The sequence below is a fragment of the Peribacillus sp. R9-11 genome, assembly GCF_031345095.1.
In the GTDB taxonomy this organism is placed as follows: Bacteria; Bacillota; Bacilli; order Bacillales; family DSM-1321; genus Peribacillus; species Peribacillus butanolivorans.
This window is the reverse complement of record NZ_CP133763.1, coordinates 493,358-551,028: the sequence shown is the minus strand read 5'-3', so window position 1 is coordinate 551,028 and position 57,671 is coordinate 493,358. Positions and strand designations below refer to the sequence as shown.

Here is a 57,671-nt window from a genome sequence, read left to right as displayed (position 1 = left end):
CTTCAAAATCCCTCATCGATCCATATTCTTCATCAATTGAATAATAATCACTAATATCATAGCCATTATCTTTTTGAGGTGATTTGTAAATCGGTGTAAGCCAGATAACATCCACTCCGAGCTCGTTTAAATAGGCAAGCTTTTCAATAATTCCCTTAATATCACCGATGCCATTTCCGGTCGTATCATTAAAGCTCTTCGGATAGATTTGATAAACAGTCGCTTTTCTCCACCATTCCTTCATCATGTCACGTCCTTTCTTTTATTAAACTTAGACGCTATGGTCTTCAATTCTTGTATTCTCTTTACTATTTAGAGTATATTTTTTTGATTTCCCCAGGAAAAAAGTAAGAAAAAAGGGGATGATAATTGCTATGACCATGCCGATGCTAAACGGAATCCATTTATTTGGAAAAATCGAGAATATTGCTGGTATTCCGCCAACACCGATAGAGGGTGATGTGACAGCATTTAGCATAATATAGACAGCCCCAAGTGCCGAACCGATCATTGCTGAATAAAACGGAAAACGATAACGCAGATTTACCCCAAACATAGCTGGTTCAGTTACACCAAGAAACGCTGAGATTGATGACGTCAGCGACAGTCCTCGCAGTTTTTCATCATTTTTCGCCAGAAACATCATGGCAAGTGCCGATGCACCTTGGGCAATATTCGAAAGTGCAAGAATCGGCCACAGGAAGGTACTTCCAATCGAACCGATGAGCTGAAAGTCAACCGCTAGGAAGGTATGATGCATGCCGGTAATAACCAGCGGAGCATATAATGCACCATATAGCAGCCCTCCTATAACAGGCGCCATGTCGAATATTCCAACGAATAAGGAAGTGATCCAGTTTCCAATCGTAAAAGTCACTGGTCCGATGACGATGAAGGCTAGAAAACCAGTGATTAGTAATGATATCGGTGCGACTACCAGCAATTGAAAGGAATCGGCAACCCGTTTATTTAAAAACACTTCAATTTTCGCCAGTACATAGGAAGCTACTAAAATAGGGAGCACCTGACCCTGGTAGCCTACTTTTTCAATCTGAAGGCCAAATAAATTCCACATACCAATATCGCCAGCTGCCTTTGCTTTTGGATAATCCCAAGCATTTAATAAGCTTGGATGAACCAGCATCAATCCTAGAATAATTCCAAGCAATGGATTACCACCAAATCGCTTCACGGCTGACCAACCGACAAGTGCCGGCAGGAATGTGAAGGCCGTGTTGGCTATTAGGTTAATGATATCGGCAAAATCACTCCACTGGGTATAGACTTGGACAAGGGATTTTTTTTCAAAAAAGATACCTGTCCCAGTCAGGATATTATTGATTCCCAATAATAAACCAGCCGTCACGATTGCAGGAAGGATTGGGATAAAGATATCAGCTAACGCCTTAACCGCCCTTTGAAGTGGATTTAAATTACTTTCAGCAACTGATTTCGTTTCTTCCTTCGTAGCAATCCCAATTCCGGTGGCTTCGACCATTTCCGCATATACCTTGTTTACCGTCCCCTGCCCGATCACGACCTGAAATTGACCATTAGCGGAAAAGGCACCCTTCACCACATCGATTTTATCGAGTTCCTCCTTATCCACTTTCGTTTCATCTTTCAATGCAAACCGAAGCCTTGTAACACAATGCGTTGCAGACTGGATATTCTCTTTTCCTCCTACTCCTTTGACGATTCCTTCCACTATCTGACTATATTCCTTTGCCATAACAATCCCTCCCCTTAACATTTATTGTTCGTCTCTTCCCTAAAATTGTATATACATGTTTGTTATTGATAGACTAACTTGTATATACAAGTTAGTCAAGAAAAAAATGGAACCGCTTTCTTTTTTTCATCAGCCTCCGATTTTTAAACTACACCGCTTTTGTATCTTTTGGCTGTGTTCGTAAATACATAGTTTAAGAATACAACCTTATTATTCCACATAACATTTACTGAAAATTCAGTCGATGTTATGATTAGGACATCCTAATTAAAAGAGAGGTGCGCACTTTGAATATTGTCATTATTGGGGCTGGTGCATTAGGTTCCTACTTTGGTGGAAGGTTACAACAGGCCGGACAGCATGTTCAATACCTTGTCCGAAAAAAACGTGCCCAACAATTGAAAGAAAATGGCCTAAAAATAACTAGTCCTCATGGAAACTATGATTTTAACGAGCTACATATCATAGAAGATGTAAAGAAAATAGAACAAGTTGATCTAGTGATTCTTGCCGTAAAAGGCCAGCACTTGCAGGGGACCATCCCTGACTTGAAGCTTCTTGTTGAAAAAGGCGCGAAGATCCTTCCGCTTTTGAATGGAATAGAACATATCTCCATTTTGCAAGACGAACTAAGTGAAGCAGCCGTCATAGGGGGAAGCGCCTTCATTATCGCTACCCTAAACGAAAAGGGCCATGTAATTCACTCCAATAAGAATCACGATTTAATCTTTGGCCCGCTTCATCCCTCACAAACAAAGATTTGCGACGAATTTGAACAGGCAGTCAGTTCAGCTATCATGGGGGCAAGCAGAACAGAAAACATTTTAATCAGGATGTGGATTAAATATATGTTCATTACCGCTTTCTCCGGTGTAACAACCGCTTCCAACCTCCCTATTGGCACAATACGGAGATTCCCTGAAACTAATAGGTTACTAGAACATGTCCTTATTGAAATGAAGAAACTTGCAAATGCTTATAACGTCGGAATAACAGAACAGAATGTTGCTCAGGCACTAGAAAACATGGCAGGTTTACCGGACGAATCAACCTCTTCCATGCATCAAGACCTTCGAAAAGGCCAAACCCTTGAAGTAGAGCATTTACAAGGTGGTGCACTGCGTCTAGCTGAAAAGGTCAATTTAAAACTTCCCGTTATTGAAACCCTTTATGGACTCATAAAACCGTTTGAAAATTGATTTTCTCAAGTACCGGTGCTACTACACCGGTACTTTTTTTGCGGCTTTTCAAAGTAGATCCTTAATGAATTCAATATTACTTCAAATTCCTTCTTTCCCTTCAGCTACTAAACTATCCCCAAGACCAAAAAGACCAAAAAGAACAATATCACCAAAAGAATATTCTGACTCTTCCTTCTGTTACACTAAAGTTAAGTTAAGAAAGCGCTATCATATAACAAAGGAGAATGCACCTTGAAAATATTAAAAAATCTAACCGTTCAGGTCATCATCGGTATTATTCTAGGTATTACAGTCGGTTTCTTCTTCCCTACTTTCGGTGAACAACTGAAGATATTAGCTGATTTATTTATTAAAATGATTAAAATGGTCATTGCACCAATCATCTTCTTAACGGTCGTAATCGGAATTGGCGGCATGGGCGATATGAAGAAGGTTGGCCGTATCGGAGGAAAGGCCCTGCTATATTTTGAAATCGTTACCACCTTCGCCCTTGCTATCGGAATTATCGTAGTTAATCTGTTAGGACCTGGTAAAGGTTTCAACATTGATTCAGTCGAAGGCGGAGATGTATCACAATATACAACAGCCGCTTCCGAAACGGAACATGGCGCAGTTGCCTTCATTTCTAACATCATTCCAGATAATGCAGTTGCTGCGATGGCTGGTGGCGACTTGCTCCCTATTTTATTCTTTGCTGTATTATTCGGATTATCAATGGCTGCGATGGGACCAAAAGTACAACCTGTCGTCTCCTTCCTTCAGCATATTGCTGATATTTTCTTCGGCATCGTTGGTATGATTATGAAAGTATCTCCATTGGCAGCATTTGGGGCAATGGCTTACACAATCGGTAAGTTCGGTCTTAGTTCTCTAAGTTCTCTTGGACAATTAATGGGTAGCGTATACATCACGATGGCCCTATTCATTATTCTTATCCTTGGTTCAATCGCAAAAATCTACGGTTTTAATATTTTCAAATTCATTGCCTATTTAAAAGAAGAGATCTTATTAGTATTAGGAACATCTTCATCGGAATCTGCTCTTCCAAGCGTAATGAAAAAACTAGAAAAATACGGTTGTTCAAAATCCGTAGTCGGTTTGGTCGTCCCAACTGGTTATTCTTTTAACCTTGATGGCACATCCATTTACTTATCCATGGCAGCGATTTTCATCGCTCAAGCATATGGTATCGATTTAAGCATCTGGCAGGAAATAACCCTTCTAGGAATCTTGATGTTAACATCTAAAGGGGCTGCAGGTGTAACAGGATCTGGTTTCATTACACTTGCTGCAACATTAGCCGCATTCCCGATGATTCCAGTTGAAGGTATGGCTCTCCTATTAGGGGTTGACCGCTTCATGTCCGAAGCACGTGCCATCACTAATCTTATCGGTAACAGTGTTGCGACTGTAGTCATCTCTAAATCAGAAGGCGAATTCAATCCAAATCAAGCTCTCTCCGACAATGTCGGTGAAGTAGCCGTCTCCTCGGAAAAATAAAATAAGCTATAAAAAAAGAGGTGTGCAACTTGCACCTCTTTTTTTTGATAATCTATTATTATAAAAACCTTCCCGATTTTCATCCTGATTTCCCATGTCTTTTCCCCTTTCTTCACTTTATTACAATGGCTCAAAAAAATAGCCAATCAAATAAATTTCAGAAACTCCAAAAAGTGTTTATAATTTTATATAACAGGTATTGGTATAAAGGTAAAAGATTTTTAAGTAGTTTGATGGATTTAACCAAAATAGGAGGTTTTATCATGAAGGATTACGGATTATTTATTAACGGTGAGTGGTCAGATTTTGGACTGGATAAAATTGAAGTGAAAAACCCGGCAACGGATGAAGTCGTTGCCACCGTACCTAAAGGTGGTGCAGCTGAAGCGGCCAAGGCTGCCGATGCTGCTTATGAGGCCTTTACAGGTTGGGCAGCTCTCTCAGTCTATGAACGTGCCGATTTAATTTGGAAATGGCATCGATTAATCGAAGATAATAAAGAAGAATTAGCTAGAATCATGACAGAGGAACAAGGTAAACCCTTAAAAGAGGCTCTTGGGGAAATGACCTATGCTAATGGATTTTTATCTTGGTTTGCCGAAGAAGGAAAACGAGTGTACGGTGAAACAATTCCTGCTTCCGTGTCTAATAAGCGACTTTTCGTGACTAAACAGCCAGTCGGAGTGGTAGCCGTCATTACACCATGGAACTTCCCAGCAGCGATGATTACAAGAAAAGTGGCACCTGCCCTTGCTGTCGGCTGTACGGTCGTCATTAAGCCGGCCAACCTGACTCCTATTACAGCTTTAAAAATGGCAGAATTAGCAGAAGAGGCTGGTATTCCAAAAGGCGTCATCAATGTCGTGACAGGGAACTCATCAGAAATCGGTGAAACCTGGCTTAAAGATACACGTGTCCGTAAATTGACATTCACCGGTTCAACAGAAGTCGGTAAAACCTTAATGAGGGGCTCCGCCGATACAGTAAAAAAAGTCTCACTTGAACTTGGCGGACACGCGCCTGCCATCGTCTTTGAAGATGCTGATATTAATAAAGCAGTCGATGGCATTATCAGTTCTAAATTCCGTAATGCTGGACAAACATGTGTCTGTTCAAACCGTATTTATGTTCACGAATCCATTCAAGAAACCTTTATCGAAAAACTTGTGGCTAAAGTCAACGAACTTAAAGTAGGCAATGGGCTAGAAGAAGGCGTCGACATTGGTCCACTTATTGACCAAGATGCGGTGGATAAGGTTCAAAAACAAATCGATGAAGCAATCAGTAGCGGAGCTAAACTCGAAGCTGGTGGAAAATCAATCGGCGGGCTTTTCCTAGAGCCAACAATTCTTTCCAACATCGATGACAGCATGCTCTGTATGAAGGAAGAAACATTCGGTCCATTAGCTCCAATCGCCTCCTTTAAGACGGATGAAGAAGCTATTAGGCGTGCAAATGACTCCATTTTCGGGTTAGCTGCATACGTGTTTACCGAAAATATCACCAAAGGCATCAAAGCTACTGAAGCACTAGAATTCGGAATTGTCGGCTTAAACGACGGACTTCCCTCCGTTCCACAGGCTCCATTTGGTGGCTTCAAGCAAAGTGGGCTCGGCCGCGAAGGCGGACACCAGGGAATTGAAGAGTTCTTAGAAGTAAAATATATTTCTTTAGGTTTGTAATATGTTCAAGTACCCTTGATTATTGGGGAACCTTTCTTAAAAAAGAAAAACGGGACCAACTCTTTTGAGTTGGTCCCGTTTTTCATTCTAATATATCTTCTTCAAGCTTTTCCTCTTTCCGGATCCTGATGAACTTTACGATATTCAACACAATCGTTTTTACAACGGAATATGTCGGAACTGCCAAAATCATTCCGATGATACCTGAAATGTTTCCAGCAACGAGTAAAAGGATGATTATCGTAAGCGGATGAGTGTTCAATTTTTTCCCGATGACTAACGGTGAAATGACATTACCATCCAGCTGCTGAATAATCGTTACAACAAGAATGACCAATAACGCTTCTGTCGGTGAATGAATCAACGCCACAATGACCGCAGGAGCCGCTCCGATAAACGGACCTACATATGGAATGATATTGGTTACCGCACCAATCAGCGCAAATAAGAACGCATAAGGCAAACCAATGATTAAATATCCAATAAACGTTCCAATCCCGACAAACATGCAAACTAGCATCTGTCCTTGAATATAAGTAGTAAGCGTCTCTCCCGTTTCCTTAAGTACCGTTAAAGCTGGTTTTCTGTAACGAACGGGTACGAATTTCATGATGGAACTTGGAAGCTTATCCCCATCTTTCAGCATATAAAATAGGATGAAAGGAACCGTCACGACTACTAACGTAATATTCGTCACTACACTGAAAACCGAAGACAAACTATTCGTTATATTACTCGGTAAATTCGTCAAATATTTTTGAAGCGAATCTCCTACTTCTTGCAAAGGGACATAATCTTGTTCCACAGTCCACAAAAACCATTTTGACTCAGCTGAATCTTCAATGAACTTTCTTACTTGATTGAAATAATCCGGGAGGTTATTGACTAAATCTGTGACCTGTCTAGAAAGCGATGGGCCCACTAGGCCGACCAACAAACTAATCAATCCAAGGAAAAATACGTAAAGCAATAAAATCGCCAATCCCCTCGGCAATCTCCGTTTAACTAAAAAGTCAACAGTTGGGTTGAACAAAAAGAAGAGGAAACCTGAAATCAAGATTGGAAAGAACAAAGTTGAGGTAAAAATCACAATTGGCTCAAAAAGAAAAGAAATCTTTGTACCAACATAAAAAAGTAAAGACAATAATAATAACTCTAACGTCCAAAAATGCAGTTTTGTCTTGAACAAATTATCTCCTCCAATATAACCATTCTATATAACTCCCTATTTCTAAGGAAACGACATATATAATGTAAAATTCTATGTATGATAATCTTTCATTGTTAGCAGTTTACCATACTTCTATAACCTGAACGTATAATTATATACAAAAATAATCTAAAAAAACCTTATGATACAATTCCCACTCTTTTGGATACTTAAGCATGATTTATTATTTATTAAAATCTAAAAACCAGTTAATATATTGCAAATAATACAAAAAGAAAATATACAATGAAAACGGGTCATTTGAATTCGATCAGCAATTTTTGCTGTAGGGTCAGAGCAGGCATCTCAACATCAATAATAGAAACCATGCTTTAGTGAAGAAAGGAATGACTCTTAGAATCACTATCCAATGACATGCTACAGTAAATACATATAAAAAGAGGCTCAGCGCTATGTGCTGAACCCCTAAAAAAACCCCGCTATAATAGCGGGGTGGTCATATATCTTATTTTTGATCTTGAAGAGCAGCTTCAAGCATTGTACCGTTTTTAGCAAGGTTTGTATGCCAAGAGAATGCTTTTTCAAGAATATGTGGAGTTTGATGTCCACCAGTTTGAGCAACTGCTTCAGTAAAGTATGCACGAAGTTGCGGACGGTAATCCGGGTGTGCACAGTTTTCGATGATTAATTCTACGCGTTCTTTTGGTGCTAGACCACGTAAATCAGCAATACCTTGCTCTGTCACTAGTACATCCACATCGTGCTCAGTGTGGTCCACGTGAGAAACGAAAGGAACGATACTAGAAATTTTGCCGCCTTTAGCATATGATTTCGTTACAAAAATACCTAGGCGTGAGTTACGAGCAAAGTCTCCTGATCCACCGATACCATTCATCATTCTTGTACCAGAAACATGCGTAGAATTTACGTTACCGTAAATATCGCACTCTAACGCAGTATTGATTGAAATCAAACCAAGACGACGGATGATTTCAGGATGGTTAGATATTTCTTGTGGACGAAGAACGAGTTTATCACGGTATTTATCAAGCTCACCGTAAACTTGTTTTCCTTTTTCTTCAGCTAATGTAATCGAGCAGCCTGAAGCAAATTTTACTTTTCCAGCATCAATTAAATCGAATACTGCATCTTGTAAAACTTCAGAATACACTTCTAAATCTTTAAATTCAGAATCAAGGAAACCAGCGAATACTGCGTTTGCTACTGAACCTACACCAGATTGGAGCGGAGCAAGGTTTTCAGTTAAACGGCCAGCCTTGATTTCTTCACGAAGGAAGTTAATAAGGTGATTGGCAATTGTTGCTGTTTCTTCGTCTGGTGGCACGATTGTAGAAGGTGCATCAAGATCTGTAGAAACCACAATCCCTCTAACTTTTTCAGGGTCAACCGGAATACCAATTGATCCAAGACGATCGCTTGCGCTAGTCATTGGAATTGGTTGGCGCTCACCTTGTTTAGCGGGTGTATAAATATCATGCATGCCTTCTAATCCTTCTGGATGAGACACGTTTAATTCAATAATTACATTTTTAGCTTCTTGAACGAAGATGGCTGAGTTACCTACAGAAGTTGTTGGGATGATTAATCCTTCTTCTGTAATAGCCAATGCTTCGATGATTGCAAAATCGATAGGTCCGACAATGCCTTGACGAACTTGTTCAGCTGTATGAGATAAATGCTGATCCACATAAGTGACTTCATCAGCATTGATTTTATTACGAATACCTTTATCCGCTTGGAACGGTAAGCGTTTGTTAATGATACCGGCTTCCGCCATATGTTGGTCGACTTCTGGCCCTAATGAAGCACCAGTATAAACGTCAACTTTAAATTTTTCAGTTTTAGCTCTTTCAACTAGAGCCATCGGGATAACTTTAGCATCACCAGCACGAGTGAATCCACTCATACCAAGTTTCATCCCATCTTTAATCCAAGAAGCTGCTTCTTCCGCTGTAACAACTTTCCCCTTAAATTGTTCGTTGCGAATTTTTTTGAAAACGCTTTCGTTCATACAAAAGACCCCCATTTTTCGCTTTTCTTACACTTAATTTTATCAAGCCCGTGTAATTGTCACATTCGTTTTCGAATGAAAAGCCTTAAATAGAGCACAAACCAGCATTTTTATCACATCAAGGAGAAACATTAAAATCCTAGAGCTCTTCTGAATTGACTTGCATATGTTTGACTAACTTGGATTTTAGACTGATCCTTCATTACCAGTAAAAATGTAGAGTGAAAATCAGGAAGAATCTCCTGAATATAATTAATATTGACGATGTACGAACGATGAACCCTAATGAACAAATCATTCGGTAAAATAAACTCCAATTCACTTAAGTTCATTTTATGAAATCCATTCACGCGTTCGGACTGAATTTTAGTTTTCCTATTTTGCGCTTCTAAATACATAATTTCGTCATATGGAAGTGGTATCCAGTGGTCATCTGTTTTGATTGTTAAAAATGAAGTCGGTAATATTAACTGCTTTGACGGCAAAATGGCTGTTACTGCCCCTAACGGATTACCCTCGTCCATTATTGGTACGCTCAAACCATAATAAGGTACGCCAAATACATTACTTTCAACTTGTACACCAATTTTTTTTCGGACACTCAACGCTTTATAAGTAGCTGTTTTTTCACTTATTAAATCTCCTGGTTTAATTCCTAAGTCAACCTGCTTGCTCGGTTGGTAATAAATGTATTTTTCTGAGTCAGCCACAGAGATTGAAGCATCCTGCGGAACAAATTCCCTGATGATATTTAAAACGGACTCGACCGTAAATTGATCCATTTCCCCTCACCTCATAAAAGAACATATTTATAAATTCCCCTCACTATAAACAGGGCATTCTCGAACCTACTTCATTATTTATGGAAGACTTACAATTTTTTTGAAGTTTTTTTTCGCAAAATAAAGAAAAATTGAATTAACTAAGCTAAAAACGTCAAAAAAAGCAAATAAATTGGATTAAAATTTTTGTCCATATTCATTATAGTAGGAATACTCATCGATTTCTATGGGAGATAAAAAAAAGTTCCCTTATATAATAAAAATCACTTCCAAGCTATAAACTTTTAAAATCAATTGCCGATGAAATGCAGTAAAAGCATAAAAAAGCCGTTCTCCTTTATATAGAAGAAACGGCTGCAAAATGTTATTTTTTATAACTCTGATTTTGAAACGAGGATTTTATTCGAAGTGATAAAATTTCTTCTAAATTTTTCAATGGTAATTCTAATAAAAAGGGTCGGTCAGCAGGTTGATATACATTCTCTGATATGAGTGTATTAACAATCTTTTGTTTTTTTGCATTAACAATTCGGACCAGTCTCCCCATATTTAGCTCCTTTCTCTAATCTGCTGAATTCGGCACATAATGTTAGATTAATTAATCCTTCTAGTTCTCGTTTTTTAAAGCATCATGTCCTTCTTTTCCTGTTCGGATATTCACGACATTCGCTAATTCATAAATGAAGATTTTGCCGTCACCAGGTTTCCCTGTGCTCAAAAATTTCCTTGCCACATCCACAACATCCTGAACTGGAACTTCACAAACAACAATCTCGATTTTCATCCGATCATGTAACGACATTTCCCGATTTCGACCGCGATACGTTTCCACATAACTTTTCTGAAGTCCTGTTCCTTTTACTTCCGATACAGTTATTCCGCTTACCCCTATTTTTGCAAGCTCTGTTTTGAATTGTTCAAACTTAATAGGACGTGTAACGATTTCAATTTTCGTTAAAACCTCAGACATATGATCAACCTCCATTTAAAGTGATTCGTGATAGGCTTTTTCGCCGTGAAGTGTAAGATCAAGCCCCATTGACTCATCTTCTTCACTTACACGCAATGGAACGAAAAGATTTATTACTTTTGCAATGATATAAGTGACCACGGCCACGAATATATACGTTGCAACGATGGCTATAATCTGCTTCCAAAGCAAGTTGAAATCTCCGTAGAATAAACCATTAGCTCCACTTTCGTTTACGGAAGTAGTAGCAAATAATCCTGTCGCGATTCCACCCCAAGTTCCACCGATGCCATGTAAACCGAAAGCATCTAAGGCATCGTCGTATCCTAGTTTATTTTTCAGGAAGAATACACCCCAGAAGCATACTGCTCCACCAACGACACCGATAATGATGGAAGATGCTGGTGTTACGAACCCACACGCTGGTGTAATGGCAACTAACCCAGAAATCGCTCCAGATACTGCACCTAGCAATGTTGCTTTTTTATTCGCCATATACTCAACAATTAACCAACCGAGGATACCTGCAGCTGCTGCAACAGCTGTATTCACGAATACATTCATTGCTACCGCATTAATTGTCAGTGCGCTTCCGACATTGAAGCCGTACCAACCGAACCATATTAATGATCCGCCAAGGAATGTTAATGGAAGATTATGTGGTGCACTGTTACCTGATTCTTTCCTTTTTCCTAACATGATTGCTAAAACCAGACCTGCAACCCCGGAAGAAATATGAACAACGTTACCACCAGCAAAATCAAGAGTACCGAGTTCAGCTAACCAGCCGCCTCCCCATACCCAGTGAGCAACAGGAGCGTATACGAATAGAGACCAAAGAATTGTAAAAATTAAGAATGCTGAAAACTTCATCCGCTCTGCAATACCTCCTGCAATGATTGAAACGGTTAATACAGCAAAAGTCATTTGGAATAACATGAATAAACTATGAGGAATTGTTTCGCTGTATGGACCTGGTTCGAAGCCTACATCTTTTAAACCAACCCAATCCAGACCGCCAAGGAGTGCATTTCCTGGTGAAAATGATAATGAATATCCAACTAGTACCCAAAGAATAGAAATGACGGCCAGTGGCATATAACTATGCATTGCCGTATTCAGGACGTTTTTACTTTTTACCATCCCACCATAAAATAAGGCAATCCCTGGTGTCATTAGCCAAACCATCATTGTTGCCAAAAACATAAAAACCGAATCTGCCATTTGCATTTTGTTTCCCCCTTTTTTATATATGTTATGTTATTTAACATCATTATGTTATTTTTTTTATCATATACTTAATTTTCTAATAATTCAACTTTATTTTTATATTTTATCAAAAGAGCGTTAGATTTTATAACATTAGTATGAATAAATAACCGTAAATCTAAAGAATTTTGCCTTAATACCATTTCAAAAGAAATTTTTTTAGTCTAATGTTCTTATAATCCATCCCTACTTATTTCCCACGCTAAAAAACGAACCAAAAAGGGCCCTCAAATCGAGGGCCCTTCAAAAAAATAATTAGTTAACAACAACGAGACACTTTACCACCTTTAGCATTATACCGTTCATCCTGCGCTTCACAGAAAAATTCTTTCCTAGTTTTTACTGGATCTTTGGGATGGTGGACCTTCATATGGTCTACATAAGTTTCATAACTAGGTACGCCGACAAGCAAACTTACAAACTGCTTTCTGAAGCTAAGAATCTTTGTTAATCTTTTCAACATTGTCTTCCCTCCCTTATGACCTTGATACATAAGGTGATTCATGTAAATCTATTTTTTGATTTTTCAAGACCTTGATCCATAATCTTATGGCTGAAATCAGGACAGTGATGACAACAATCATGAAGATGGCACAAAGGGCTGCATCCACATAATCATTGATGATAACTCGTTTCATTTCGGCTAAGTTAGCTGCCGGGGCAAGAACCTCCCCTTTATCATAGGCGGCTTTAAATTTGTCCTTATGCGCCAAAAAGCCAATCGCCGGGTTTTCATGGAATAGCTTTTGCCAACCTGCCGTCATGGTTACAATCAATAAGAATACAGTCGGTACAAGCGTAACCCATGTGTATGCTTTTTTGCCCATTTTGAAAAGGACAGTTGTACCAAGCAGCAATGCAATGGCTGCAAGCATCTGATTTGCAATACCAAACAACGGCCAAAGTGTATTTATTCCACCAAGAGGATCAATAACTCCTTGATAAAGGAAATAACCCCAACCAAGAACACAAATGGCCGTCGCAATGATGTTTGGCAGCCATTTACTCGTCTGTGCAAATGGCTTATAAAAGGTTCCGAGAATATCTTGAATCATAAAACGCCCTACCCTTGTTCCAGCATCAATGGTCGTTAAGATGAACAATGCCTCAAACAGGATCGCGAAATGATACCAGAACGCCATCAGTGAAGCTCCACCAACCACCTGCGAGAAGATATGAGCCATTCCAATTGCAAAGGTCGGTGCTCCTCCAGTACGGGATAAGATCGTTTCTTCTCCGACATCATCTGCCAGACCAGTAATCATCTCTGGTGTCAAAATGAATCCCCAATCGGAAATCGTCGCTGCTACCTGAGCTGGCTCCGTTCCAACAACCGCACCTGGGCTATTAATCGCAAAGTAAATCCCTGGTGTCAGTACACAGGCTGCTATCATCGCCATGATGGCAACAAAGGATTCAGTCAGCATAGCTCCGTATCCTATTGGACGCGAATGAGATTCACGTTCAATCATTTTAGGTGTTGTACCGGAAGAAACAAGGGCATGGAATCCCGACACTGCTCCACAAGCAATCGTGATGAACAAGAACGGGAATAGATTCCCCGAGAAAACAGGTCCTGTTCCATCAATAAACTGAGTGACAGCAGGCATTTCAAGGCTTGGCATGACGATAAAGATACCAAGCGCAAGCCCGATGATCGTTCCGATTTTCAAGAATGTACTTAAATAATCACGTGGTGCCAATAGCATCCATACTGGCAGAACAGAAGCAACAAATCCGTATACGATCAACATGATAGCGATTGTTTCACCACTGAACGTAAACATTGGCGCCAATGTCGCGCTTTCGGATACAAATCGACCGAAATATAAAGCAAGCATCAATAAGATAATACCAATAATTGAACCTTCACCAACCCGACCAGGCCGGATATATCTCATGTAGACGCCCATAAGGACTGCAATCGGGATGGTTGAAGCGATCGTAAACATCCCCCAAGGACTGCCAATCAAGGCTTTTACGACTACAAGGGCAAGTACCGCTAATAATATAATCATGATACCAAGAATCCCCACCATTGCAATCAAACCTGTAATAGGTCCAATTTCCTCTTTAATCATCTCACCAAGCGATTTGCCGTTACGGCGCATCGAACCGAAGAGTATAATAAAATCTTGTACCGCTCCGGCTAAAACAACTCCAACTACAAGCCAAAGTGTTCCCGGCAAATATCCCATCTGTGCAGCAAGGATCGGTCCTACAAGCGGACCAGCTCCAGCAATTGCTGCAAAATGGTGACCAAACAACACCCATTTATTTGTAGGGACGTAGTCTTTTCCATCATTATTTGCTTCTGATGGAGTCTGACGATTGTCATCTAGCTCAAACACTTTCTGTGCGATAAATTTACTATAAAAGCGATACGCAACCGAATATACACAGAGAGCTGCAGTGACTATCCACATAGCATTAATACTTTCTCCTCGGTTTAAAGCAACGAAACCAAAACTTACTGCACCAACCGCCGATATAATCCCCCAAAGAATGACTGACTTAAGCGCTTTCATTTTTTCATCTCCTATCTATTAAAATTATTAATTACTATAAAAAGTCTTCATTTCATATGGCAATATGCTTACATACTTCCCCCTTAACCAAACGAATTTAAAGAATTTTGTATATATTCAGAATTATATGTCATTAAATGGTTACTTAGCAATAGTCAATTAGTCAATTTGTAATGGATTTATAACCACTTTTATGGAATATACCGTCTTTCTTCCTGATTTGTAGGCACTTTCACGGGCCGCCAATACCACAGCTATTCCGTTAACTAATCCATGTATCCAAACGAAGCAATGGATTAACCTCATCAAACACATTGAATTAACTATGAACAAAGGCATTCCTGCTGATTCAGAGGAAGGAAGGCTTATTGCTGAAGACTTACATTTGTCTGAGTTGATTTTCGAGGGAAACAAAGAACTAGAGGAGAAATTCTGGGATGTGCGTAAATCGGAGACTGACTCTTCTTCCGCAGGCTTGTACCCGGTAAAGGCAGAGCTCCTTGCTTTTTTAGACGAAGCAATTGCATCATTAAATGAAATCGAATGCAATTCCTAGGGATAGGGTTTTGACTTTACAGTACCAACGCAAAAATGTGCGCCCAGCGGCACACATTTTTTTCATCCGGTCTGATTTTCCTTTAATGAGCTTCGATAAAGTTCGGAATAAAATCCTCGCTGCTGCAAAAGCTCATTATGAGAACCTTTTTCAATGATTCTTCCTTCATCCAGTACCAGAATTTGATCACTTTGCTGAATCGTATTCAATCGATGAGCAATGACAAAACTCGTTCTTCCCTCCATCAATCGGTGTAACGCTTCCTGGATTTTCAGTTCGGTAATCGTATCTATACTGCTTGTCGCTTCATCTAAGATTAATAGAACGGGATCTGCTAAAATCGCTCTTGCAATCGATAGAAGCTGGCGCTGCCCCTGACTGATTCCACTACCATCCTGATTCAAAATGGTATCATATTGATCTGGAAGCTTCATGATAAAGGAATGGGCATTTGCAAGCTTGGCTGCATCCACAACTTCTTCATCCCCCGCCTCTAATCGTCCGTAGCGGATATTTTCAAGAATGGTCCCCTGAAATAAAAAAGAATCCTGTAAAACAAATCCCATATGCTTACGGAGGCTGGCTCTCGTTACCTGCCGGATATCCTGGCCGTCGATCAAGATCCGACCACTGTTTGGTTCATAAAAACGGGCAAGCAGATTAATGATTGTCGTTTTACCTGCCCCCGTTGGCCCCACAAGGGCGATGGTTTCTCCTTTTTCAGCATGAAAGCTGACATCATGTATTGTTTGATCCTCTTCATCATATGAAAAGGAAACTCCTTCAAAGTCCACCTCACCACAGACATTCCGAAGTTTACCGGCCTGTTTCTCATCCATTTCCTCTTCTTTTTCATCAAGAATGGCAAATACACGCTCAGCACCAGCAACAGCCGAAAGCAGCGTATTAAATTGGTTAGCCAGGTCATTTAATGGCCGGGTGAATTGCCTTGAGTACTCGGTGAAAATGACAATGACCCCGATGGAAACCGTACCAACGCCACTCAGTGCCAAAAATCCACCGACAGCAGCAATTACCGTAAAGCTTAAGTTGTTCAGTAAATTCATTAGCTTTGGAATCAGCCCTGAATAAGATTGCGATAAAAACCCAGCTTTCTTTAAGTTTTCACTCCGGGTAATAAAATCGCTGATAACTTTATCTTCCTGTGAAAAAGCCTTCACGATCCGCTGCCCGGAAATTGTCTCCTCGATAAACCCGTTCAGTTCCCCAAGATTTTTCTGCTGTTCTTTAAAAAGCTTTCCTGTCCGGTTTGTGATCCATCTCAACCCGAAGAACATAAGCGGAACGATAAAGAGAGTAAGAAGCGTTAGCAATGGGCTCAAATACAGCATCACTCCGATTGTTCCTACCAATGTCAGTATACTTGAAAAAACCTGAATCACAGAACTATTCAAAGTAGAACTGACATTTTCAATATCATTCGTTACCCGACTCATCAATTCCCCATGCTGACGGCGGTCAAAAAAGGGGATCGACAACTGATGAAGCTTTTTAAACAATTGATTGCGCATCACATACACCGTATCCTGCGCAATCCCGATCATCCAATAATTCTGCAACCACATCGAAAGTGAATAGAAAATATAGACCGCAAGAAGCCCGAACAACAGGTTTATTAGCCCTCCGCTATCCTTGGTGACAATATAATCGTCTATGGCCATCCCAACAAGAAAGGGTCCGAGTAATCCCAATACCGAGCTTATTAGTACCATAAGCAGGACATAGAATAGCAGACCTTTATTCGTTGCTAAATAGGGGATTATTCGTTTTATCGTATTCCATGAGTTGGATGGTTTTGACTTTGCATTAGCGGGAGATATTTTTCGACTCAAGTGAAATCCCCTCCTCCCCAAACTGTGAGTGAACGATTTTTCGATAAAGAGTACTTGTTTTAATCAACTCTTCATGTTTTCCTTCCGCAAGCATTTCACCATTTTCAAGCAATAAAATTTTATCTGCCTCCATGGCTGTACTAATTTTTTGTGTAATGATAAGTGTCGTGCATGTATAGGACTTTAAAGCATTAAGCAGTTTACTTTCTGTTTTTAAATCCAGGGCACTTGTACTGTCATCCAGCAGAAGAATCTTCGGTCTACGCACCAATGCCCTTGCAATCGATAACCGCTGTTTTTGCCCACCTGACAGATTCACTCCTTTTTGCCCTAACTGCGTTTCATATTGTTTTGGCAGTTTCATCACGGTCTCGTGAACCTGAGCATGCTCGGCTGCTGTCATAAGCTCTTCCATCGTGGCGTTTTCTTTCCCCCAAGCAATGTTATTCTTTATGGATCCTGAAAAAAGCAAGGCTTCTTGCGGTACATAGCCAATCCTTTTTCTAAGGGAATCCAAGGGAATATTTTTCACATCTTGGCTGTCTATAAAAATGGATCCGCTTTCAACTTCGTACAATCTTGGAATTAGCTGAAATAAGGAGGTTTTCCCTGAGCCTGTCGCTCCGATAATAGCAAGCGATTCTCCTGCTTCAACAGTGAAACTCAAATTTTTCAATACCGGTGTACCACTTCCAGGATAATGGAATGATACATCCTGAAACTCGATGCTTCCTGCTTTAACGGCCCCACTCTGACTTTCCATCTTACCTTCATCTAGATCTATGGGGGTTTCAAATATTTCAGTCACGCGTTCAGCTGAAGCCTTTGCTCGTGAAATGACCATGATCAGCCACGAAAAAACTGAAAGTGATGCTGCAATCCTCGTTGCATAGTTAACAATCGCCACCACTTCCCCGACCTGTATATCTCCAGTTGCAATAAATTCGCTTCCAAGCCAAAGAATGACCAGGATGGCCAAATTCATAACCAGCATCAGCACCGGCATCGTTGTTTCAATTAAACGAAGGGAAGTTACAGTCTTTCTTTTCAACTCGTCATTCGCCTCGTCAAATCGTTTGATTTCATGCTCCTTACGAAGAAAAGCTTTAATTAAGCGCATGCCTATCAGATTTTCCCGCATGACGCTATTAACATTATCGAGCTTTTTCTGGACGAGTTTAAATAGTTTAGCCGCTCGTTTCATAACCCACCCTAAAAAGAACACAAGAATGGGAATCGAAATGACTAACACAAGAGACAGTTTCAAATTGACCGTAATCGCCATGATCGCGCCACCAAGTACAATTAATGGAGCTCTTGCCATGATACGCAGACCCATGAAAACCGTATTTTGAAGCTGCGTCACGTCATTCGTCATCCTTGTAATCAAAGATGAGGTCGGAATGTTATTCAAATTAGCAAAAGAAAACGCCTGAATTTTTCCAAAAAGGCTTTTCCTGACATCATGGCCAAAACTCTGACTCACATGAGATGCTGTAAACGAATTAACGATTCCTCCAAGAAATGAAAAAATAGAAAGTCCCACCATAATGCTTCCCCACTTAATCACTACTGATAGATCTTTCTGTAAAATACCATCATCAATTATTTTTGCAATAAATAGCGGTTGTAACAGTTCAACACCGAGCTCAACAATCATTAAAAATAAAGCGAGAGTAATTAAGAGTCGGTATGGCTTTAGAAATGAGAACAGTTTTTTCATCTATGACACCCTTCAATTCTTCATATGTAGAAAGCATTTTTATCTTTTCATTATACATTTTTATACAGAATTTATAAAAGATTTTGAAATAATTAATAGGATTGGTAAATAACTTGAATTTTTTTTTAGAAATACTCTTGACAAATAACAGGAAATAAGAGAAAATTCTAATTGATAATGATTTTCAATTTCATTATCGATCTCTGAAATTTGATAAGTAAATACGATAATCTATTATCGTACCCTTTTGATATTGTACATAGATACAATGTCGCCCCGGCTTCTCTGTGCCTAGTAAAAATTATATGCTTAGTAGCGAATGCAAGTCACTAGAATATTGCCCCCTCTTTATTCAAGTCATTTTATTCACGTTGAAAGCATATTAGGCAGCCGGGGATTATTTTTTTTGAAAACTAATAAACGTTCATATATAGATAAAAGGAGCAGGATGAGCATGAAACTTGAACAAATCATTAAAGAACGGCGCAGTATTAAACGATTTAAGGACATTCCTGTTCCCCTTGATACCATTCAATCCTTATTGGAAACATCGACATGGGCACCTAATCACAAAATGACCCAGCCGTGGCGCTTCATCGTCGTGCAGGGGGATAGCCGTTTAAAACTGGCTGAAGCAACCCGAGCTTTTATGGCAGGCAAGGAAAAGGATCCAGAAAAGAAAAAAGAAGCTGGACAGCGCGGATATAATAAACTAAAAGATGTTCCAATGTTTGTCGCGGTTGTAATGGACGAAAACCCAAATCCGATGACTCGCGAAGAAGATTATGCAGCTACAAGTGCCCTGATTCAGAACTTCAGCCTGCTTGCCTGGGAACAAGGAATCGGAATGATTTGGGAAACATACGGCATGATTCACAGCACAGAGTTCCGTGAAGCTTTAGGCGTAAATCCTGGTGAAAAAATCGTCGGTAGTCTGCACGTTGGCTACCCCGATATGATTCCCACCCCACGTCCACGGAAATCGATTGAACAACTACTAACAGTTATGAACTAACTAAAAAGGAAAGCCTCCAATCTTCAATTTGGAGGCTTTCCTTTTCTTTATTATAGATGTCGATTACGTTTTATAAATAAAACTTCATATGAGACTTTTCCTGTTTATAATAATCCAGCCTTTCCTGTAGTGTTCCCGTATGGAATTCGAACTTATGCCCATCTAAATCAGTAAAATAAATAGACCTTTTATCTCTCTCATTTCTCTCCCTGCCTGTAAGGATATTCACCTGTAAGCTTTCCAGCTTCTCATAGATTTCATCAAAGTCTTTTTCATCAATTGAAAACGCCACATGTGTATATGAATCTTTTATTTCATTTCTTGATATATCCTTTTCTAAATTAAGAGCGATCCACATACCATTCAAATCGAGGTAGGCCGTGGAATTTCCCTTAACTAGCAACTTCGCCCCAAATACAACTTCGTAAAATTCAGTAGATTTATCTAAATCAGAAACTGAAAATAAAAAGTGATTCAACCCTTTAATATTGATAAACTTCCTCTCCCTTCCTGTAGAAAATAATCATTTGCCACAAAAAAACTATTACATAATCGCGGGAACTTTAATTTTCAGGGAGAATTCTTCACTTTTATAGGTGAAATCCAAATAGCCTTGATGTTTTTTCACGATATCAGCGATGATTTTCGTTCCCATCCCTTCATGCGGCCCCAATTTCGTGGTTTGACCGTATTTTTCAAACAGTGCATCCAGAATGGGATTAGGTATGGGCAGACTGCTGTTGCTACATGATAAAAGGTACATACCGCTCCGTTTATAAAAATGAAGCGTGATTTGTGCTATCTCCCCTTTTTCCTCCTGCCATGATTCAGCTGCTTCAATCGCATTAGTAAGCACGTTCCCAATCAATGAGACTAGTTCCTGATCCTTTATAGGTAAAGACGAAAGCGGGACATCGAGATGATACACAATTTGTACTTGATTTTCCTTTGCCCTCCGGTACATTTGATGAAGAATCCCGGCAACGACCCCTTTTTCACCTTTAATTGATAGATTCGTTTCTTCAAACACATCTACTAATTCATTTATGTACTCTTTTGCGGTTGCCACCTCGTCACGTTCGATCATAAACTGAAGTGCAGACACGTGCTTCAGAAAATCATGACGCTGACTGCGTACCACCCGGAAGGTTTCATTAACCTGCATCCGTTCTTCTTCCATTTGCTTCTGCTGATTTTTAAGCCGGAGGAAACGTCTCCCCATATTGACCCTAATCATTTCTATCCCTATGAACAAAAGGAAAAGACCCAGATACGCGATTGAAGGTTCTATCCATGCATAAAGTATCGCAACAATCAGCTGCGTGCCTGATAGAATAGCAGTCACATAGTTTCCCAGTGAAATTTGCTTATAGAGGTGAGAATACTTTCGGTAAAGGAAAAAAGCAAGAAAGCAGATGAATATCGCTGATATGTATGGCGGGAAAGGCAAAGAAAGTAATTCTGTTAATCCATAAACATTCCATGCCCCTAATAGAGCCACAATTATCGGTAATGCATTCATAGTCTTCACACCTTAAAAGTATTGAGCTTGCAAAAAGTCCACTCTTTCCTTCGTGATCATCGCCTGCTCCTCGATCCCCTCGAAGTTCACGAGGTAGGAATTTTTTGCATACAAAGAAAAATTTTTCACAAAATGAATGTTAATGATGAATGAACGATGAGATCGGATAAAATCTCTTTCCCGCAACTCACCTTCCAGTTCATTCAAAGTCTGATAGGTTTTAATCGGACCGTTTTTCGTATGTATTGTGGTCGAACGTCCAGAGCGTTCGATGAAAACGATATCCTTTTTTTGTAAAATATGAATATCATTTTTCAGTTTTAAAAAAAGCCTTCCCGCCACTTCAGCTGTTTTTGATTTTTCCAGAAAACGATCGATTGATTTGACGAGCCTATCCTTCGAGTAAGGCTTCATGATATAGTCATGTACATTTAGCTCAAACGCATGGACAGCATACCCACTGGTACCAGTCACAAAAATGACAGCAATATTCAGTGCATGAGAATGAATGATGTCTGCCAATTCATATCCTGACAAATTGGGCATTTCGATATCCGCTATAAGTAAGTCAATCGTTTCCTGCTTAATCTGCTCATAAGCATATTCCGCGGAATCAGTAGAAAAGACAAGCTCGATACCCGGTATCTGGATCACAATACCATTCAGCTTGTCCAAATCAATTCTCCGGTCATCCACAAGTCCTACCTTCATTTTCAACTCTCCTCATCTAAAATTATCTTTATTTTACCATTTAGATTTGGAAAAATGACCTTTTCGCGACAATAAACGGCATTTTCGCGACAAAACTACAGTTTCTCATTTAGTTTATTTGTATGATTAAAACAACCAAAGAGATTGTAGGAGGTACCGAAATGATCGAAATTCATGAAATCACAAAAACGTTCCAAGATAAAAAAATATTTATAACCGCTCTTAAACATGTTTCCCTTGATGTGAGAAGAGGCCAGATTGTCGGATTGCTTGGAGAAAACGGGGCAGGAAAGACAACCTTGCTGCGTTCTATTGCCACACTTTTGACTCCAACAGATGGATATATCAAAGTTGCCGGATTTGATACTTTGGATAACCCGAATGAAATTAAGAAAAGAATCGGCGTCTTGTTCGGTGGTGAAACCGGTTTATATGACCGCTTAACCACACGTGAAAACCTCGCTTACTTCGCCACACTTTACGGATTAAGCAAGCACGAAACAAAAGTACGGATTGAAGAGCTCGCTGTCATGTTCGGGATGAAAGATTATCTCGACCGAAAAGTTGGAGGATTCTCCAAAGGTATGCGTCAAAAGGTCGCCATATCACGTACGCTAATTCATGATCCTGACATCATACTTTTCGATGAGCCGACGACAGGACTTGATATCACTTCATCTAATGTATTTCGCCAGCTTGTTCTTCAACTGAAACAGCAGGGTAAAACGATTATCTTCTCAAGCCATATCATGGAAGAGGTTACTTTACTCTGTGACTCCGTAGCAATGATGCATAAAGGGGAACTGATTTATAAAGGAAAGCTTGAGTCTCTTTATATAGAAGAAAATAGTCGTGACCTGAATTATATTTTCATGTCCAAACTTGTAAGGGGGAACCAATCTCATGTTTCTTAATATGTATGTGAAAGAAATGAAGGAAGCTTTAAGAGATCGTCGCACATTGATTTTGAGTGTATTCCTACCTATTCTCTTGTTGACTGGGTTAACACTATTTTACGAAAGTTTGATGACCACAGATGAGAATGAAACCTATACCCTGGCAGTCGATCCGTCATTCAGCAAAGACGGCAAAGCCTTGCTTAGTGATTTTCCACAAATCGAAGTCAAATCATTCGATAACCCGACCAAAGCCATCGAAGAAGGCAAAGCCGCTGCAGCCCTGCAAGTAAGCGACGGTTTCATGGAACAAATTAAAAAGGGCGAACAAGTCACGTTCAGCCTCTCCGGTGACACGTATAGCCAAGATAGTTCTTTCGCCCTTTCACAGGTCGAGTCAGCTTTAACACTTTTTGAAAAGCAAATCATTCAAGAACGGCTGCAAAACATCAATACTGACTCTAGTCTGATTAGTCCGCTGCAAGTCAACATCAAGGAAGTGGGCCTTGATACCGATAACGGGGCGTCACTGAGCATTCTTTCAATCTTTTTACCGATGATTATCACGATGGCCATCAGCACTGGGGCCTACCCGCTTGCCTCTGACTTATTTGCAGGAGAAAAAGACCGCAAAACGATGGAAGCCCTGCTAATGACTCCCGTCAGCCGTGGGAAAATCCTTGTAGCCAAATGGCTTACAATTTCATCCATCGGGGCGCTTGCAGGAATTGTCTCTATTCTAGTAGTCACCTTGGAGCTCATTTTTCTAACGGAAGAACTTAGAAAAGGATTTGATTTCGGTAACGACCTATGGATGATCCTCCCTACTGCCCTATTGATTACGGTATTATTTTCAATGTTCATGGGGGCTTTGCAAATGTCAGCTAGCATTATATCCAAGACCGTCAAGGAATCCCAAAACTATATATCACCGATAACAATGCTCGTCATTATGCCTGCACTATTCTTAGGCGGAACAGGCTTACATGAATTAACAACCAAACACTTCTTGATTCCAATTTTCAATATTTTTGCTCTCTTTAAAGAATTGATTTATGGCGTGATTGATTATCAAAACATCTTCCTTACAGCCAGTAGCCTCATTGTCTCAATTGCTTTATTCTTTGCTGTATCTAGGATTTTATTTTTGAAGGATAAATGGGTATTGAATTAAAGTAGACGCGCTGAACTCTCAGCGCGTCTTTTACCTGGCGAGATTTTTGATTAACAGTAAAAAACCTCCTTTTCAAGGAGGTTTCTAAAATCTCATTCTCAAAAAAACTCGTGATATAAAGCCTGAATTGCCGTCTCTTCACTATGACCTTTTACACCGAACATCATGCTCACCTCAGAAGAGCCTTGGTTGATCATTTCGATGTTGACCTTAGCTTCAGCCAGCGCTTTTGATGCTCTTGCCGTTGTACCCACATTATGACGCATGCCTTCCCCGACAACCATAATTAACGCAAGGTTATGTTCCACAATCACTTCATCAGCATGAAGCTCCTGCTTAATGCGCGAAACGATCTTCTTCTCAGCTTCCTCTGTCATTTGATCCTGCCTTAGTATAAGCGTCACATCATCAATACCGGATGGAATATGCTCATATGAAACCCCGTAATCTTCAAGGATATGAAGCAGTTTGCGTCCAAATCCGACTTCACGGTTCATCAAGTATTTACTAATGTAAATACTGCAAAACCCTTTGTCACTCGCAATCCCAATAACCGGGCCATTCGTATTATCGCGTGTGCTCACAATACGCGTCCCCTGAGCCGCTGGGTTATTCGTGTTTTGGATATGAACAGGAATTCCGGCACGAAATGCAGGAATTAAAGCCTCGTCATGGAACACCGAGAAACCAGCATAAGAAAGCTCACGCATTTCGCGATACGTTAACTCTCGGATCCCCTTTGGATTGGAAACCACGTTTGGATTCACAGCGAAAACGGCATCCACATCTGTAAAATTCTCATACAATTCGGCCTTAACCCCATTGGCAAGAATCGAACCCGTAATATCCGAACCACTCCTTGAGAACGTTAAAACATCGCCATCTAACGTGTAACCGAAGAACCCTGGGAATACTACAATTCCCGGCTCATCACGTAGAGCATATAACCGCTCATATGATTCGGGCAGCACTTTAGTGTATCCATCTTCATCCTTTACAATCAAGCCAGCTTTCTTCGGATCCATATACTGCGCCTCTACCCCACGGCTTTGAAAATAAGCCGCAACCAGCTTCGCATTATTATCTTCACCGCTTGCCTTTAAAGCATCCATATAACGCTTCGGATTATTTTGATCTGCACGTAACAACGTGTGCAAATCTTCACGAATCTCTTTAATGACATCCTCTGAAATATCTAATTCTTCAGCAATACTCGCATACCGAGTGACCACATCTTCTATCAAGAGCTGGCCATTCTCACCGCGCAGTTGCTGTTCGGCAACTTCAATCAATAAATCCGTCACCTTTATATCATCGGAATTGCGTTTCCCTGGAGCCGAAACAACAACAATCTTCCTCTCTGGATCAGAAACCACAATTTCGAATACTTTTTTTAACTGTTCACCTGACGCAAGTGAACTCCCGCCAAACTTCGCAACTTTCATCCCGACATCCCCTATTTTTAAAAATATTCTGTCAAAATCAACTCTCCCTATTATTACGTGTTTTGACAAAACAATCAAGAGTTAATTCCTTTGCACAAGGACATTTGTGTTTTCGATAAAGACAAAGTCGATAAAATTATTGAATGAGGATGCAGAAAAACGTATAATAATCACTCTTCTTTGTAGCACTTTTCACATTTTATACGGTTCATTTACAAAAAAAAACGTCAAAACAAAATACCTAGATTCTGTTTTGACGGGTTAAATTAAATATCTTAGAATCAGTGAATCCCTCGATAGGATTCATCCTGTGTAGCTGTGTTTTTCTGTACTTTTCCCTAACCTAGTAACTGGCGATAACTGCCTAAGAGCACCATTCTTAATGAGCTTTGATTACAGAATGAAGATCCTCTTCTACTGCATTCGGTGATAGGTACATTGCGTCTGCCAGACAATAGGCTTCGTAACAGTCATTTTTGAAAAATGACCAGAGGGGCTCCAACCGCATAAGAGGCTCCTCTAATGTTTAGCGATTATCTACAGTTTCCGGATACAAGTCGTGATTCATCAAGCGGAAATTCGCCATTTCCTCAAACTTCGTCCCTGGTTTCCCGTAGTTTGTGTATGGATCAATAGAAATTCCGCCCCTAGGTGTGAACTTGCCCCAGACTTCAATATATTTCGGATCCATCAACTCGATTAAATCGTTCATGATGATGTTCATGCAATCTTCGTGGAAATCACCATGGTTGCGGAAGCTGAACAAATAAAGCTTCAAAGACTTGCTTTCGACCATCTTCACACTAGGAATATAGCTAATGTAAATGGTTGCAAAGTCCGGCTGGCCAGTAATTGGACATAGGCTAGTAAACTCCGGACAATTGAACTTGACAAAGTAATCCCGGTTCGGATGCTTGTTATCGAACGACTCCAAAATTTCAGGCGCATAGTCGAATGTATATTTTGTGCCTTGATTCCCAAGTAATGTGATATCTTTTTTTAATTCTTCTTCTTTTCTTCCAGACATAAAAAGTCCTCCTCTTCCACGTTTCACAGGGAGATTCATAAAGTGGGCCTCTATATAACAAAAACCATATCTCCTCAAAGATATGGTTGATTCGCGAAAAATATCAAAGCCATAGTTTTTTTAAGAGGGTGATGCTATGAACCTCTCCCGTTTTTCGGGAAATATTTTAAAATTGTCATAGTAAATATAGAAAAAAATATCTAATCTGTCAATCATACTTTTTTAATTTAGTTTGATTCCTACATGTATTCAGCTTAAAATGTAGAAGAAGTTTATCCTACATGAAGGAAGAGATTAAAGCAATGTGGATCTTTGCAGCACTCATCACCAGTTTGTGTTTCGGAATCAATAACAGCATTTTTAAATGGAGTAGCGGAAAGGGTTACTCAAAGGTACATATCCAATTTTTCTTTTATTTTGTAGCTTTTATTTTGTCCATAATTTATGGAGTACTTGTGGATGGTTTGAACCTGAACTTGCTTTCTATCATGCTGGGTGCAGCAATTGGTGTACTGAACGCTAATGGAAATATCCAGATGGCAAGCGCCTTTGAAAAAGGTCCGGCAAGTTTGACATCTCCACTAATTGCAGCGAATGCAATATTCCCCATTCTCTGTGCAGCATTAATTTTTCACGAACATATTTCTTCCTTGCAGTGGAGTGGAATAGCCTGCATGCTTCTCGCTACCTTAGTCATTCAGTATACACCTAATGCTAAAGGTAATCATCAATATTTACCTTGGATTATGCACACTTTATTTTCCATTTTATCTTTTGGTGTGCTCGGCATCTTAATGACGACATCAACACGTCTTCATTTAAACTCCCTTGATATTCTAGTATCAATGTATGGGGGCGGAACTCTTTATCTTCTTTCGGCTTTGGCCTTTAAGAATGAAAAAATCAAGCTACAAGAAGTTAAAATTGGTTCCTTAGTAGGTTTTTTAAGCATCATAGCCTATGGATGTTATTTCTTTGCGTTGAATACCGGCATCGCAAGCATCATTTTCCCTGTCGTCAGCCTAAACTGTTTAGTGGTCGTATTTGCTGGATGTTATTTATTCAAAGAAAAACTAAAATCCTATCAAATTGCCGGCGTATTTGCAGCCTTAATCGGAATTATCTTAACCAAAATTTGAATAATAAATTTTCTAAAACAACCTGCCTGTTATGCAAACTAGCCAGGTTGTTTTTATTTGGGAAATAGGGTCTGACCCCTACACAACAAGCCTTTAACACTGATACAACAATCTTTATGCACATACAAAATCTCGGGAAATGGGGTCTGGCCCCAAAAAGTGTTGACATTTCTTTTTAAATATCAGATAATTATGAATATTAAATCTTCACATTCGTTGCTTTCGAAATGTTTGAAAAATATTCATCTTTGGGAATAAAAGAAGTACGTACAATACTCCCATTTAATACTGAATTAAGAAAGGAAAGATGCATAATGGTAAAAGTTACAGTAACAGTTGATTTCCAAGGAAAATCTTATCAAACTAACGTCCTTACTAAACCAGGTACTAATCAAGAAGAAATTTTACAACAAGCCCTTCATCAAGTGGAAAAACAATGGAAAGCATAAAAAAGCAGGCTTCGTTTTAGAAACCTGCTTTTTTTATTACCTTTTCAGATGTAATTTACCTAAATTACTTTTTACATGCACTTATACTAATAAACAAATTAACCCTTTTCAATACTGTTTTATTTATGTACTTCTATTGTTTTATTATCCTAATGCATTTTTTTGAATTTTTTCTATTCGAAGAACCCCTCGATTTCAATCCCCCCCACTTTTAATTATTTTTTCCATATGATACTAATATAAAGACGTCAGTTTGTGAACGCTTTTACACTCAATCTGAATAACTAGTAATTTTTAGTATTTTCAATAAAGAAGGAAAGAAAGGTCCCTAAATGAACAGGGCTTTATTAACTATAACTTTTACCATCGAATAAAAAAATGGATTACACAATAAATAATTTTAGAAAAAAAGACAGTCTTTTTAAAGACCGTCTTTTTTTTATGTTCCTTTTAAACAAAATCCCTTATTACTGGCATAGAACGTTCTTGCAGGCTATCGGAAAGCAAACTATACGCAACTAACTTCTTCTTGTACTGTTTGACTACATCCACGTGGTCGTTGTAAATGTACACAAGTAACCTAACATCCTTTTTGCCTCTTTTAGTATCAATGACTAATGGGGTCCCACTGTTTTCTGGATGTAAAAACAATTGCTCGTTCCCTGGAAATATATGATTTTTTTTCAAAAATTTAGCTTCATTAAAATAATTAATAACTTGAATTTTATCTTCACCTTCCAAGCGTTTTCCGTCAAAGGTTACGATGCAATTCGCGTCACTAAGTTCTGAATGCAGTTTAAATTTGCTTATAATCCAATTCACTGCATCGGTTGGAAGACAGGTAACTAATAGCTTAACCAAGCTTATGAGAATTGTTAAAATCAAAACAGGCAATGTCATATTTCATCATCTCCGCTAAGTTCTAAATTAATTATTATATCCCTTATTATATCAAAGGGGGCGGACAGTATTTCTTTGAAGATGTGACCATTCTATTAACGTTTCACTTATTGTGAAACGTTGTACTTAAACAAACGGGTTCTTGAAGAAGGGCACTAAAGATACGAAGACGTAGATTAATGCTTAACCAGTCTAAAACGTACACAGTATAGTAGAAATTAAGGAAATTATAGAAGCCACTAAATTATTTTAACGGCTTGTTGCTTTCTTTTTTATATAAAAGGATGATTATTATTCTCTTCAAAACCCGGAAGAATTATTAAAGGCATTACCATTACCCTCTCCTCCAAATGAATCTAAGGTAAGCCCGTCGATAATCCGATCAAACAGTAAAAGACCCAATAAAGGGGCCGCTATCTCGTCCTAGAAATAATGAGCAATGATCAGGGTAAAAACTCAACATTTATTATTTAAATTATTATGAAAAAAGATGTTTTTTTTTGAAGATTCCTCGAATTTTCAAGGAATTCTTGTGTATAACGAATCTAGCTCCTATCTTCTTACCCATATTTTCTACCATTCCCTGTAAATAAAACATTCTGAAATGGTTATACTAAACTTAATTGGTTCATCTTCATCCTTCATAACAATACAAATTTCTATGATGAAGTGAATAGAATGATATATAAATTCCAAAACTTACTATAATTAAATACAAAAAAACTGGGCGTCATCAAGACGCCCAGTTTTGTAGGAATGGATTATTGATATCCCCAAATCATTGTTAGCATTGTACCGAAAATTGTAACCAATGCAACAAACAATCCGTAATAAACGTTTGTGTAAATCGATGCTTTATCCTCAGACTCTCCTGCATGCATGAACATTACCAATTGAAGTGCTGCTTGCATGAAGGCTGTAACAAGTAGGATGATCATTGCCATTTTAAGTGAGAGATCAAACACTATAACTGATAGTGCAACCAAAGTCAGGATTAGTGAAAAGGCAAATCCCATAACTTGGCCCCGTGGGAATAATTGTTTCATATTACATCATTCCTTTCAGGTAGACGAAACTGAAGATGAAAATCCAGACAACGTCTAAGAAATGCCAGTAAAGAGAAAAGATGAAAGCTTTGTTTGCTGTTTCTGGAATCAGACCGCGTTTTTTAACCTGCAGAATGATGAATGTTCCCCAGAATAAACCAAGTGTAACGTGAGCTCCATGCGTACCTAGTAACGTAAACAAACTAGATAAGAAAGCACTTGTTTGAATCGTTGCTCCTTCATGTACATACTCCACGAATTCATAGATTTCGACTCCCAAAAAGCCTAAACCAAGAATTAGAGTAATAACGAAGAAACTAAGCATCGCTTTCTTACTACCAAGTCTCATTGCATTGATTCCAAGTCCAATGGTAAAACTACTAGTTAAAAGAAAAATTGTTTGAAGCATTAGGGTTGGTACTTTAAAAAGGTGTTCCCCTGTTGGACCATTTCCAGTACCGTTAACTAATACAAAATAAGTGGCGAACAGTGTAGCGAAAAGAGCTATTTCTGCTCCTAGGAAAATCCAGAACCCAAAAATCTTTAAGCGATTTTCTTCCGTGCTATATTCTAGTGGCAGCGAGTTATCTATTTTCATTACTTAGCACCTCGCAATTTATTTTCAGTTTCTTCAATCTCTTCAACGGAGATATAACGTCCGTGATCTTTTTCGAATGAACGGTGAGCCATACAAGCAAAGATACCAAGTGTTGCAATGATTGCAATGATCCACATGCTGAATACCATTGCAAAGCCCCAAACGAAGAAGATACAGCTCATGATAAACGGCACGCCACTGTTATTTGGCATATGAATCTTTTCTACTTTACCGCCAAATAATTTAAAGCCCTTTTTCTTAGAATCCCAGAATGCTTCTGTAGAATCAACTGTAGGCACAATTGCAAAGTTATATTCTGGTATTGGTGTATGAGTAGCCCACTCTAGAGAACGTGCATCCCATGGATCGTTTGAAATATTTCTTGATGCATAACGAGTACTCCAATAGATGTTGTACACAATAAGCGCGAACCCTATTGCTAAGCCAATCGCTCCAACGAAAGAGAGCATATTCAATGGACCATAGCCTGTTGATTCAGAGTACGTATACATACGACGTGCTTGCCCATCCAAACCAGTGATGAACATCGGGAAGAATGTTACATTAAAGCTGATTGTAATGAACCAGAACGACCATTTCCCAATTTTTTCGCTCAACATGAAACCAAACATTTTTGGCCACCAGTACGTGAAACCAGCAAGTACGGCAAATACAGTACCAGGGATTAAAACGTAGTGGAAGTGAGCTACTAAGAACATTGTATTATGGTATTGGTAGTCAGCACTTGCCATGGCAAGCATAACCCCTGTTACCCCACCGAGCGTGAAAATCGGAATGAAAGCTAGAGAGTATAACATTGGAACAGTAAAAACGATTTTACCTTTCCAAAGCGTGAACAACCAGTTGAAAATCTTAACACCGGTCGGAACGGCAATTGCCATCGTGGTAATCGAGAAGATACCATTAACCATTGCACCGTGACCCATTGTATAGAAATGGTGAGCCCATACAACGAAAGATAGAGTAGAAATAGCTACCATAGAGATAACCATCGAATTATATCCGTACAGGTTACGACGTGCAAAAGTTGAAATGATTTCACTGTAAATACCGAATGCCGGAAGAATAACTATATAAACTTCAGGATGTCCCCAAACCCAGAACAAGTTTGCCCAAAGCATATCGCTACCGCCATTGGCCATCGTAAAGAATTGAGTTCCGAATAGACGATCCATTGTCATCAACGCAAGTGCCACTGTCAATACAGGGAAAGCGAAAACGATAATGAAGTTTGTGATCAAGATAGACCATGTGAACATTGGCATTTTCATTAAGTTCATACCAGGTGCTCTCATTTTCAAGATGGTTACGATAAAGTTGATACCAGTCAGTAATGTACCGATACCAGCTATTTGAATTGCAATCGCGTAATAGTTCGAACCTACTGATTCACTGAAATCGTTACTTGCCAGCGGGAAGTAAGATGTCCAACCTGCATCAGGAGAACCACCGACTACGAAAGAGATGTTAAATAGCATTGCCCCCATGAAGAATAACCAGAAGCTTACTGCGTTTAGACGTGGGAATGCTACGTCACGCGCTCCAATTTGTAATGGTGTAACAATGTTCATTAACCCAATGATAAATGGCATAGCCATGAACAGAATCATGACGACCCCGTGTGTTGTAAATATTTCATTATAATGCTGTCCATCCAACAAACCGTTATCAGGAACAGCCGTTTGAGCACGCATCATGATAGCATCGGCGCCACCACGGAAAAGCATAAGTAGTGCTGACAAGATGTACATGATACCAATACGTTTATGGTCAACCGTTGTTAACCACTCACGCCATAAGTAACCCCATTTTTTAAAATAGGTAATTCCGGCAACAACCGCAATCATGGTTAAGCCAATGGCAACCATGGATGCATAAATTGCAGGACTTGGATGAGGTACGGCAAATCGATCAAAGTAATCCATACTTTTGTGACTCCTTTCAGGAAAATATTCCTTATCTTGTAAACCTAGTTGTTTTATCGAACGAAATTAATTCTTAGTGATCATGATTCATGTTGCTGTGTTCTGAATGTTCCTCGTGTGAATCTTTGGAATCATTTTCTTCAGTATCAGAAGATCCGTGGTCATGACCAGCATGTTCCCCTTCAGGAGCTGGAGAAAACTCTAAGTGAGTTCCAGTGTAAGTGGATTGTCCCACATGACCAGGTTCTAATAATTTATTGAATTTTTCCTCAGTAAGCGGTTTAGCAGTAGCTTTAATTTCATCTACCCACTTATCGTATTCTTTTGCAGACAGTACATTAACGTTGAACGTTTGCTGAGCAAAACCTGAACCACTGAAGTTTGAATTTCGACCCATATACTCTCCTGGTACATCAGCTGCTAAGTGCAACGTGTTAACCATGTCCGACATCGCGTATTTTTGTCCTCCAAGTTGTGGAATCCAGAAACTAGAGATTGGTCCGAATGAATAAAGTTTAAATTCAATTGGTCGGTTAGTCGGTAAAAACAGATAGTTAACTGTTTCGATATCTTCTTCCGGATAACTAAAATGCCACTTCCAGTTAGAAGATGAAGCATAAATAACTAACGGTTCTTGCTCTTGGTATCCTTTAGGTGTTGCCTCAACTTCATTTGTTGTTTTAACAGTAACAACTGATAGGAAAGCGACGATTAAAATTGGGATCGCAACCCAAATTATTTCAAGAACCTTACTTCCTTCAATATGAGGTGGTTCATAATCATCACGCTGTTTGGAAGCACGATATTTCATTATCATGAAGATATACAGTACAATAACGACAAGAACGACAAAGGCCATTGTCCATATCGAAATCATAATAACATCTGCTTGTGTTGCAGCTACTGGCCCTTTAGGGTCCAAGACCATTAATGGGTTATCGCAACCGGTTAGCACAGTGGCAATAGTAAAAAGTATAGTTAATAAAGCCCATTTTATTTTCATAGTACTACCCCTTTCTTACATAATAAAATTCCTATTGGTAATTATTCGGACAAAGTGTTACCATGTTCACAAACCCCGACATACCAATATTAATCCCAAGTGTATAAAAAGACAATACAAAGTGACATCTGTCACATAAAGTTCATGAAAGAGCAGTAAGAAGATGGTAACTGAACTGAAATGTTCGAAAATCTTTATGAAATGAAATATAATAAATGTTTAATATCTTACTTACGGAGAATTCGCTTATTCTTATTAGTGAGGATTTGCAAGTATCCCCGGTTTATTTTCCATATAATGTTACTTTAATATAATGAATTTTCACATTATATTCTTCCTCGTACATTACTCAAGACCTGATTTAAATTACCGAATATTTAGAATTTTATTACCTCTCCTGTTAAGAAGATAGCTATCAATGGAATCGTTATTGGATGTTGATGGTATCCAGGATTAAAAACGAATTTTTCTCACTCGACCATGGACTCGGTAACGGCATTGTATATGATGTTGTGTTCCCTGCTTCATTACACTTGTCGTACAACACTTGCCCTTATATATATATAAGGAAACAAAGAGTGTGAAATGAACATTTTGATCCTTTATGATGCCTACTTGAATGCCTTTCTAGGACATTTGCTGTGGCACATTTAGCCATTCTAATAGGCTTGGTTAAAATAGGGGAAAGGAAAATGGGGGCTTGTACTCTATAATCGGGTTAATCTTATTTAAGAACAATAATAATATATGATTGGTAATCAGGTTCCTTCTTCTCGCAATACTTATTGCCCTGTCAGTATTACTTTTCCTAAACTGCTGTTTAGTCCTGTCCTCCTATTTTTGCGGGAGCAGGCTATTTGTGTTTTGTAATTATGAATGGGGCATGAAAAAGGATATCCTTTCACACCTCAAAATTTATAAAGTGACCAGGGGGCAGGCCGTTTCCCCACATGTTACTTCAAGCGCATTAGTCCATTCACTTTTCTGGAATTCCTCCACCTACGAATAAAGGAAACTCACTACTTAAATATCCAATTTTGACAACTGCATCCCTTTTGTTTCTTTTATTATATGCACATAGAAAACCACGAAAAATGGACCTTTTTAAAGTGTCCATTTTTCGTGGTATAGTTCAGAGTTCAGAATGTAGAGTTAGAACTTTTCATTCAGGAATGTAGTGAGTTTGGTGTGGATGGCCAAGCTATGTTGTATGTACACATATTCTAAATCAACTGGATTTGGATCATTGAATATGCTTTCATTGTTGGAGCACTTGTTTACTAGTTGGTTACGCTTTAATCGTGTACAACCTACTGCCATGCCCAAGAAATATTTCAAGCGATCCTTTGAATACGCGTTCTCTAGAGTGGGCTACTCTCTGTTCCCAGTTCCAGAATACAACTTCACTATCGTACCGACAGCTGATTCTTCACTAGTATTCCGGATGTAGCTTCATCTACCTGAAATGAAATTTGAGTATGAAACAGTTATTTCCACGTGGACATGTAATGGGGTTCATATTCTCCATGGTTCTTACAGCCGTGGCTCTTGGTGTTGATATATATGACCTTTCTTTCAGAACAGGAATGATAGTCCTTATAGAAGCTTCATTCCTGCAAGTAGCGAACAACTAGTTATGTTCATGCATGTTTGTGAATCTGATGATAAGAAGGCCATCTATACAAACGTTTATTACCCTCTATTAATTGCTTTAGTTACTGAATTCGGTACTTCTTTTTGTTTTAACTTTTGAATTTATTTTTATGATTTTAGTTGTTTCCGGTACAACTCTTTCACCCTTATGTGTGTTCATCACCATTTCTTCTGTCAGGACAAAAAATATACCAACTAGGAAAATGGCAGCTGCGCTTAAAGTAATGGCCATTCCAACAGCAGTTAAAATATAATCCTTATTGTAATCGCTTACAAATAAACTTAAAGCAAAAATAATAATTCCGATTACACAACCTGTGCCTGATACCCACTTCACTGCATCTAACATCTTCTGATTAGCTTCCATTATTTCATCCCCTTTCTTTCTATTTTATGACATTTCACAAATTTGTCAAACTTTTTATAATTTTCAATATATTCACAATGAAAACCTTGACAAATTAAAGTGATTACAACTCACTTTTAGGTATTCAAGACTATATGGAAAATAAACCAAATAGTTAAAATACACTACCTATTTTTCCGATAATATCCATTTTTTATACTATCATTTATTTTTTATTATTTACCCAAATATTTTATCAACTCATTAGCTATAAAAATGACTCCTGCCAATTGCTCAGGAGTCATTTCTCTTTTTTTATGAATTTTGTAACGTAATCGTTAAGGTTTTCTCTTCATTACCTCGATACACTTTAACTTTTACTTTGTCGCCAATTTTCTTATCTGTGTATAGATGTTTCCTTAATTCAGCAGAGGTACTAATTTTCGTTCCATCAATCTCTACAATGATATCCTGTTGCTTAAGTCCACCATTTGCAGCAGCCGATCCAGTTTCTATACCCGTTACCATTACTCCTGACTTTGCAGCCTCAGGGACATTTTGAAGATAATACTGTGGAAGTTCTTCTGTGTTCGCCAAGCTGACCCCTAAATATGGCCGCGTGATTTTTCCATTTTCAATCAGTTCCGTTACAATCGGTATTACGTCATTACTTGGTATAGCGAAACCTAAGCCTTCCACACCGCTTTCAGAAATTTTCAAACTGTTTATGCCTATTACTTCACCAGCAGTATTGATTAATGCACCTCCACTGTTGCCAGGATTAATTGCCGCATCTGTTTGAAGGACATCAAGTTCCCACTCTCCGTCAGATGTATCGACTGATATAGAACGCCCAGTTGCACTTACAATTCCTTGCGTAACCGAACGTGAGAAATCAAGTCCGAGAGGGTTACCAATGGCCAAAACTTCTTCACCTGGACGCATTCTATCTGAATCCCCAAAATTAATTCCCTCTGGTGCTACCGAGGCATCAATCGTCAAAACCGCTAGGTCTGTTAAAGCATCTGCACCAACAACTGTTGCAGTTGCCTTTTGTCCATCATACAATGAAATTTCTACTTCCTTAGCTCCTTCAATAACATGATTATTCGTGATGATATAGGCCTTACCATTATCTTTTTTATAAATAACTCCTGACCCCGTGCCGCTCTCAACAGTTTCGCTCTCCGTGCTTTGCTGCTGGAATGGGTTCTGATTTTGCATCTCTTGTAAATTTACGACACCTACAATCGATTTTGAAGCTGATTCAACCATATCTGCTCTTTCATTTGAATCTGTGCTTGTCGATAACTTTTCTGTATTTATACTCTTATTCTTTTCCACGCTCTCGGTTTGTTCTGCCCCTGCAGTTTGTGATGATTCGGTCACTGTATTTTTCTCTGCATCTATAAAATCTCCGCCAAATACAAACACAGAAGATGTAACTATAGAAGCAACAGTTCCAGAAACAAGACTAGTTAACCAAAGCGACTTTCCCTTTTTCGGTTCAGCTTTCACCCGAACTTGCTCATCCCCATTATAATTCTCCATCCTTTATCCCTCCTATGAAAGTCCTTTACTTGGCTCCATCATAAACAGTAATTATTAAAAAATTCTTAAGAAATAAAGAATACGGCAAACTTTTTACAAAAAAGATAAAATTAATGTAGATATGACCGAAAAAAGAACAATATTGACTGGTTAATAGCTCTGAGATTTCTTACCCCCCATTACGAAAAAAGATGCCTCAAATAACAAGGCACCTTTTTCATCCATTCTATTTCTTACATAAGCTCATAGACTTCTTTTGTCTTCTTATTCACGCCATACCAACCCCAAGTAGCCTTATGCCCACTTCCCTTACTGTCATTGGCCATTTCAAACACTTGGAATATGTAATCTCCCTTTTCATCTTCACGATCATATTGAATTTGAAGCTGAGGATAGTTTTCCATGTCAGCGTAGTCTTTCACCAGATTTTCCGCCTGAGCTTTCGTCAATGTCTTATCTAAATCCTTGTTACTCTCGTGATTTCCTTTATCAGCTAGCTTCGATGTGGCGGGGGCCTCCACTGGCTCATCCTCTTCTTCTGACTCGGTAACTGGGTTTTCAGACTCATCCCTCGATTGCTCTGCCTCAGTGTCTTCAACTGGCTCAGCACTGGCTTCTCCAGTTTCTGAGGACATTCCAATTGCCTTTTGTACCATGAGTTTACCTTTCTCATAATTTGCCTTATATGCAGCAGCTTCTTCAAAAAACACTTGAGCCGCCTCAAAATCTTGTTCCTCGTATTTCTTCATTCCATCTGCCAAAAGGACGCAAAGTTCCATTAACTCTTTCGTCTCCCCTGTTTGGTCTTCTTTATACGCTAATTCAAATGCCTCATGGGCCTCTAAATAATTTTCCTCTTCCACCTGACTTTTTCCTAGCTCCATGTTGGAATCGTAATTCCTGGTTGTACAGCCTGAAACAATTAATGCCATCATTAAAATAAATATGAGTAATCTCTTCAAAAAGTCACTCCTCACTTTTACTGAATACACATACACTTCCATATTATTCTATAAATCTATCTTACCCGATTTTACAAGAAATATCTGACATCTTTATCTCTATCGATTTATTATGGAGAATGTTCACTTTTATGATTATATTTTTACAAATAGTGGTACATCATAGATAAACGCTTGAAAGGGTGATGAAAAAATGATGCAGGAAAAACAGACCTATCATGTGGATTTGGTCAGCGGCGATGTACTAGGAAAAAAACTTGAGGAAAATCCAAGCTTTACTATACACGCTACAGTCGAAGAACTAGCAGAATTAAAGCAATGCCTAGAGGAACATCGAACAGATGACTTGGAGTCATACGCTCGTTCTCATGTACCTTATCTTCTCTATCATCATGACCGGGCAAATGATAAATACGATGAAGCTATGAAAAAGCTGTACGCCATCATATATAAATTAGGCGATGAAACAGCCCGAAAGCATATTGAAGAAATCGGCATATTGGCAGATAACAAATTCAAAGGCAACGAGGAAATCCAAAACTTTAAATAGGAGAATAATTAAACAGAACCTGAAATATCAAGTTTCTATTTTTTAAAAGAACGAGGATGAAAAAAGCATCTTCGAAAGAAAGTGATTTAACACATGGGGTACATCACGATCAGAGTGTTTGGAGTTTTACAGGAAGAAAATTATGATGGTATTAGTTTTGGAAATGCATAATCCAAAATAAAAATATACCAGAACTGTTGCATTCAATAGGTAACGATTCTGGTATATTTAACGTTTTGCGGATTACTTTACGATGAAAAATAAGGTGTCATTCACACATAAGTCTAGTGTTTTTGCTTATAATAGGTAACCGCTAGCGCTAGGGCAAGTACGGTTCCTTTAACGATGTCCATCGCGTAGTATGGGACAGACATCATAATCAGTCCGTTTTGAAGGATTCCAATCAGGACTGCACCGATGAAGGTTCCGAAGGCATTCGGTTTCCCTGCTCCTAGAACGGATGAACCAATAAATGCTGCTGCAACAGCATCCATTAAGTAAGGAGACCCGGAATTGATTTCGGATGTCATGACACGGGAAGCAAGGACAATTCCCCCGATTGCGGCAAAGAGAGCCGAAAGGAGATAGGCCAGTACTTTGTATTTATTTACCGAAATTCCAGAAAGTCTGGCAGCTTCCTTATTTCCCCCAATAATGTACATATAACCACCGTGCTTGGTATAAGTCAAAAAGATATGGGTAGCTATCACAATGACTGCCATGATCAGAATAATCCAAGGGACCTGTCCAATCTTAGCGAAAAATGGGCTGATCAGTCCTTCAGCGAACGTTCCATCAGGCATGACCATATTTTGTGAAACCGTTGCTCCTTTTGTATAGGTAAGAGCAATCCCTTGGATGATGAACATGGTCGCTAATGTCATAAGCATGTCAGGAATTCTCAATTTTACAATCATGAATGAATTTAATGCTCCTACTACAAGCGACGCACCGATTGCAGCTAATATGGCAATCAGGGTATCCTGCGAAAACCAAACAAACATCGAAATGACGATCGCATTAGCCAATGATGCTACAGAACCAACGGATAGGTCAAAACCATCCACAGTTAAGGATATCGTAATTCCAATCGCAATAATGGTCACGATTGAAATAGAACGCAGAATGTTAATTAGATTATTAGCTTGAATGAAAGATGGATTTGAAACGGCAAATATCCCAACCAAAATGATAATCGTCAAGATTGTGCCGTATTTATAGAAAAAGTCGAATAAGTCTACTTTTTTCTTCGCTTTTGTTGTCTGTGTGAGAACAGGAATCGGTGTACTCATCCTATTTGCCTCCTGTTGAGTAGAATAGTAGTTCTTCTTCATTGGTTTTGCTTGTCTCTAATTCGATGACTGTCTTTCCACCATATAACACATAAGTTCGATTAGTAATACCGATGATTTCAGACAACTCAGATGATGCATATATAATTGCCTTCCCATTTCTGGCAAGTTGGGCAATCAATTCGAATATGTCCTTCTTGGCCCCTACATCGACGCCTTTTGTAGGTTCATCAAATATGTATACATCTGCATCAGCAATCAGCCACTTTCCGATAGCGACCTTTTGTTGATTACCACCTGACAAGTTTTCAACCTTAGCTTCCTCTGAAGGGGTTTTAATACCAAGACTCGTAATAATTTCCTTCGCTTTTTTCTTTTCCGCCTTACGATCTACAAAGCTGAATATCTTGCTGAATTTTCCGACACTTGCTGCAGTCAAGTTCGTTGCAACTGATTCCTGAACAAGAATGCCTTCTTTCCTGCGTTCTTCCGGTACAAGTGCTAGACCACTTTTTACTGCATGATACGGTGTTTTCAATGAAAGCTTTCTACCATTCATCACGACTTCCCCTGTTGTGATAGCAGTATGACCGAATAGGGTTTTACACAGCTCTGTTTTCCCTGCTCCAACCAATCCTGCCAAACCAACAATCTCTCCTGCTTTTAGATGAAGGCTAACATTTTTAACTTTTTCGGCATCTGACAGTCCCTTCACTTCCAGAACAACTTCACCAATCGCAGCATTTACAACAGGGAACTGTTCATCCATTGTTTTCCCAAGCATTCCCTCGACCACTTCGTTTTGGGTAATATCCGCTACTTCTCGACATGCAACACTTTTCCCATTCCTCATAATCGTAATTTCTTCACAAATTTCAAAAATCTCTGGAAGACGATGGGAAATAAAAATGATGCCAACGCCTCTTTGCTTTAATTCATTTACAATTCGAAATAGTTCTGACGTCTCCGTATAACTTAACGGAGCAGTTGGTTCGTCGAGGATCAGGAATTTGCATTCCGTCGAGACTGCTCTTGCAATCAGAACCATCTGTTTTTCAGCCAAGGTAAGATCTCTCACCAGCTTTTTCGAAGAGACACCAATTTTCATCTCTGCCAGGATATAAGTGGCTTTTCTATGCAACTCTTTCCAATGGACCATCTGTTTTTTGCCCATGTTTTGCACCGTATCATTCAACATTACATTTTCCCCAACAGTTAAATAAGGAATGAGTGCCGTATCTACTTCCTGATAAACAATTTGAATACCTTGTTCCTGTGCAGCCTTCGGTGAACGGATATCCTGCTTCTTTCCATCCAGAAAAATTTCACCTGTATAATGGGCATGAGCGCCCGATAAGACCTTCATTAGCGTAGATTTCCCTGCTCCGTTTGCGCCGACCACTGCATGTGCTGTCCCTGATTGTACTGAAAAATCAACTTCACTAAGCGCCTTTACTCCCGGAAATCCAATCGATATCTTTTTCATTTCTAGTTGTGTGCTCATGCCCATTCCCCCTATTAAACAGACACTCTCTTCACTAGAAAGAGAGTGTCTAATGACTCTGTTTTTTACTTTTTATAATGATCTTTCAATACTTTCATCCATTCTTCTTCAAATTCCGTTGATACTCCCCATCCTTCGACAATACCGGACAAGTTGGCCATGTTGACCGCTTCTTTTGAAGCTTGAATCTGCTCTTGTGAAATAAGTGAAGCTTCTAAGTCATATGTTTGCGGTGTTTCTTCACCCGCTAATTTTTTTGCCAAAATCCTCATATTCACTGCACCAATCAATTTCGGATCGACAGCTGCCGTGTAAGACCAAGAGCTGCCTTTCGCTTGAATCTCTTGAAGATCAGCATTAGATACGTCGATTCCGTATATCTTCACTTCATCGCGGCCAGCTTCTTTAATCGCACGAGCCGCTCCAATTGCGAATGCATCCCATGTTGCGAAAATCGCATCTAGTTTGCCTTTGGGATATTTATTCAACATTGCGGCTACCGCATTTTGTGTCTGAACCGAAGTATCTGCAGATGCTACTCCGAATCTTTCGACTTCTTTAATCCCAGGATTTTCTTTTAATTTTCCCTGATACACCGCATTTCTTCTCACCATTGGTGGGAAACCATCTACCCAAAGGTATGCGATCGCTGCTTCACCTTTTTGTTCTTCTATCAATTTATCAAAAGCCAGAGTTGCCAATGCTTCATCATCCTGTGAAGTTAAGGTCACACCGTCAATTTTAGATAAGTCGCTAATAGAGTCGAATGTAACAACGCTCTTTCCTGCATCAACCAACTTTTGAACGTCATTCACTGTTGCTGCATCATCACCATGGGAGATAATATAGCCGTCATAATCTTCTTGTAAAGCCTGGGCGATTGCATCATGGAATTTAGCCGTATCGCCATTTGCTGTATACGTATCCACTTGAAAACCTAATGCTTCTCCTTCTTCCTTCGCTCCAGCTAAATATTGAGCCGTATGATCATCTCCGCCAATCTTACGAATGACTTTGATTTTGGCACCTTCCCCTTTTGCAAATCGTTCTGGAACATTTTTAAAAGATACTTTTTCATCCTTCTTTGATTCTGTTGAACTTTGTCCTGAAGAGCAGCCCGTTAAAAGCAAAGCCGAAGCTATGACCGAAACGAAAACCCTTTTAAAAATTGACTTCCTCATTTTAGTTCCCCCTTCTTTTCACTCATTAATCTTATCAATTAGGTTGGTGTAAATCCCAAAATAAAAACCTCTCTAGAATAGAGAGGTTTAATCAGCTGATTTGCAGACTTGTCCCTCTCTTATCTGTCAAAACATTTCTGTTTTGCAGGATTTAGCACCAATTCCTAATGGAACGGTTGCTGGGCATCTTAGGGCCAGTCCCTCCGCCACTCTTGATAAGAGAATATAATGTGTTACGTTTTTCGTAATTACCACTTTATAGGGATATAGTCGTAAAGTCAATAGATTTTTGAATATTTAAAATGTTTCTTATTACACTTATTTTCTTTGTAGCTTAGCCAGACGCTTTTTCTCGATCTTTTCAAGTCTTTCTAACTGACGTAGTTTCACTTCAAATAGAGTAATCGGGTCACGGTATACTTCCGGATTTTCTCTCATATGCTCCAGTGCTGCCTGATGATCTTTGATTTCAGTCTGTGTTTGTTCTATCGTTTTTTGAAGTAAGGCAAATGAACTGCGATAGAAAAGTGAGATATCTCTATCCAAAGATTTTTCAAACAATCCGAATTGTGTAAGGAAACGGTCACTGATCATCTCTGCAACATCCTGGTAGTCTTCACTTTCTAGGTACTTCTTATACCGGTTGTACATATTAGCTTTATTTTGCGGAATCGCTCCAAACAACTTCCCTGCCCCTTTAAGCAGCAATTGCGATGGGGTCCGGCGTAGTAAAATATTAACGTCTTCAATGCGGATACTGCTTGTCATCCGATCCGCATCACGGCGCCAATCATCCAAAACTCTAAAGTCTCCCGCAAGTGTAATTCGCTCTTCTTTGTACAATTCATTGAACCCTGTGCTCATCTCATCCATAAACTGTTGAATTTGTGTAAATTCCAACTGAGATGTAGCAATCCAGTCTTGAAGAGAACGGTAATATTGCGGCATAATCTTGTCTGAAATATATGCCTGAATCTGCTCATTCATTTCATCGTTCAACTGTATATGAACTTGGCTGAAATCGCTACTTTCCGTTAATGATTTAGAACATTCTCTTAGTAATTCAGGGATTCTTGAAGAAAGCTGTTTTTTCACTTCTTCTTTAATTGAACGATACGACCTTATGATATTTTCACTTTTTTCTTTTTCCAAATCTGCCAGTTGATTGACGGCTCCATTCAATTTGACTTCCATCTGCTCATTCCAAGAAATTGAGTGCTCGCATTTCCGCTCATTAGCTGCCCGTTTTTCTAGCAGGTAAGATAACGTTTTGCGAATGAATGCAAGAATCTTCTCAGATCTTCTTTCCTTCCAATTATCAGCTTGATAATTCGAATCAAGGAAGGATGAAAGGTCCTGTAACTGCTGTTTGCTGTCATAAAGTTTGGAGAACGCAAATACTTTTGCGTTCGGGAAATACGCATTCACTTTATCCCATGTTTCATCTTCCATCCGGACTGCCACTTGGTCACTGTAAATCGTATCCATCTTATTTAGTAAGAAATGAATCGGAAGTTTCGGTGCCATCATTTGAATTTCCAATAACAAATCTCGTTCACTACCGGTGAAAGGCGCTCGTGCATCGAGAACAAACATCAATCCATCGCTGCCCTGTAAATACCCTTGGAAATCAGAGTCTACACTTTTTTCCCCATTGAACCCTGGTGTATCAAGTAAACGCAGGCGATTATTTTTTAGGTAGTCACTAATAAGGGTCACGTCGACAATGGTTCCGCGCTGACGGCGTGTTTCATCCAATTCAGTTAACTCACCAACGACTTTGTGATCTGTATCTGTAATTTCATAGATTTCCAGATTATCTCCATCTTTGACACTGACAAGGGACGAATGGTCCTCGGCAGCAATACTCTCTCCAGCAAGCGACTGAATAAAGGATGTTTTGCCATTGCCTGTGCTTCCGACAAGAAGAAGATTGAAATTTTCGGTATCCTTAAGTCCGTCTACCATCCATTTCAGTTTATTGCCAACTGTTAAGTTATTCTCTTCAGCCCACTGAATAATGGAATTGAACAGTTTTTCGCCCGCTTCCAATCCGCCTCCCAATTTAGGCGATTTTGCTAACAGACTTTCTGCATCCTGAACAACCAGTGCATTAATTGTATCAGGGAAAATTTCATTCCATGACAGAACGGAAGCCGCTGCAAATAACGAAAGCTCTCCATCCGCGATTTTCAACCAATTTTCCAACAATCTCGGCACAACAGGACTCAAATCTTTGATTAAGTGTGTTCCTTCAAGCAAACCGGCATAAGCATCCCGGTAATAGACAGAAAGCTCATCCCATACATCACCTGGATGTAATTCGATGCCATCTATCAAATTATTAATGACTCTAAGCCATTCAAAGTAGGAATCTGTATATTTATAATTTTTCCAAAGTGCAACCGTCATTTTTTCAAAGCGATCCTGATCAAGGTTGTATAACGCCTCGAGAACATTTGAGAAATAATCCGGAGCCATCGATTGAGCAACACCTTGCTGGATATACGTTTTCAGCACATCAAACCAAATCATTGATTCCGTACGGATACTTTCATTCGCGGCTAAAACTACAGCACTGTTCCAATCCTTTTGTTCTTCAAAAAAGGAGCGTGCAATTGCGGTGACATTTGGGTAATCAGGTTGAAAATCGACTGCTTCCTTAACAACTTTAGATGCCAAATCATTTCTTGATTCTACTATGTAAAGAGAGAACAGCTGTAGAAGGACTTCCGTTTTCAATACCGCTTCATCCGTACTGACGGATTTATATATATCCTCAGCGGTCGAATACATCTCTAGTTCAAAATAAGCATCAGCAATATTCTTTTTCGCCCATGAACCAAGTTCACCTTCTATGTTTTCCCACTTAAAAATGGCTGCTTCATAGTCATGATGCTGGAAGTATACTTCTCCTTGAGCAAACCGAACTGCAGTCAAATCCGCTCTTTCCTTTTTTTGTTCCACGAGAAACATTTCACCTAATGTTTGAATTGGGTGCTTGCGTGTATCCTCAATCATTGTTTCATAGTATTTTTTTCCAATCAGTCGTTCATCCATCTTTATTCCCCCGTTATATTTCATATTTTCAATTAAAGGATAATCATCGATATGGAGTCTTTATGAAAATCGAATAATAACTTTTCTCAAGACTTTGTCTATGAAAAGAGATTTATAGGTTCCTTTAGTTAAGAAAATTATTTATAAACCTTTAAAATATTATTTTAACAAAACAATATGGTAACAACATTTCATGACTCTTACAATTTTAAAACAGAAACAAATAGAATTGTAATGAATTTAATATAAGACTTGAGAAGTGATTTCTACTTTTGTAAAAATATGTTTTATTTAGTTTTACCAATATCCGAAAAGGTAGGAGGGAACAATTCTTATACCATTAAATTACCAGAAATCCCGCCCGTAAACTACCTATAAGTGGTGAAAACAAAAATAATTTTCACTTGAATACTTCCTAAAAGCGAAAGTACAATCTTCTCCCTAATAATAATAAATTTCTATTTGAAAGTTCATATAAAAAAAGCAGTACCTTTATTCATGAAAGGTAACTGCTCTCTGATAAGCACCGAACAGTAATTGTCCTTTGACAAATTGGGATTATACCCCTGTACGCTTACGTTGATTATTTGGCTTTTTAGTTAACTGGCTTTTTAGCTGTTTCGTTTTTTTCACAACGCCGGTTTCCAGTTTATCTTGACTTGAGCCCGCTTGCTTTTGTGCCAATTTTTGTTTGACTGCATCCGCCAGGCTTAACTTTTTATTTTCAGACATAATGTTGTCTCCTTTAGTGTTCTGTCTTCTATTATAATATAGATGCGGTTAGAAAGATAATAGGGAGTTATATCCGATTCTTTTCACAAATAGTATCTCCAAATAAAGGAAGGATCGATTATAGGGGACTAATCTCCTGCTCTTGAATAATAAAAATTGAATGATTTGTACTGTCAAATTATGTTGACTTAATACTTAGAATTTGCTAAATTATCTTTATATTATAAAATCTATGAAGAGAAAGAGTAAGATAAGAACCCTGTTCTACAGAGAGTCGACGTATGGTGGAAGTCGATGTCCAAGGCCTATCCGAAAATCATCTCTGAGATGCAAAGCTGAAAATGAAGTAGGCTTTGACGGGCTTTCCGCCGTTACAATGGATCACGTATGAATTCGTACGTTGACTGAGTGCCGTAGCTTCTATGAAGCGCGGAATATGGGTGGTAACGCGAGCACAAACTCGTCCCTGATTATTAGGGGCGAGTTTTTTATTTGCAAAATAACACTTTTAATAGCCTTTTTGGGCCAGTCGGCGGGTACTATCATTTTTAAAAAAGGAGAAATCATCATGAAAAAAACAGACACATTATTTATCGGCCTTATGCTTTTCTCGATGTTTTTCGGAGCTGGAAACCTTATTTTCCCTCCATTTTTAGGAGCTTCTTCCGGGACTTCCTTCTGGCCCGCCATTGCAGGTTTTGTCGCCACCGGTGTCGGCCTTCCAATTTTAGTACTCCTCGCCGTTTCACTTGTTAAAGGTGGGGCGCAAACAATCGGAGCGCGTGTGCATCCTATATTCAGTACACTGTTCATGGTCGTCATCTATTTGAGCATCGGACCGTTTCTTGCGATTCCACGGAATGCGAACGTTGCCTACGAAATGGGATTCAAACCGTACCTTGGCGACTCGATGAATCAATCCCTATTTCTATTCTTATTCACGGCCGTATTCTTTACCATTGTTTATGTCATTTCTTTGAATCCTGAAAAAATGGAAACTTTTATGGGACGCTGGATTACACCTACCCTGCTTTTGGCCATGGTCATTCTCTGTGTCGTTGGATTTGTAAAGCTTGATGCTCCATTCCAAGCTCCAACTGATGCGTATGCAACAGGAGCATTTTCAAAAGGTTTTATCGAAGGCTATAACACGATGGATGCTTTAGCTGCCCTTGCTTTCGGGATAGTTATCCTGACTTCGATACAGCAAAGAGGGATTTCAGATCGGAAACAATTGACGAGATATACATTAAAAGCAGGCCTCATCGCCGGCTTATTGCTTTCTTTAGTTTATATCTCCTTAGGTGTAATGGGAGCGCGTATGGCAGCAGATGGTTCATTTGAAAACGGAACAGAGATCCTGACTGTCGCATCCACCCTTTTACTTGGTACAGGCGGTAAGATTCTATTAGGCGTTATTTTCACCTTAGCTTGTTTCACGACCGTCGTCGGTTTGACAACTGCCTGCGGACAGTATTTTTCAAATCTTATTCCCAAGGCCCACTACAAAACCTTAATTCTGATTGTAACACTTGTCGGCTTCATTCTTTCAAACATGGGTCTGAATCAAATTTTAAAAGTATCGGTACCATTCCTTGTGATGGCTAACCCATTAACAATTGTCCTGATAGTTTTAACGTTCTTCAGCCGTCATTTTAAAAACCCGAAAAAAGTATATCGGAGTGCAATGATCTTCACCGGCGTTTTTGCTCTAATAGATGGATTAAACGCATTCGGCTTACCATTAGGGCCCGTACAAACGTTTAGTGATGCCCTTCCTCTTTCTTCATACGGAATGGAATGGATCATCCCAGCTCTTGTCGGAATTGCCAGTGGCCTTCTACTCAGTCAGATCGGACAAGCAGCCCAATCTGAGGAATTGGAAAGCGCAACCTTATAATAGGAAAGCAGATGATTTTGTACAAATCATCTGCTTTTTTGCACGATAGTGTTTTTAACAGTTCCCACTCTGCTCACATTTCTTTATTTTGGTATTTACCTGCCACTTTTTGTTATGATAATGCTAAAGGAGATGATTAGTAATATGTCGAAGCAAACGCGAATTGGTAAAACAGATCTATATGTGAATCCGATTGGTCTTGGCACGAATGCCATTGGCGGACATAACCTTTTTCCTAATCTAAGCGAGGATACAGGAAAAGATGTCTTAATAACAGCTCTTGATGAGGGAATTAACTTTTGGGATACAGCTTTCATTTACGGTCCAGAGCGTTCAGAAGAAATTATCGGTGAAATTCTTAAAAAGACCCGCAAACGCGAGGATGTAGTCCTTGCTACAAAAGGGGCGCATAAATTTGTCGATGGGAAAGTCGTATTAGATAACTCTCCTGCTTTTCTGAAAAACGCAGTAGAATCTAGTTTAAAAAGACTCCAAACCGATTATATCGACTTGTTTTACATTCATTTCCCTGATGAAGATACACCAAAGGATGAAGCGGTCGGTGCCTTAAAGGAATTGAAAGATGCAGGTAAAATCAAGGCAATCGGCGTCTCAAATTTTTCCTTTGAGCAATTAAAGGAAGCGAATAAAGACGGCTATATCGATGTCCTGCAATCCGAGTACAACCTATTCAGACGGGAAGCAGAGCAAGATTTACTGCCCTATACAGCTGAAAATCATATTTCCTTTATACCTTATTTCCCGCTTGCTTCCGGTCTGCTCGGTGGCAAATATTCTCAAGATTCGACATTTGAGGATGGCCGTGCAAAAAGTCCACTTTTCCAAGGACAAGCCTTTGTTAGCAACCTGCAAAAAGTAGAAGAAGTCCGAGAGATAGCAAACAGAAGAAATGCCGATGTTGCTGATGTGGTACTAGCTTGGTATTTAACTCGGCACTCGATAGATGTCCTAATTCCTGGAGCGAAAAAACCAGAACAGGTCACACGCAACTTAAAAGCATTAGAAGTGGAATTAACCATGGATGAAATTGCCGAAATCAGCGCGATTTTCGCTTAAATAGGATTTAAAAGACAAAGGAAAAAAATAATAAAAAAGGTTCTATGTTTCTAACAAATATGGTTAGAAACATAGAACCTCAATATACTTTTCATTTATGAATTACTATTCCTAATAATTTATGTATGCATTAAATCTCGCTTTGGACAGGCTTCCCCACTTATTGAAGTTGTCCTTTTTCCAGCATATGCATCACCTCCACTTTACAGATAATCTGTTTGGCTGAACCCCCTATTTAATCAATATTTCCCGCAGCAATCCCCTATCATTAAAATAGAAAATAGCATCATATTTTTCACCATGATATAGAATCGCCTTGTGCACAAGCTGTATACTTGGAGTACCAAACAATTCAATCATTTCTTCAATAGACCTACTTTGGTGATTAGTATCTATACTTATCCCTTTTATGTGTTCATCATCGGTATAGGCAAACTTCACAATTTCATTTAATTCAGTGGCGTTACTTTCCTCTTTACTTTGCCCAATGAACGATAATAATTGTTCAAGGTTATCTACTTGAAACATATCACTAATATTCTCAAATAACTGCTCTTCTTCAATCGTATTAACATCCTTTGACAGAATCTGTTCACTTACCCAAACAGCCTGCTCGTTCTTCATAATTTTCAACCAATTAAAATCTTCCACTGGATCTTTTTGAATTTCTTCGATAATATAATAATCTCCAAAAATTATCATACTTATTTTTTCACTTTTCAACAAATCCGGATTATCTCTAACAAATCCTGCATTAACATTCACATATCGAATGTCCTTTTCTTCTGGGATTGGTGCATCCGTACTAGAACCTACATGTTTATCCGGCTTTTCTGCAATTTTAAGGTCCTGACCATTTTGTTCTTTCTGGATAATGGCCAAAAGTCTCTCCGATTGTGAAAAAAGAAGAGCCGCCGCTATTATTCCTATCGCTAAAAAGGCACTGGCTATAAGTCTTTTTCTTTTTCCCTGCGCTTTTCTTTTCATTTGTTTCTTATAAACATCTGTTCTCGTAATCATCCCGTCATTGTCATCGATAGCTGTATTAAGCTTGCTTCTCTTTTCCATAATCATTTGCTTAAAGTTCTTTTGTGCTTCAGGAGACAATTCTTTGTAATCTTTTAAAAACTTCTCATAAGCGGGAGCTACTTCTTCGATTGGCCCATACGCCTTTATCTCTCCTGCCTCCATCCATATCGCCTTTTTACAGAATTTTTTCACCTGACCAATTGAATGACTGATAAAAAAGATCGTCTTCCCTCTTTCTTGAAAACTATTAATTTTATTCAAGCACTTTTCGGCAAAAGTCTGATCCCCAACAGAAAGAGCTTCATCAATGACCAAAACATCAGGATCGATATTTACAGAAATGGCAAAGCCTAACCTCGATTTCATACCACTTGAGTATTTCTTCACCGGCTGATCAATAAACTTCCCAAGCTCCGCAAATTCAATAATCTCAGGCATCAATTCCTCTATTTCCTTTTTGTTGAACCCTAACATTAAACATTTCAGCTCAATATTATTCCGACCTGTCAATTGATTATTTAAACCCGATGCAATGGCAATCAAAGACGCTTCCCCTTTAATTTCGACACTTCCCTCACTAGGAGGAACAACACCCGTAATTAATTTGGATAAAGTCGACTTCCCGGCTCCATTTACACCAATAATACCAATCACATCGCCCTTTTCTGCCACAAAATTAATGTTCTGTACAGCAAAAAAATCTTCCCCATACCCCTTTGGGCAAAATCAAATCCAAAAACTTTTCAGAATTATTTTTATACATTTTATAACGCTTCGTAACATTTCTAAAGACAACAGCTTTGTTCATAAAAACCCCTTAATAATTTAAATTTACTTAATCAACTTCGTACCCACACAATTAGTGCGCAATAAGTTGGCTGTAGGATTATACGTAAGAACCATTGGATTTAATAAAAGATGAAACCACCTCGTTCTTCCGTATAATGAGATTGTCGAAAAATCGGTACCAAATAGAAGAAGTGTCCCATATATATAAGTCCAAAAACCCCAATTTAATATTTATTTCATCAAAAGCTTTCACTTCGGCCTATTCATCAAAAAAGAGGTAATATAATTTTATTACCCCTTCCATCTTATCTGTTTTATTGGTTGGTCATAATTTGGATCTTTTTGGAATTATCAAACAATAAAATACTACCCTCTTCTTTTTCAGCGTTTAAAGAGGACATAGCTGATAACCTTATTTCCTTTTTATTCACCTTCAATAAACATGACTTTATATATTCAAAGTGCTTAAAGATATATAAATTTTTTATCTTTATAGTACCATAGACTCACTAATTGTAAATATTTTTTAAATCCCCCCCCAATTCCTCCAATATAAGAATATTTTAAAGTTATTGGGAAATTACATAATAATTTATTTAAATAGAGAGCATCAACCTGTAACTCACCATGAGCTACACTGTCTTTAAATTGAAAATCGATGGATACACTTTATTAAGGCAACAGGAAAAATCATACGGGAGTCTTGTTCGACGCTGAAAGAATGCTTTTCTCCATAGAAATGAGTAATATAGGCGGCCACCTTCCCATTTCGAATGCTAGATGTACATAGACTGCTTACAAAATATGCTATCAAATCAATAAATTAAGCGAATTTCTTGAAGAATCATGCCAACTTTATGAATAATCTTGCTAATTAACCCTAAAATTATGCGAATAGTAATTTTTGCACAAAAAAAAGAATCCAGAGCCTTTTCCTTCTGAATCCTTGATTAAAACCAACATATTCAAGACGAGCTTTTGTATAATCCTGAATTTCATGATCGATTACATCGAGATGTATCAGGGCGGTATTCTCCCTTTTCAAGGGTATCAAACCCCATAACTGCTGTTAGAGGATTTCTAATTTCACGAAAATATTGGACGATATTCGTCGCAGTAACACCAATGTAGCTTTGTGATTTTCGGTTATGGAAGTGTTCTTTTCTTCTATATAATGAGCCCTTTAGATCCGTCCTCAATTATCCTGCTAAAATGGCTGATCCATAGGATCTATTAAATTGCTTCCTTTTGTAGATTGCTTACATTTTTCTACTTTGATATATTTAGTGAATATTCCTTCAATTAGAAAAGAGGCTACCTTATGAAAAAATCCTATATTCTCTTATTTCTCATCTTGGCCAATCTGTTTTGGGCCGGCAATTATATATTTGGCAAATACGTTGTGACTGAACTTTCCCCAATCCAACTAACATTTACCCGCTGGCTAATTGCCGTTTTCTTATTATTCCCACTAGCCCATTGGATTGAAAAACCAAATTGGAAGAGTGTATGGAAAGCCTGGAAAGTACTTTTATCAATGGGTTTACTCGGCATCATCAGTTATAATTTTTTCCTTTATTGGGCTCTGACCTATACAACATCCATGAATGCTGCTCTTGTCAATTCAATTAATCCTGCATTAATCGTTCTTTTTTCTGCATTGCTGTTAAAGGAGAAAATTTCAATCCATCATGTACTAGGCCTTATCATTTCATTATTCGGCGTATTATTAGTCTTAACAAAAGGACATCTCCTGGAAATTTTCCATCTCACTTATAATAAAGGCGACCTATTGATGATTCTGGCTATTCTCGTTTGGACCTTCTATTCAATAATCGGGAAAAAGCTGAAAAGCATTCCGATTATTTCAGCCACAGCCGTTTCTGTATTTCTCGGTTTGATTCTCGTTGCTCCATTTGCCATTGGCTCTGGACTGAACTTTGATTTAAGTGGCCCAGCAATCACAGGTCTTTTATATATTGGAATCTTCCCATCCGTAGGTTCCTTTATTTTCTGGAATATTTCGCTTCGTCATATCAATGCCAGCCAGGCTGGAATTTATCTTAATCTGATTGCCGTCTTTACCGCCATTCTAAGCCTGATTTTAGGACAAACGATTACTAGCGTCCAAATCCTTGGGGGGCTACTTGTCTTCACTGGCGTCTACTTGACGAGTAAAAAGAAAAAGGACCTTCAAGCTGTCGCGAAGTCCATGTAAAAGTCATTCGGTAATTTGCATCCATGAACGCTTTCTTGCCTTTCCCTCTTGTCTATCTATCATGATTTACGTTATCCTTTAAAGAAGAAAATCTGAATGTAAAGGTGTGCTTTAGTTGAGGATCAATAAATATATTAGTGAGTCCGGGATTACTTCGAGACGAGGCGCGGATAAATGGATAGCCGAAGGCCGCGTAACGATTAACGGATCTGTTGCTGAGCTTGGCAGTCAGGCTGAACCAGGCGATGATGTTCGGGTTGATGGTAACCCCATAAAGGTAGAACAGCAAAATGTCTATATTGCGCTGAATAAGCCAATAGGCATTACGAGTACGACAGAAAAACACATTAAAGGAAATATTGTTGATTTTGTTAATCATCCACTAAGGGTTTTTCATATTGGACGTCTTGACAAAGACTCAAGCGGCCTCATCCTGCTTACAAATGATGGTGATATCGTGAATGAAATTCTGCGTGCAGAGAATAAGCATGAAAAGGAATACATCGTAACTGTGGATAAGCCGCTTACCTCTTCTTTCATACAAGATATGGCATCCGGCGTGGAGATTTTAGGTACGAAGACACTCCCTTGCAAGATCAAACAGTTGAACAAATATACGTTTAACATTACATTAATGCAAGGATTGAACAGACAAATCCGCCGTATGTGCTCAGCGCTAGGCTATGAGGTCCGCGATTTACATCGAATTCGGATCATGAATATCCATTTGGATGGGTTAGCCCTCGGACAATGGCGCGACCTAACGAAGGATGAATTGAGGGAACTGTTTACCGAGTTGGATTATACGCCTAGGCAGAGATGACTCAAAAGGATGCCCCTGAGTTCGGGGGCATTCTTTTTTAATTCAATCTGTCCTAGACTTTTCAACATAGACTTAACTTTACTCGCGAATTTTGCCCTTTTACTCGTGAAATTGACTATTTTACTCGTGAGTTTCGATTATTTACTCGTAAATTCCAAAATAAAAAGCAACCTGCGATAGGCTGCTCGTTATCGGCTATAAATTACACCCACCATAAATCAGTTGGGCTTTCGTTGATGAGGACAGTTTTCAAATTGGTTACTGCACGTTGAAAACCTTCTTCAACTGACATTAACGGGTCTTCATGTTCAATGCTAACGACATAGTCATAGCCATATGTGCGAAGTGCACTCATGATGTCGGACCACTCTTGAAGACTGTGGCCGCAGCCCACTGAGCGAAAGTTCCAGGCACGGGTTTGGATGTTTCCATATGGCTGCATATCGGTAAGGCCATACATATTGATGTTATCCTGATCCAAGTATGTGTCTTTTGCATGGAAGTGGTAGATTGCTCCCGCTTTCCCAAGGATTTTGATGGCTCCCACCGGTTCGATCCCCTGCCACCAAAGATGGCTTGGGTCAAGGTTAGCGCCGATTGCGTCCGATGTAGCTTTCCGTAGTTTTAGCAAAGTGTAAGGTGTGTGAACGAGAAAGCCTCCGTGCAGTTCGAGTCCGATTTTAATATTGTGTTCATCAGCAATTGCTGCAGTTTTTTTCCAATAAGGAATCAACTTTTCTTCCCATTGCCATTTCAAAACATCTGTATACTCATTCGGCCATGGCGCAACAGGCCAGTTTGGATATTTAGCTCCTTCGTGGTCACCCGCCGTACCGGAAAATGTATTGACGATTGGGACATTCAATAAGGACGCAAGCTTGATTGTTTTTATGAGCGTTTCATCACTTTCTTTGGCAAATGATTTATCTGGAGAGATGGGATTGCCATGGCAGCTGAATGCACTGATAGTTAGGCCTCTTGTTTGAACAGATTCCAAGTATTTTTTGCGCTTTTCTTCACTTTCCAACAGTTCATCTAACGGACAGTGGACATTACCTGGATACCCGCCTGTACCGATTTCAACTGATTTTAAACCGGAGGCTGCCACATAATCAAGCATATCCTCGAATGATTTTTGTGCGAATAGCACTGTAAAAATCCCTAACTTCACTAGCCCCACCCCACCTTTTCATTAATTGATACTCATAACCTTTCCACTTGCTGAGCTTTGATAAATGGCTTCAATTATCTTCGAAACTTTCATGGCTTCCGATGGTTTTACCAATGGTTCGGCAATTCCGAGGCAGCTATCAATAAAATTCTCTGCCTGTTGGAGATCGGGTGTATCCTCTCCAGGCATCCATACCGCCTCACTATTTAATAGCATGCCGTGCTTTGCCTGATTCAAAATTAAGGGGAACACATCCAGTCCGCCCTGCGTTCCGGATAAACTCAAGACTGTTGCTTCTTCACGGATATTCGCGGCCCATGATGTTTCGAATAATAAAGATGCACCGTTGGCAAATTTGATATACGCGGTAGCATGATCATCTACTTCAAATACAGAGGCATCGAAATTGCCCCATAGATTGACCTGATCGACACCCTTACTGACATAATTATATGTCGAACCTACAATTTCAATCGGCTCCGGGTCATCCATCAGCCATAAGGCCAAATCAAGTAAATGGCAGCCGTAATCAATAACGCTTCCTCCACCCTGCAATTCCTTACTCGTAAAAACTCCCCACCCAGGAACTTTCCGACGTCGGATTGCCTGTACACGCGCTACATACGGCTCACCAATTTCACCGGCCTGGATCATTTTCTTCGCAGCCTGAGCTTCCTTCATAAAGCGGTAATGGTAAGCGATAGATAGTACCTTCCCCGATAAGTTTGCAGCCTCGGTTATTGCTTTACATTCCTCGGTTGTAATCGCCATAGGCTTTTCGCACAACACATGTACACCCGCTTGCAGCGCGGCGATAGAAATTTCCGCATGAAACTTGTTTGGCGTGGCAATCGTAACTGCATCCACTTCCGCGAACATTTCTTCATAATTGGTAAAGACCTTTTCGATATGATATTCACGTGCCACATCTCTCGCCTTCAGTTCATCTATATCCTGAATTGCGTATAAAACTACCTTGTCTTGAAATTTTTGAAAAGCTGGGATATGCCTTTGTTGAGCAATTCCACCAGCACCGATTATTCCCATTTTTAATTTGTACATGATGACTATTAACCCCTTTATAAGCGGATGATTTTTCTGGATGCATTCGATTCCATCGCGCCAAGAATGACTTTTAATGATTTTAATCCTTCAACTCCTGAGACGAGAGGCACCTCATTGTTTACCACACATTTTACAAAGTGGCTGATTACTTCAGAATCATGCTGTCCTTCAGAGTCATTTGTCTGGATGCTACCTAATTCAATGGTTTCCGTCTTACCATTATCATGATGAATAATCAGTGAGTATTTAGGATCGTCTTCAAGACGTAATACGGCTTTTTCCGCATAAATGACCGTCGCATTGTCTTCTTTCGCATACGACCAGCTGGCTGTGAGAGTACCAATAATTCCGCTCTCCGTTCGCAGAATACAGGCAGCACTGTCATCAACATCTGTATTTTTCTTGGCAGTCGTTTCTACAAATGCTCCTACTTCAACAAATTCCTCTCCCAGGATATAACGCAATAAATCAGCTTTATGAACGCCTAAATCGCCCATAGCACCGATAACTGCCTGATCTTTTTTAAAAAACCAACTGTTCCGTCCGTCCACGGCCCAATTCTCTGGTCCGGAATGTCCAAAAGCCGTTCGGAAGCTGTAGACCCTCCCTATCTCACCACTATCAATAAGCTGTTTCGCTTTTTGATGAGAGGGGACAAAACGCTGATTATGACCAATCATTAATATTTTGCCGCTTTTTGAAGCTGCTTCATTCATTTTTTCTGCGTCATTTAAAGAAGTTGCCATTGGTTTTTCACAAAGAACATGCTTACCTGCTTCCAAGGCAGCAATTGTGATTCGGGCGTGCAAGTAATTAGGGGTACATACACTGATAGCCTCAATCTCCTCATTCTTCAAAAGTTCTATATAATCAGTATATGCTTGTGCCTTATACCTT

The 57,671-nt window shown here is 39.1% G+C and carries 49 protein-coding genes, 1 pseudogene, 1 riboswitch and 1 other annotated feature (2 of these 52 running past the window's edge); of the genes and pseudogenes, 16 read left to right on the top strand and 34 right to left on the bottom strand.

The window, feature by feature from the left end; all coding sequences use genetic code 11:
- Both treC and treP read right to left on the bottom strand, forming a co-directional pair.
- Window positions 1-247, bottom strand: the 5' end (the start) of a protein-coding gene (gene treC, locus RE409_RS02655; RefSeq protein ID WP_201222277.1) for an alpha,alpha-phosphotrehalase. The gene continues 1,439 nt to the left of window position 1, outside the view; only the first 247 of its 1,686 coding nucleotides appear in the window; the start codon lies at window positions 245-247; its stop codon lies off the left edge, out of view.
- 24 nt (window positions 248-271) lie between these two features.
- Window positions 272-1,732, bottom strand: a complete 1,461-nt coding sequence (gene treP, locus RE409_RS02650) for a PTS system trehalose-specific EIIBC component (RefSeq protein ID WP_201222279.1) — start codon at window positions 1,730-1,732, stop codon at window positions 272-274.
- Window positions 1,733-2,010: 278 nt separating this feature from the next.
- Here treP and RE409_RS02645 point away from each other — a divergent pair, with 278 nt between their 5' ends.
- The 3 genes from RE409_RS02645 to RE409_RS02635 all read left to right on the top strand — a co-directional run bounded on the left by RE409_RS02645 (window position 2,011) and on the right by RE409_RS02635 (window position 6,116).
- Window positions 2,011-2,931, top strand: coding sequence for a ketopantoate reductase family protein (locus RE409_RS02645; RefSeq protein ID WP_309558477.1), 921 nt, complete (start codon window positions 2,011-2,013; stop codon window positions 2,929-2,931).
- 234 nt (window positions 2,932-3,165) lie between these two features.
- Entirely contained in the window at window positions 3,166-4,434 is a 1,269-nt protein-coding gene (locus RE409_RS02640; protein WP_057218203.1) for a dicarboxylate/amino acid:cation symporter, read from the top strand.
- 263 nt (window positions 4,435-4,697) lie between these two features.
- Window positions 4,698-6,116, top strand: coding sequence for an NAD-dependent succinate-semialdehyde dehydrogenase (locus RE409_RS02635; RefSeq protein WP_309558476.1), 1,419 nt, complete (start codon window positions 4,698-4,700; stop codon window positions 6,114-6,116).
- 82 nt (window positions 6,117-6,198) lie between these two features.
- On the opposite strand, the gene RE409_RS02630 is transcribed toward RE409_RS02635, so the two are convergent.
- From RE409_RS02630 to RE409_RS02595, 8 genes are all read right to left on the bottom strand, one after another.
- Entirely contained in the window at window positions 6,199-7,305 is a 1,107-nt protein-coding gene (locus tag RE409_RS02630; protein WP_201183108.1) for an AI-2E family transporter, read from the bottom strand.
- Window positions 7,306-7,792: 487 nt separating this feature from the next.
- Window positions 7,793-9,319, bottom strand: a complete 1,527-nt coding sequence (locus RE409_RS02625) for a succinyl-CoA:acetate CoA-transferase ScpC (RefSeq protein WP_053344317.1) — start codon at window positions 9,317-9,319, stop codon at window positions 7,793-7,795.
- Window positions 9,320-9,450: 131 nt separating this feature from the next.
- The gene (locus RE409_RS02620; protein WP_098176956.1) at window positions 9,451-10,101 is read right to left on the bottom strand and encodes a LytTR family DNA-binding domain-containing protein; all 651 of its coding nucleotides are present in this window, start codon (window positions 10,099-10,101) and stop codon (window positions 9,451-9,453) included.
- Between the two features lie 607 nt (window positions 10,102-10,708).
- Window positions 10,709-11,071, bottom strand: coding sequence for a P-II family nitrogen regulator (locus tag RE409_RS02615; RefSeq protein WP_201183112.1), 363 nt, complete (start codon window positions 11,069-11,071; stop codon window positions 10,709-10,711).
- A gap of 15 nt (window positions 11,072-11,086) precedes the next feature.
- On the bottom strand, window positions 11,087-12,301 hold the full coding sequence (locus RE409_RS02610; protein WP_201183114.1) for an ammonium transporter: 1,215 nt from the start codon (window positions 12,299-12,301) through the stop codon (window positions 11,087-11,089).
- A 298-nt stretch (window positions 12,302-12,599) separates the two neighbouring features.
- Complete coding sequence (locus RE409_RS02605; protein ID WP_053344312.1) at window positions 12,600-12,803, bottom strand: YbdD/YjiX family protein; 204 nt, start codon at window positions 12,801-12,803, stop codon at window positions 12,600-12,602.
- A 13-nt stretch (window positions 12,804-12,816) separates the two neighbouring features.
- Window positions 12,817-14,868, bottom strand: coding sequence for a carbon starvation CstA family protein (locus tag RE409_RS02600; RefSeq protein WP_201183118.1), 2,052 nt, complete (start codon window positions 14,866-14,868; stop codon window positions 12,817-12,819).
- 159 nt (window positions 14,869-15,027) lie between these two features.
- Complete coding sequence (locus tag RE409_RS02595) at window positions 15,028-15,174, bottom strand: hypothetical protein (protein ID WP_201183120.1); 147 nt, start codon at window positions 15,172-15,174, stop codon at window positions 15,028-15,030.
- A gap of 19 nt (window positions 15,175-15,193) precedes the next feature.
- Here RE409_RS02595 and RE409_RS02590 point away from each other — a divergent pair, with 19 nt between their 5' ends.
- On the top strand, window positions 15,194-15,424 hold the full coding sequence (locus tag RE409_RS02590) for a hypothetical protein (RefSeq protein ID WP_201183121.1): 231 nt from the start codon (window positions 15,194-15,196) through the stop codon (window positions 15,422-15,424).
- A gap of 62 nt (window positions 15,425-15,486) precedes the next feature.
- On the opposite strand, the gene RE409_RS02585 is transcribed toward RE409_RS02590, so the two are convergent.
- Window positions 15,487-17,277, bottom strand: a complete 1,791-nt coding sequence (locus RE409_RS02585; protein WP_201183122.1) for an ABC transporter ATP-binding protein — start codon at window positions 17,275-17,277, stop codon at window positions 15,487-15,489.
- Window positions 17,252-19,000 (bottom strand): ABC transporter ATP-binding protein, encoded by a 1,749-nt coding sequence (locus RE409_RS02580; RefSeq protein ID WP_309558472.1) that lies wholly within the window; start codon window positions 18,998-19,000, stop codon window positions 17,252-17,254. Before RE409_RS02580 ends, RE409_RS02585 begins: the two co-directional genes overlap by 26 nt.
- Window positions 19,001-19,454: 454 nt before the next feature.
- Between RE409_RS02580 and RE409_RS02575 the strand changes: the two genes are divergently transcribed.
- Window positions 19,455-20,015, top strand: coding sequence for a nitroreductase family protein (locus tag RE409_RS02575; protein WP_053344308.1), 561 nt, complete (start codon window positions 19,455-19,457; stop codon window positions 20,013-20,015).
- A 70-nt stretch (window positions 20,016-20,085) separates the two neighbouring features.
- Here the strand turns inward: RE409_RS02575 and fosB are convergent, their stop codons facing one another.
- The 3 genes from fosB to RE409_RS02560 are packed head-to-tail and all read right to left on the bottom strand — an operon-like array spanning window position 20,086 to window position 22,248.
- Window positions 20,086-20,508 (bottom strand): metallothiol transferase FosB, encoded by a 423-nt coding sequence (gene fosB / locus RE409_RS02570; protein WP_201250922.1) that lies wholly within the window; start codon window positions 20,506-20,508, stop codon window positions 20,086-20,088.
- A gap of 51 nt (window positions 20,509-20,559) precedes the next feature.
- Window positions 20,560-21,537, bottom strand: coding sequence for a sensor histidine kinase (locus RE409_RS02565; RefSeq protein ID WP_309558470.1), 978 nt, complete (start codon window positions 21,535-21,537; stop codon window positions 20,560-20,562).
- Between the two features lie 12 nt (window positions 21,538-21,549).
- The gene (locus tag RE409_RS02560; protein WP_201183125.1) at window positions 21,550-22,248 is read right to left on the bottom strand and encodes a LytR/AlgR family response regulator transcription factor; all 699 of its coding nucleotides are present in this window, start codon (window positions 22,246-22,248) and stop codon (window positions 21,550-21,552) included.
- 161 nt (window positions 22,249-22,409) lie between these two features.
- Between RE409_RS02560 and RE409_RS02555 the strand changes: the two genes are divergently transcribed.
- Window positions 22,410-23,162, top strand: a complete 753-nt coding sequence (locus RE409_RS02555; protein ID WP_201183126.1) for an ATP-binding cassette domain-containing protein — start codon at window positions 22,410-22,412, stop codon at window positions 23,160-23,162.
- A complete protein-coding gene (locus tag RE409_RS02550; RefSeq protein WP_201183127.1) occupies window positions 23,152-24,318 on the top strand; it encodes an ABC transporter permease in 1,167 nt (388 codons plus the stop codon). The genes RE409_RS02555 and RE409_RS02550 overlap by 11 nt, the downstream gene beginning before the upstream one ends.
- Before the next feature lie 98 nt (window positions 24,319-24,416).
- Here the strand turns inward: RE409_RS02550 and RE409_RS02545 are convergent, their stop codons facing one another.
- Together RE409_RS02545 and queF are read right to left on the bottom strand one after the other, a co-directional pair.
- The gene (locus RE409_RS02545; protein ID WP_053344305.1) at window positions 24,417-25,763 is read right to left on the bottom strand and encodes an aspartate kinase; all 1,347 of its coding nucleotides are present in this window, start codon (window positions 25,761-25,763) and stop codon (window positions 24,417-24,419) included.
- 526 nt (window positions 25,764-26,289) lie between these two features.
- A complete protein-coding gene (gene queF / locus RE409_RS02540) occupies window positions 26,290-26,790 on the bottom strand; it encodes a preQ(1) synthase (RefSeq protein WP_053344304.1) in 501 nt (166 codons plus the stop codon).
- Between the two features lie 281 nt (window positions 26,791-27,071).
- Between queF and RE409_RS02535 the strand changes: the two genes are divergently transcribed.
- Window positions 27,072-27,929: a DMT family transporter gene (locus RE409_RS02535; protein WP_242485339.1), complete on the top strand. Its 858-nt coding sequence runs from the start codon at window positions 27,072-27,074 to the stop codon at window positions 27,927-27,929.
- Between the two features lie 227 nt (window positions 27,930-28,156).
- The gene (locus RE409_RS02530; RefSeq protein WP_242489034.1) at window positions 28,157-28,378 is read left to right on the top strand and encodes a BA3454 family stress response protein; all 222 of its coding nucleotides are present in this window, start codon (window positions 28,157-28,159) and stop codon (window positions 28,376-28,378) included.
- A 450-nt stretch (window positions 28,379-28,828) separates the two neighbouring features.
- On the opposite strand, the gene RE409_RS02525 is transcribed toward RE409_RS02530, so the two are convergent.
- The 5 genes from RE409_RS02525 to qoxA all read right to left on the bottom strand — a co-directional run bounded on the left by RE409_RS02525 (window position 28,829) and on the right by qoxA (window position 33,871).
- Complete coding sequence (locus RE409_RS02525) at window positions 28,829-29,278, bottom strand: YfmQ family protein (RefSeq protein WP_201183128.1); 450 nt, start codon at window positions 29,276-29,278, stop codon at window positions 28,829-28,831.
- A 761-nt stretch (window positions 29,279-30,039) separates the two neighbouring features.
- A complete protein-coding gene (gene qoxD / locus RE409_RS02520; protein WP_053344301.1) occupies window positions 30,040-30,324 on the bottom strand; it encodes a cytochrome aa3 quinol oxidase subunit IV in 285 nt (94 codons plus the stop codon).
- 1 nt (window position 30,325) lies between these two features.
- The gene (qoxC, locus tag RE409_RS02515) at window positions 30,326-30,922 is read right to left on the bottom strand and encodes a cytochrome aa3 quinol oxidase subunit III (protein ID WP_053344300.1); all 597 of its coding nucleotides are present in this window, start codon (window positions 30,920-30,922) and stop codon (window positions 30,326-30,328) included.
- Window positions 30,922-32,868, bottom strand: coding sequence for a cytochrome aa3 quinol oxidase subunit I (gene qoxB, locus RE409_RS02510; RefSeq protein ID WP_201183129.1), 1,947 nt, complete (start codon window positions 32,866-32,868; stop codon window positions 30,922-30,924). Before qoxB ends, qoxC begins: the two co-directional genes overlap by 1 nt.
- A 73-nt stretch (window positions 32,869-32,941) precedes the next feature.
- Window positions 32,942-33,871 (bottom strand): cytochrome aa3 quinol oxidase subunit II, encoded by a 930-nt coding sequence (gene qoxA, locus RE409_RS02505; RefSeq protein WP_201183130.1) that lies wholly within the window; start codon window positions 33,869-33,871, stop codon window positions 32,942-32,944.
- A 1,177-nt stretch (window positions 33,872-35,048) separates the two neighbouring features.
- Between qoxA and RE409_RS02500 the strand changes: the two genes are divergently transcribed.
- Entirely contained in the window at window positions 35,049-35,321 is a 273-nt protein-coding gene (locus RE409_RS02500; protein ID WP_309558467.1) for a hypothetical protein, read from the top strand.
- A gap of 28 nt (window positions 35,322-35,349) precedes the next feature.
- Window positions 35,350-35,505, top strand: coding sequence for a cytochrome C oxidase subunit IV family protein (locus tag RE409_RS30585; RefSeq protein ID WP_397443395.1), 156 nt, complete (start codon window positions 35,350-35,352; stop codon window positions 35,503-35,505).
- A 77-nt stretch (window positions 35,506-35,582) separates the two neighbouring features.
- Here RE409_RS30585 and RE409_RS02490 read toward each other — a convergent pair whose 3' ends face one another.
- From RE409_RS02490 to RE409_RS02480, 3 genes are all read right to left on the bottom strand, one after another.
- Complete coding sequence (locus RE409_RS02490) at window positions 35,583-35,891, bottom strand: hypothetical protein (protein ID WP_201183132.1); 309 nt, start codon at window positions 35,889-35,891, stop codon at window positions 35,583-35,585.
- 294 nt (window positions 35,892-36,185) lie between these two features.
- Window positions 36,186-37,421 carry a S1C family serine protease gene (locus RE409_RS02485; RefSeq protein WP_201183133.1) on the bottom strand — a complete coding sequence of 412 codons (1,236 nt, stop codon included), beginning with the start codon at window positions 37,419-37,421 and terminating at the stop codon, window positions 36,186-36,188.
- A 233-nt stretch (window positions 37,422-37,654) separates the two neighbouring features.
- Window positions 37,655-38,383, bottom strand: a complete 729-nt coding sequence (locus RE409_RS02480; protein ID WP_201222294.1) for a COG3014 family protein — start codon at window positions 38,381-38,383, stop codon at window positions 37,655-37,657.
- A gap of 193 nt (window positions 38,384-38,576) precedes the next feature.
- Here RE409_RS02480 and RE409_RS02475 point away from each other — a divergent pair, with 193 nt between their 5' ends.
- On the top strand, window positions 38,577-38,933 hold the full coding sequence (locus RE409_RS02475; RefSeq protein WP_309558466.1) for a hydrolase: 357 nt from the start codon (window positions 38,577-38,579) through the stop codon (window positions 38,931-38,933).
- Between the two features lie 284 nt (window positions 38,934-39,217).
- Here the strand turns inward: RE409_RS02475 and RE409_RS02470 are convergent, their stop codons facing one another.
- The 5 genes from RE409_RS02470 to RE409_RS02450 all read right to left on the bottom strand — a co-directional run bounded on the left by RE409_RS02470 (window position 39,218) and on the right by RE409_RS02450 (window position 46,702).
- On the bottom strand, window positions 39,218-40,225 hold the full coding sequence (locus tag RE409_RS02470) for an ABC transporter permease (RefSeq protein WP_309558464.1): 1,008 nt from the start codon (window positions 40,223-40,225) through the stop codon (window positions 39,218-39,220).
- 1 nt (window position 40,226) lies between these two features.
- A complete protein-coding gene (locus tag RE409_RS02465; protein ID WP_201222298.1) occupies window positions 40,227-41,729 on the bottom strand; it encodes a sugar ABC transporter ATP-binding protein in 1,503 nt (500 codons plus the stop codon).
- 65 nt (window positions 41,730-41,794) lie between these two features.
- A complete protein-coding gene (locus RE409_RS02460; RefSeq protein WP_201222300.1) occupies window positions 41,795-42,910 on the bottom strand; it encodes a sugar ABC transporter substrate-binding protein in 1,116 nt (371 codons plus the stop codon).
- 116 nt (window positions 42,911-43,026) lie between these two features.
- Window positions 43,027-43,132: riboswitch (SAM riboswitch) on the bottom strand.
- Window positions 43,133-43,228: 96 nt separating this feature from the next.
- A complete protein-coding gene (locus tag RE409_RS02455) occupies window positions 43,229-45,994 on the bottom strand; it encodes a GTPase domain-containing protein (RefSeq protein ID WP_309558462.1) in 2,766 nt (921 codons plus the stop codon).
- A 534-nt stretch (window positions 45,995-46,528) separates the two neighbouring features.
- Complete coding sequence (locus RE409_RS02450) at window positions 46,529-46,702, bottom strand: hypothetical protein (protein WP_162878730.1); 174 nt, start codon at window positions 46,700-46,702, stop codon at window positions 46,529-46,531.
- Window positions 46,703-46,925: 223 nt separating this feature from the next.
- Window positions 46,926-47,173 (top strand) — a binding site (T-box leader).
- A gap of 97 nt (window positions 47,174-47,270) precedes the next feature.
- Here RE409_RS02450 and brnQ point away from each other — a divergent pair.
- Both brnQ and RE409_RS02440 read left to right on the top strand, forming a co-directional pair.
- Window positions 47,271-48,602, top strand: coding sequence for a branched-chain amino acid transport system II carrier protein (brnQ, locus tag RE409_RS02445; RefSeq protein ID WP_309558461.1), 1,332 nt, complete (start codon window positions 47,271-47,273; stop codon window positions 48,600-48,602).
- A 144-nt stretch (window positions 48,603-48,746) separates the two neighbouring features.
- The gene (locus tag RE409_RS02440) at window positions 48,747-49,679 is read left to right on the top strand and encodes an aldo/keto reductase (protein ID WP_201183142.1); all 933 of its coding nucleotides are present in this window, start codon (window positions 48,747-48,749) and stop codon (window positions 49,677-49,679) included.
- A 1,050-nt stretch (window positions 49,680-50,729) separates the two neighbouring features.
- On the opposite strand, the pseudogene tagH reads toward RE409_RS02440, so the two are convergent.
- Window positions 50,730-51,516: pseudogene (gene tagH / locus RE409_RS02435) on the bottom strand (teichoic acids export ABC transporter ATP-binding subunit TagH); the annotation flags it as partial.
- A 1,302-nt stretch (window positions 51,517-52,818) separates the two neighbouring features.
- On the opposite strand from tagH, the gene RE409_RS02430 reads away from it, so the two are divergent.
- Window positions 52,819-53,715, top strand: a complete 897-nt coding sequence (locus tag RE409_RS02430) for a DMT family transporter (RefSeq protein WP_201222305.1) — start codon at window positions 52,819-52,821, stop codon at window positions 53,713-53,715.
- 115 nt (window positions 53,716-53,830) lie between these two features.
- Window positions 53,831-54,538: a 23S rRNA pseudouridine(2604) synthase RluF gene (rluF, locus tag RE409_RS02425; RefSeq protein WP_056522637.1), complete on the top strand. Its 708-nt coding sequence runs from the start codon at window positions 53,831-53,833 to the stop codon at window positions 54,536-54,538.
- A 202-nt stretch (window positions 54,539-54,740) separates the two neighbouring features.
- On the opposite strand, the gene RE409_RS02420 is transcribed toward rluF, so the two are convergent.
- The 3 genes in view from RE409_RS02420 to RE409_RS02410 are tightly spaced (at most 21 nt apart) and all read right to left on the bottom strand, a layout consistent with a single transcriptional unit that may run on beyond the window.
- Window positions 54,741-55,709 carry a sugar phosphate isomerase/epimerase family protein gene (locus RE409_RS02420; RefSeq protein ID WP_309558460.1) on the bottom strand — a complete coding sequence of 323 codons (969 nt, stop codon included), beginning with the start codon at window positions 55,707-55,709 and terminating at the stop codon, window positions 54,741-54,743.
- Between the two features lie 21 nt (window positions 55,710-55,730).
- Window positions 55,731-56,771: a Gfo/Idh/MocA family protein gene (locus RE409_RS02415; protein WP_053344283.1), complete on the bottom strand. Its 1,041-nt coding sequence runs from the start codon at window positions 56,769-56,771 to the stop codon at window positions 55,731-55,733.
- 17 nt (window positions 56,772-56,788) lie between these two features.
- Window positions 56,789-57,671 carry the 3' portion of a Gfo/Idh/MocA family protein gene (locus tag RE409_RS02410; protein WP_201222308.1) on the bottom strand. Its footprint extends 140 nt past the window's final position, so the window shows 883 of its 1,023 coding nt (coding positions 141-1,023); its start codon lies off the right edge, out of view; its stop codon occupies window positions 56,789-56,791.

Excerpts from the sequence above, each read along its gene's own strand:
- treP (WP_201222279.1), bottom strand. The coding sequence starts at position 1,732 with ATGGCAAAGGAATATAGTCAGATAGTGGAAGGAATCGTCAAAGGAGTA.
- RE409_RS02635 (WP_309558476.1), top strand. The coding sequence starts at position 4,698 with ATGAAGGATTACGGATTATTTATTAACGGTGAGTGGTCAGATTTTGGA.
- RE409_RS02625 (WP_053344317.1), bottom strand. The coding sequence starts at position 9,319 with ATGAACGAAAGCGTTTTCAAAAAAATTCGCAACGAACAATTTAAGGGG.
- RE409_RS02620 (WP_098176956.1), bottom strand. The coding sequence starts at position 10,101 with ATGGATCAATTTACGGTCGAGTCCGTTTTAAATATCATCAGGGAATTT.
- RE409_RS02615 (WP_201183112.1), bottom strand. The coding sequence starts at position 11,071 with ATGTCTGAGGTTTTAACGAAAATTGAAATCGTTACACGTCCTATTAAG.
- RE409_RS02610 (WP_201183114.1), bottom strand. The coding sequence starts at position 12,301 with ATGCAAATGGCAGATTCGGTTTTTATGTTTTTGGCAACAATGATGGTT.
- RE409_RS02605 (WP_053344312.1), bottom strand. The coding sequence starts at position 12,803 with ATGTTGAAAAGATTAACAAAGATTCTTAGCTTCAGAAAGCAGTTTGTA.
- RE409_RS02600 (WP_201183118.1), bottom strand. The coding sequence starts at position 14,868 with ATGAAAGCGCTTAAGTCAGTCATTCTTTGGGGGATTATATCGGCGGTT.
- RE409_RS02595 (WP_201183120.1), bottom strand. The coding sequence starts at position 15,174 with ATGAGGTTAATCCATTGCTTCGTTTGGATACATGGATTAGTTAACGGA.
- RE409_RS02590 (WP_201183121.1), top strand. The coding sequence starts at position 15,194 with ATGAACAAAGGCATTCCTGCTGATTCAGAGGAAGGAAGGCTTATTGCT.
- RE409_RS02580 (WP_309558472.1), bottom strand. The coding sequence starts at position 19,000 with ATGAAAAAACTGTTCTCATTTCTAAAGCCATACCGACTCTTAATTACT.
- RE409_RS02575 (WP_053344308.1), top strand. The coding sequence starts at position 19,455 with ATGAAACTTGAACAAATCATTAAAGAACGGCGCAGTATTAAACGATTT.
- RE409_RS02565 (WP_309558470.1), bottom strand. The coding sequence starts at position 21,537 with ATGAATGCATTACCGATAATTGTGGCTCTATTAGGGGCATGGAATGTT.
- RE409_RS02560 (WP_201183125.1), bottom strand. The coding sequence starts at position 22,248 with ATGAAGGTAGGACTTGTGGATGACCGGAGAATTGATTTGGACAAGCTG.
- RE409_RS02555 (WP_201183126.1), top strand. The coding sequence starts at position 22,410 with ATGATCGAAATTCATGAAATCACAAAAACGTTCCAAGATAAAAAAATA.
- RE409_RS02550 (WP_201183127.1), top strand. The coding sequence starts at position 23,152 with ATGTTTCTTAATATGTATGTGAAAGAAATGAAGGAAGCTTTAAGAGAT.
- RE409_RS02545 (WP_053344305.1), bottom strand. The coding sequence starts at position 25,763 with ATGAAAGTTGCGAAGTTTGGCGGGAGTTCACTTGCGTCAGGTGAACAG.
- queF (WP_053344304.1), bottom strand. The coding sequence starts at position 26,790 with ATGTCTGGAAGAAAAGAAGAAGAATTAAAAAAAGATATCACATTACTT.
- RE409_RS02535 (WP_242485339.1), top strand. The coding sequence starts at position 27,072 with ATGAAGGAAGAGATTAAAGCAATGTGGATCTTTGCAGCACTCATCACC.
- RE409_RS02530 (WP_242489034.1), top strand. The coding sequence starts at position 28,157 with ATGTTTGAAAAATATTCATCTTTGGGAATAAAAGAAGTACGTACAATA.
- RE409_RS02525 (WP_201183128.1), bottom strand. The coding sequence starts at position 29,278 with ATGACATTGCCTGTTTTGATTTTAACAATTCTCATAAGCTTGGTTAAG.
- qoxD (WP_053344301.1), bottom strand. The coding sequence starts at position 30,324 with ATGAAACAATTATTCCCACGGGGCCAAGTTATGGGATTTGCCTTTTCA.
- qoxC (WP_053344300.1), bottom strand. The coding sequence starts at position 30,922 with ATGAAAATAGATAACTCGCTGCCACTAGAATATAGCACGGAAGAAAAT.
- qoxB (WP_201183129.1), bottom strand. The coding sequence starts at position 32,868 with ATGGATTACTTTGATCGATTTGCCGTACCTCATCCAAGTCCTGCAATT.
- qoxA (WP_201183130.1), bottom strand. The coding sequence starts at position 33,871 with ATGAAAATAAAATGGGCTTTATTAACTATACTTTTTACTATTGCCACT.
- RE409_RS30585 (WP_397443395.1), top strand. The coding sequence starts at position 35,350 with ATGAAACAGTTATTTCCACGTGGACATGTAATGGGGTTCATATTCTCC.
- RE409_RS02490 (WP_201183132.1), bottom strand. The coding sequence starts at position 35,891 with ATGGAAGCTAATCAGAAGATGTTAGATGCAGTGAAGTGGGTATCAGGC.
- RE409_RS02485 (WP_201183133.1), bottom strand. The coding sequence starts at position 37,421 with ATGGAGAATTATAATGGGGATGAGCAAGTTCGGGTGAAAGCTGAACCG.
- RE409_RS02475 (WP_309558466.1), top strand. The coding sequence starts at position 38,577 with ATGATGCAGGAAAAACAGACCTATCATGTGGATTTGGTCAGCGGCGAT.
- RE409_RS02470 (WP_309558464.1), bottom strand. The coding sequence starts at position 40,225 with ATGAGTACACCGATTCCTGTTCTCACACAGACAACAAAAGCGAAGAAA.
- RE409_RS02465 (WP_201222298.1), bottom strand. The coding sequence starts at position 41,729 with ATGAGCACACAACTAGAAATGAAAAAGATATCGATTGGATTTCCGGGA.
- RE409_RS02460 (WP_201222300.1), bottom strand. The coding sequence starts at position 42,910 with ATGAGGAAGTCAATTTTTAAAAGGGTTTTCGTTTCGGTCATAGCTTCG.
- RE409_RS02455 (WP_309558462.1), bottom strand. The coding sequence starts at position 45,994 with ATGAAATATAACGGGGGAATAAAGATGGATGAACGACTGATTGGAAAA.
- RE409_RS02450 (WP_162878730.1), bottom strand. The coding sequence starts at position 46,702 with ATGTCTGAAAATAAAAAGTTAAGCCTGGCGGATGCAGTCAAACAAAAA.
- brnQ (WP_309558461.1), top strand. The coding sequence starts at position 47,271 with ATGAAAAAAACAGACACATTATTTATCGGCCTTATGCTTTTCTCGATG.
- RE409_RS02440 (WP_201183142.1), top strand. The coding sequence starts at position 48,747 with ATGTCGAAGCAAACGCGAATTGGTAAAACAGATCTATATGTGAATCCG.
- RE409_RS02430 (WP_201222305.1), top strand. The coding sequence starts at position 52,819 with ATGAAAAAATCCTATATTCTCTTATTTCTCATCTTGGCCAATCTGTTT.
- RE409_RS02415 (WP_053344283.1), bottom strand. The coding sequence starts at position 56,771 with ATGTACAAATTAAAAATGGGAATAATCGGTGCTGGTGGAATTGCTCAA.